Raw genomic sequence first — 57,671 nt, forward strand, 5'->3', positions numbered from 1 at the left:
CAACGATACTGCAAATCTCCTGAATGACTTCCTTGAACACTCGACCTTCTTTAGCGATCAGTGAAGGGTTCGTTGTTACACCATCAACCAGACCCAAACGTTCAACACGTTTGATTTCTTCAATGTTACCAGTATCCAAGAAAAATTTCATTTGATTTCCTCCTCAGGTTTATATAATACATAATACATATCACATGCGATGTACAATAGTTCATTTAAATGTAGCATATTGCACACGTTAAACTTATAATTAGTATGTATTACATTCTTAATTGTGACACATTTTAAATTTGAAAACAAGCTGTGTATGATTAAAATTTGATGAATTGTCGGAAGATGCTGAAATTTATCGATCTATGCTCGTCTATAATGTATACTACCCCACTCCATAAGGAGGTAATCATTATTCAACTGTCTGAAAGACAGCGGGAAATTGTTGATATTGTCCGGCGTCTGGCACCTGTTACGGGGGATAAAATTGCTGAAACACTGGGACTGACGCGTCCGACTCTCCGTTCTGACCTTGCTCTGCTTGTTATGCTCGGGCTGGTGGATGCCAAACCGAAGGTAGGCTACCTGCCAGGACGTTACCCCAAATATGATAGTCATATCGGCAACATGCTCAAAAAGCTGACGGTGGCGGATATACTTAGCGATCCGATTTTGATTTCCGGTGACACGACCGCCTATGATGCGGTGCTGATGCTGTTTCAGCAAAATACAGGCACGCTGATGGTCACAGGGGAGGAGCAGGAGCTCATTGGAATTGTTACCCGCAAGGATTTACTGAAGGTCATGCTGGGGCATACCGATCTTCACACCGTCCCGGTGACCATGGCAATGACGCGCCGGGCCCAAATGACGACGCTTGCTCCGGAAGACACTTTACTGGAAGCGATATCGAGACTGATTCGGCATCAGGTTAATTGTCTTCCAGTTTTGGACGAGCAATGTAGCTTCTCAACTCCAATTCGGGGGTTGGTAGGACGGGTTACGAAAACGGACATCATGAACGCCATTCTGAGCTTGACAGAAGAAAAAACGTAAAACATGAATAAGGGGGCCTTGTATGTACTGGTTGGCCATGCTGACGATGCTGATTGACCATGTCGGACTTGTGTTTTTTCCGACGGATCCGGCTTGGAGAATTGCCGGCAGGCTTGCTTTTCCAATCTACGCCTACGCGCTGTATTTGGGATATACTCATACCCGAGACATTCGGAGCTATATGCTCCGTCTACTCGGACTGGCTCTGATTTCTCAGGTGCCCTATATGCTGGCATTTGATGTGCTTAGACCGAACGTAATCTGGACGCTATTGGCCTCGTTGCTCGCGCTGGCTGCTGCATCCCGCTTGAAGCATTGGACAGCTGTAACGGGCCTGTACGTCCTTGCAGCTCTGGTTATGGAGCTCAGCCAGATGGATTACGGAGCCTATGGACTGCTGTTGGTTCTCATTTATCGATACACCCGTTCATATATGATGATTGCAGCCCATTTTGTTTTGAACGTAGTGTATGATATGGTGCATCACGCGAATCTCCAACACTTTAGTCTGCTGTCCAGCATTCTGATCGTATGTTTTGCAACCGGAGAAAGCGGATTTTATAGTCGGGTACCACGCTGGTTGTGGCGTAGCTTTTACCCGGTACATCTGGCTGTTATCGCGGCAATTCGCATCTGGCTCTAATCTACATCTCATACAACAAAAGAACCTTTAAAACCACGACATAAATGGTTTTAAAGGTTCTTTTTTATCCTTCAATAAGCTAGCCAACGTTTAGGATACCTTGTTGGGACCTTGGGCAAAAGGAAGTGGGCGAAGGGGAGCACCTTCCTTCATGTATTGCACCAATACTTCTGGAATATTGTGTATTCCACCTGCATTGACGCGATAGCCGTTTGTTTGCCCTGGCGAGTTAATCCCCCGTTTCACTGTGAACGTAACGTCAATTCCCAAGGAACGGCAAATTTCCAGTGTCTCCTTGGTATACCCACCATAAGGGAAGGCAAGTACATTCTGATCATTATGTAGATGCTTGAACAGTTTCTTGTCAGCCATGCCCAAGTCGGTATAAACGCGCTGTTTGAACTCATTCTCGGTTTCCATTCGCCCCAGCTTTTTCGAATACACCGGGCCCATCAGAAGCGGCTTTTGTTGGGTGCGGGCTGTATTGGAGTATCCGTAAGCATGCTGGTCATTGGTATGATTGTAGAAATCAATACCTTCGGCATGCATCTGATGAATTTGATCCCATGTCAGCTTTGGAATACCAATATGTTTGGGATTGCTGATCGTGGACGTGATAAGAAAATTGGTTGCTGGGACCTGATACTTTTTCAACACGGGAAAAGTGTCCGTATAAAAGGACTCATAGCCGTCGTCGAATGTCATGAGTACCGCATTATCAGGAACCTTGGCTTTATGTAAAATAAAGTCCGTATACTCTTTCATCGTGATCCAGTGGAAACCGTTAGCCTTCATTTCGTCCAACTGCCTCGTTAAATTACTAAGCTTGAGAGCGCCGGGATCAGGTGGGGTCTTGGTCACCTCATGATACATCAGGACAATTACTTTGTTTTGGTAATATACTTTATATGGTGTAGGCGTCAGTGAGAATAAATGGCGTACCAGTCGATCTGCATGAGCTGTACGTGTACGATGAGTCCCTTTAACTGTAGGTGTATGGTATATGCTACGTGCTTCATACACCAAAATCCCTAAAATAGCCAACAAACTTATGATTAGCAATGTTCTTTTAAAAAAAATGTGTTTCATTGAATGACATCCCCCGCATGCAAAAAAATTCTGAAAGTATAGAGGTTTATACTAAATATGAAACTAGCAAAATCTAGTCTATCATACCGAAAACATGCGGAGGAAATATCACAACTTTGTTACCTCTGTGTTGCTTTTACAGATACCGATGATGAGGTCGGGAAGTAACCGATCTCGACGGCATGCTGGATCATGTTCTGAATAAAATTCAGGTCGGTTGCCGGGCATTGAACGCCAGCTTGTTCCAGCAGAGCTGCGGTTACAGAGCATCCGTAACGGTAAGCTGAATCCTTGGCCCCATCACCTTCCAGTTGTCCCATAGCAAGGTGAAGTGCATCCTCCTGAATGCCGGAAGACGGATTCAGCAACCAGGCGCTGTAATCGTCAAAAGGCAGGGTTTCTACTGCGTAACCGAGTTGGTTTACCATAGCGATCAGTTCATCATATGGCAGTGGGTTCGGATTGCAGATATGGAAAATACGGTTTGCGCTTTTTTGATGAACGGACAGCTCTACGATAGCACGGCTGGCGTAATCAATTGGAGTGAAGTCCGTATGCCAATCGGCTTGTGGCGCTTTGCCCAGCAGCAGCATCGCCTTCATCATACGATAATAAGCATTGCTGTCGATATTGCGCTGAAAGCGTCCGTTGGCCGAATGGGCTGTCAAATTACCTGCGCGATAGATCGAGACAGGCGTACCCACTTGAGCTGCTTGGAACAACAGCTTCTCCGCAGCCAGTTTACTATTCGTGTACAGGTTGTCCACATTCAGTTCGTCTGGGAAGGCAGAAAGCTCCAGTGCCGACTCCCATTTTCCTTCGTTAGCAAGATCCTCCGGTATTCCCATAGTGGAGACATGATGGAAGGATACTCCTGGCTTGGCCTGAGCGATTTTCAACAGTTCCAGTGTTCCGGTCACATTCGTGCGATCGAAGGCTGCTGAATCACCAAAATGGCGAACGTCAGCGGCGCTGTGAATGATGCCGTCGATTTGGTGCTCCAGCATATGACGGTCGACAGAAGAGAGACCAAGATCAGCTTGCTCCAGATCCCCGTAGACAGCCTTTACCCGTCTTTCGATCAAGCTGGAGATATCTTGTCCAAAATATCCCGTCAATACGGACTGAATACGCTCGATACCGGATGGACCGTCCTGAGAAGGGCGTACCATCGCGTATACTTTAGCTTCTGTCCGTTGAAGCAGGTCATACAGAATGTGCGAGCCCAGATAGCCTGTAGCTCCGGTCAACAAAATCACGCGCAAGTCGCGGACTTCAGCTAAGTCAGAAGCACCAGACAACTCAATAGGATGCTCATTCAAGTCCATTTTTTCTTGAGGAATCGCGAGTGGCTTGCGTTGCGGCGTTTGTTCCGTACCTAATTGTTCCACGTATTCAGCAAGCTCGCGAACGGTTTTGTAACGGAAAAAGTCTCCGATGCGCAGCGCGCCATAACGCGGCTTCAAAATAGCCAGCACATGGATGACACGAAGCGAATCGCCCCCGATCAGGAAGAAATCATCGGTAGCACCAATGTTATTTTTACCAAGCACTTGAGTCCATGCTTCGGCAATGAGTGTTTCGGTTCCTTCGCGGAGAGGTTCCCCGCCAAATGAAAGATCAGACGCTTCCGGCAGTGGTCGCAGAGCCAGCTTTTTGCGATCGATCTTGCCAGTTGGTGAAATTGGCATGGCTTCCAGATGAACGACATGGCTTGGTACAAAATAAGAAGGCAGCTTGCCCCCGATATAAGACTGAATAACGTCTTGTGGAATGGATTGTCCATCCGAAGTGGTGAAATAGCCAACTAACATGTTCTGATCTGTGTGATCTTTGACGGCTACTACAGCGACGTCCTGAACACCTGGATGTTTGGAAAAATGGTCTTCAATTTCTCCAATTTCAATCCGATTCCCCCGAATTTTGAGCTGTGAATCTTTGCGGCTTACGTATTCAATCGTACCGTCTGGCAGCAGCTTGGCGATATCACCCGAGCGGTACATTTTTTCACCCGGAACAAAAGGATTGTCCACGAACGACTGGGCTGTACGCTCCGGCTGATGGAGATAGCCATGGGCCAATGCAGGAGTAGCAATGCATACTTCGCCCGGAATATTGACAGGGCAAAGCTTGTTATCGTCGTTAACGATATACACTTTGTAATTGTAAATCGGCTTGCCGATCGGAATATTGACGACATGTTCAGGCACGGCACCACGGACCCGATGGGTCGTGGTCGCTACGGTGCATTCGGTCGGTCCGTATACGTTTACGATGTCGGTATCTGTACCGAATTTGCTTTGGAACGCTCGAACTTGTGAGCCGTACAGCGCTTCGCCTGCTACAGTAACAATCCGTACCTTAGCGAGTTTGCGATAACCTTCGTCTGACAAGTACGTAGATAGCTGATTAAAGAATACGGTTGGCAAAATGGTAATAATCGTCGTGCCTGTACGTGCAATGGCTTCAGCGAATTCTTCAACAGATACACGTTCTTCGGAAGACAGCAAGTACAATTTTGCACCATAAAACAAGGCTCCAATTGTATCCCAAACGGATGCATCGAAGCTGTAGGTTGCAAATTGGGTCAATACATCCTGAGGTGTAATGTCGCAATCGCGTTGCACGACAGCTCCTAGGTTAACGACACCGCGGTGAGCGATCAGGGCACCTTTCGGTTTGCCTGTAGAACCGGATGTATAGATGACATAAGCTAGATCATCCGGACTTACATTAACGTTTGGATTGCTTGCAGCATAGCCTGCCAGTGGTCCGTTAATTGCTAAAATTTCTTTTACCGTATCAATGGAACCGCACAGTTCAGTCGCTTGTTCCATGAGTGCGGAAGTTGTTAAGACAAAAGGAGAACGCGTGTCTTCGACAATGTAGCTACTCCGGTCGGCGGGGTGAGCGGGATCAACAGGCACATACACGCCCCCGGCTTTCAGGATACCAAGCAGGGAAATAACGGTCTCTAAGCTCCGTTCCATGAAGATAGTCACGAATTCACCTTTGGTAAGACCTTTGGATAACAAGACACGTGCGACTTGGTTAGCACGTTCGTTCAACTCACGGTACGTGTACTCTCCAGTGTGGGAAGCAATGGCCGGACGATCAGGGTATTGTGAAGCCGCCTCCTCAAACATTCCATGAATAGTTTGATGCTCAGGATATTTCACGACTGTATTATTTAAAGCTTCGTGAGCAGCTCGATCCGCATCCGATAATATATCAATGGAGTTCACAAGTGCATGGCTGTTGGTTAGCGCGCCACGCAAAAGGGTTTCAAAGTATTCTGCGTATCGGACAACCGTTGTTTCCAGCAAGAGTGATTGATCATATCGGATCTGTATTTGATAAGTGCCATTGTGTTCACTAACAGCCCAGTCCATAATACGGGATTCTACACCGCTGTCCGTAGGCAGATTTGCCGAAAATGAAGTATCGGCTTGTGGTTCCGCAAGGTATGCATTAGGCTCACGGAGCATCTCCTGAAATAAGTCTGCTAGTTCATGAAAAGTCGTTTCCTTTTCGACTGTCAGCGAAGCTGTAAGCAGACCGGTTTGTGGCACAAATGTTGAAAAAGAAACTTCTTCTTCTGCGGATAGGCGATATACCCATGCAGTATATGCTGATAAAAGCAACGCTTGTTTGTCTTCCGCAGTTTTTTGCTGATTTAATTGTTCCGAGATGGACGCTTCTAACTCTACTTGATAAGTAGAGGATGTATGCTTGCGTTGTATACGTGCACAATCCAAGGGAACTAGGAATGGGGATGGGATTGTCTGTGAACTGTTTTGTAGTAATGAAGCCATTACGCTAACCTCCTGAATGTATGATGTCTTAATATAAATGGTAAACTCAGTAAATGCCTCCGATCCCTTCAAATGCTTGAACAGGAGGGAGGCATTACCAAATGATTTACTTATAAATTTTGGAGCCGATAAATGGTTATTATGATTTGGTGCGGTTGGTGTCTGCAATTTTGAAATAAGATGTAATTTCTTGAAGCTCTTCAGACATGGACGTCAATTTATGGGATGAATCAATGATCGAATCCAAAGAAGCTTTTTGCTCCTCCACCGTTTGCACAATGTGAACACTGTTATTGGCTGTTTTGGTTACAGTGGAAGAAAGATCGTCTGCTGTCGCGGTCATTTCCTGTGTACCCGCAGATATTTGCTCAGTAGCGCTGGAGACTTCTTGGATTTGCCATGCTACATTTTTAGTTGCTTGAAGAATATCATTGAACAGCACGCCTGCTTGTCCGGCAACGACGATTCCATTTTGAACTTCAACGTTTCCTTGCTCCATCGACTTCACAGCTTGTCCGATTTCACTTTGAATTTCTTCAATCAGGGACGTGATTTGTTTGGTTGCATCCGCAGATTGTTCTGCCAGCTTACGTACTTCACTGGCAACAACGGCAAAGCCTTTACCTTCTTCACCAACGCGCGCAGCTTCAATAGAAGCGTTCAATGCGAGCAGGTTGGTTTGACTGGAGATGCCAGAAATGGTACTGATGATATTGCCAATTTCCTGCGAACGACTGTCTAGCAACTTGATGATACGGGAAGTATTGGTTACTGTATCGGTAATCAAGTGCATTTGGGAGGATACCTTGCTTACAATCTCGTTGCCTTCATTAGAACGTTTCTCTACCGAATTGGCTTCTTCCGCAACATTGGAAGAACTCGTGGCAATATTTTGAATGACCGAAGCCATTTCAGCCATGGCACGTGCACTATCGCCTGTTGCTTTTTCCTGCGAACGGATATTCTCCGTGATTTCACTGATGTTTTGATTAATGATGTTGGAATTGATTCCGTTTTGTTCGCAGATTGCGAGTAATTCCTTGGCAGATTCATTGACTTCATCAGTTGTCTGCTTCACTTTGGTCATAATGCTGTTAATATGACTTACCATATCGTTGAAATTCTGATTTACGAGCCCCAAATCATCATGACCCGCATGAATTTGAACATCCAGATTTCCTCGGCTTACTTCGCTGATACCGTACATCAGTTGCTTAATCGGGGACAGCGTGCGTTTCACAACCCAGTATTGAAGCGCCAGGCAGATCAGTAGGAAAATCACTAAAATGGTAGCGCCGCTAATGAGCAGCTTGGTTAAGCCAGCAGGTACGGCACCAGCATCTGCATCGACTGCAAAATATGCAAAGATTTTGCCACTTGGATCTTTAATCGGAGTCATCAAAGTCGTCCATGTACCAAAAGAATCATCGTAAAAGCTGGTGAATGTTGGTTTGCCACTGTCCAGCATACCAGTTACGCCTACTGCTACGACATTGGGTTGCTCATACATAGAGCCAACGAGCATCTTATCTTTTTCAAATGCTTCTCTGAGATCCGTTGGCATCGCCACAATAGATGTCAGATTGCCATTTTCGAGCTCCGTCCCGAAAATATAGGCATGAGAAATGTTCGGGTTCGTCGCCATGATGTTATCTAGGTACGCGCGGAGTTTAGTTTGAATGGGTCCATCATAATTTTTCTCTTGAACCGCTTGGGTTACTTCATCGGAATTAATGCCCTGTGCCCACTTTAATGTGATTTTTTCCACTTGCCCATGCAATTGGTCTATCAAAATCGTACGTTGGATCAAATAGCTGGACACAATAAGGACTAGCCCAATCAATACGATGTTGAAGAAGGATAATAATAGGTTTTTGGTGAAGAATGATAAGCTACTCCACTTTTTCAAAATGTTCCACTCCCTGGTTGTATTTTTTGTATATGGTGTTGAACCGCTTATCGAATGAGATAATCAAGTCCCCCTTACAAACATGATAATAGAGATAATAGACCCTTGAATTTTATGTAATAGGTCTTAAGTCCTTTTATAGACAAGTATGATATCCCTATATATATGTCGTACGAAAAGCCCTTGAAATGAATAGCTTACACAATAAAAAATTAATTTTTAATAGGTAAACGCTGTCTGTGTTTCAGTATATTCCAATTTATACTTCAACTTGAAATTCGAATTCATTACAGTCCATAAGCAACTATTCAACAGAAACCATCATACTTTATAATAGAGTCAAATGCACTTATCAATTTGGGACATTTTTCATATTTAGTGTTGGAAATGCTTGATTTATCGCGGTTTTTGTGAATTGTTTGCGAAATGAGTCCTTATATCTATGCAAAGAGAAGAGGGATAAGAAGAATGTCCAAGCTTACGATTTTAAAGGTTGAGAGTAATCACGAGGATCTGCATGAGTTGATTCAAAGGCTGGATGAGGACTTGCTGGAAAGGTATCCTGCCGACGAAATTTACTTGGTTGATTTTTCCAATCCGAAAGTTAAAGAGATGGTTTTCGCTGTTGTGTATGTGGACGAAAAACCGGTGGCTTGTGGAGGGCTTAGGCCTATAGGTGCGGAAGAAATGGAGCTTAAAAGATTTTATGTCGATTCCTCTTATCGCAGACAAGGAATTGCGGTGAGCCTATTATCTTTTTTGGAAGAGGAAGCCAGCAAACGGGGAGTTGTAAGGATTAAACTGGAGACCGGAGCGGCTCAACCTGAAGCGATTGCTCTCTATACCAAGCGGGGATACGAACCTATTGAACGATTTGGAGAGTATGAACACGATAAAAACAGCCTTTGTTATGGTAAAAAGCTGTCTCTGTTAATATAAAGCGTTCTCTTATAAAATGGATGATGATCAATACTAGCCTATATAGCGGGAGAGATGATAATGAATTTGAAGCAAAAAGCGGCCGAAAAAGCAGTTGAGGCGATTCAGGACGGCATGAAAGTAGGACTTGGTACAGGCTCGACAGCCTTTTGGGCTATTCAAAAAATTGGTGAGCGTGTAGCGCAAGGGTTACATATACAGGCTGTAGCTACATCCCAAGCCTCGGAAGATCAGGCCAGGGAGCTGGGAATTCCCATCATTCCGTTTGATCAGATTGGAAGGCTTGATGTTACCATCGACGGTGCAGATGAAGTGAACGAGCAACTGGTACTGGTGAAAGGTGGAGGCGGAGCTCTGCTGAGAGAGAAAATTGTGGAAAGCAATAGCGACCGATTAATTATTATTGTCGATGAGTCCAAGGATGTGAAGGTACTGGGTGCATTTCCTTTACCCGTTGAGGTCGTACCCTTTGCCAGTGAATGGACGTTGGAGGCCTTGCGGCAGACGGGCTGCAAAGCGGAGTGGCGTATGACAGACGGCGAGCGCTTCCTTACGGATAACGGTAATTATATTGCCGATTGTCGCTATGGTACGATTGAGAATCCGCAGGAGTTGGAAATCCGCTTGAATCAAATTCCGGGTGTAGTCGATAACGGACTGTTCATTAATATGGCGGACCAGGTTATTATCGCACGGGCAAATGGACAGATAGACGTCCGTAACAAGTAATGTCTAGGACCCGTCTGCTTCATCATGTGGCATTGGTGTTATTGATTTTATATACAGGGCTTCTATTATATTGGATGTTTCTCGGTTTTGGTCGAACATTACGGCCAGGACCCCCGTATTCGTATAATATTGTTCCGTTTGATACGATCAGGCAATACTGGCGGGCAATGGAGTCGTTTCCTTTTCGGGTATGGGGTGTTAATTTGCTCGGTAATATTGGCGTATTCATTCCTTTCGGTATCCTTGTGCCTATCATTTGGGTGTCCATGCGAAGTATAGTCAGTCTGTTGTTAACGATAGTGATCGCACTGGTCATTCTTGAGGTGTCCCAAATGCTGCTGGGCGCGGGTACAATGGATATAGATGACATCATACTGAATGTCCTGGGAGTATTATGCGGCCGTGTTGCCTACGTACTTTTACGTAAGAAGTTAGAGATTGCAACATAATCGTCCTGCTCTCTGGATCAGTGCTATAAGACTGGCTGAGAGCGGGCTTTTTTTACATAATGAACTGTAACCTTCACATAATAGACGACAATACCTCCATTTATAGGCCATAGGAGCAGGGGAAGGAACGCTTAAACTTGACAAAAGTGCACAATTAAGATATCTTGGAATAAAGATATGAGTAACGGAGGCTGTTAATATGTCTGTAAAACCAGATGATCAGGACCTAGCACTTAATTTGTTCGTTGTTCTGGCTCGTGCTTATAATTCGGTCACGTCCCGTACGAATCGGGACATTCATAGTCATGGATTAAATACAACAGAATTCGGTGTGCTTGATCTGCTGTATTATCGAGGACCACAGCCTTTGCAGAAAATTGGAGAAAAGGTACTAATCTCTAGTGGGAATATTACGTACGTGGTAGATAAACTTCAGAAAAAAAACTTGCTTACCCGTCGTGCATCGCAAGATGATCGGCGTGTGATTTATGCAGAATTGACTGATGATGGACGTCATTTCTTTGAGCAAATATTCCCGCAGCATCATCGTGTTATTATGGAGACCGTGGATGGCTTATCCGTGGAAGAGAAGGAGCAGGCTATTCATCTTTTAAAAAAGCTTGGACTAACGGCTGAGGGGCAGAAGAGTAACGGATCATAAATTGTGCATGTGCAGGTTAAATCTGCTTTAGATAAAATACCGACTTTTCGGTATTTTATTTTTTTGTCGTATTATGGGGGAGTAGGGTTAATGTAGAGACGCAAATCAGGTATAATTGTCTAATAGTCACGTCCGGAACAAATCCCCAGTACCTGTTTCGAATACAAAACCTTGTCGGGGAAGGAGCTGTACATGAGTATACAGCAATATACCGCAGGTGAATCGCTATTGATGCAAGCAGGAGCTTTGGCTGAATTAGTTACCCATAAGCAATACGAATTACAGCCCGATCTTTTGCAGCGTTTTGGGGATAACGGTAAAATAAAGACAAAACAGGATTCCATATATAGTTTGAACTATTTGGCTGAAAGTGTAATCATGAACAGCCCTATTTTATTTACACAGTATGTTTCCTGGTTAAAAAAGCTTCTGGAGGGTTTCGGCATAACCCAAGAAGATTTGAGCATCAATTTCAGATTAATCCAGGAGACGTTGGTAGAGCACTTCGACCATACGGATAAAACCATGGTGCTGGAGCATCTGGATTTGGGGATACAGCAAATAGGGAAGAAAGAGGAGTATGCCTCTTTTATTACAGATGATAATCCCTATGCTGCTGACGTGGATCAATATTTGGAATATTTACTCTCAGGTAATCGTAGACCGGCTTTGGATTGGGTCGTCCGCTTGCTGGATGAGGGCATCTCTATTCAACATACGTATAAATATATTTTTCAAATTTCGCAATATGAAATAGGTCGTCTATGGCATGAAGGCAAAATCACCGTCGGTCAAGAGCATTTTTGCACTGCCGTGACTCAATTTATTATTTCCAGCCTGTACCCCAGATGGATGGGGAGTGGAAGTAAGGAACGCTGCCTAGTGGCGGCGTGTGTAGGCAGCGAGCAGCATGAAATTGGTCTGCGTATGCTGGCTGATATATTTGAAATGGATGGTTGGGATACGTATTATTTAGGCGCCAATGTACCTAACCGGAGTCTGCTTCAGGCTATTGCGGGTTACAAGGCGGATGTGGTGGCTATCTCAGCTACCATGGCTTACCATGTCCATCTAGTGAAAGAGTTGACTGCTCTCATTCGGCAAGACCCAACGACTAGCCATGTGAAAATTATGGTCGGAGGCTTGCCTTTTAATCTCGATTCCCACTTGTGGCAGGAAGTAGGGGCGGACGGATACGCACTAGGTGCGGAGGAAGCGCTGGAGGTTGCAGGTGACTTACTTTCGCTCAGGAAATAAGGTTAGTTTTATAAACCTGTTAGTCATTTTGTAAAGGGGGCCTTTTAATATGAAGGAACCGACAGCAGAAATGGCTGTCCTGCGGAAAACGGTCGAACAATTAACGGATGAGATTGTGAAAAGCAAGGCTGAGGAAGAAAAGCTGCTGAATGAATTTTCAGCGATGAACAATGAGCTGGTCAATCTGCAGCGTCAGCTTGCCAAAAGCAATGCGGAATTAACACGGACAAAGGAAGAAGCGGTACGGGCTAATGACCTCAAGAGCACTTTTCTGGCTGTGGTTAGTCATGAATTCAGAACGCCAATGAACGGAATACTTGGAATGATCGAAATGTTAGGTTCATCCAAACTTTCCCCGGATCAACGGCAGGCCATCGGTGTGATACGTGAGTCAGCCTCCCTGTTGTTGAACATGATTAATAATCTGCTTGATATATCCAAAGTGGAAGCAGGACAGATGGAACTGGAGATCGGAAACGTCAGAGTTCAGGCGATTATGAGCCATGTTGCTCAGTTGTTGGAGCCGCAAATCTATCAGATGGGTAACCGGTTGAGTATAGAGACCGATACCGGTGTGGCAGAGCATCTGGAGGGAGATTCGGCAAGGATCATGCAGATCTTGCTCAATCTGTTGAACAATGCGAATAAATTTACGAGTGAAGGATTGCTCATCATTCGAACAAAATTAGTGGAGGAAACAAAAGACTCCCAACGTGTTCGGTTTGAGGTGCAGGATTCGGGTATAGGGATTTCACCGGAGGATCAGAATAAGCTGTTTCAGCCTTATGTACAAGCCGGTGAAGGCAGCGCCTCCCAATATGGAGGAACGGGTCTAGGGTTATGGATATGCAGTTCATTTGTGGAACTCATGCAAGGAGAAATTGGGGTCGTCAGTACAGAAGGCCAAGGCTCCACGTTCTGGTTTGAAATTCCCCTCATGAAAGGATTGGAGCAGGCAGGCGAAATGGAGAAGCATGAAAATGGTGATTTGAAGGCATTTAGCGAGTTGCTGCGTGAGCATAGTCATTCTCAAACTATTTTGGTGGCTGAGGATAATCGGGTGAATCGGCAGGTGGTGCAATTACAGCTTAACCACTTGGGATTCCAGCATATTGATTTTGCTGAGGATGGACAAGCCGCAGTAAGAGCGGCCTCCGAACGCTCCTACGCTTGTATTCTAATGGATCATCATATGCCTCTGCTGAATGGTCATGATGCGGCGAAAGCGATCCGACAGCGGGAAGCAGAAAACCAGCAACCACCTGTACCGATCATTTCTTTGACCGGAAATGTGTCCGAGGAGGATCAGGCACGGGGCCGGGAGGTTGGAGTGAACGATTACTTGATGAAGCCAGTAACGATTGAAAAGCTCTCTGAAAAGCTTGTAAAATGGCTTCCAAAGCCGGAAGCCGAGCCGATTTTGGATGAGGAAGTTATACGTGAAATTATGCTGCTGGACGAGGATGGCAGCACGGGGCTACTGGAGTCATTGATCGAAATGTATACAAGTGATACACCTGCCAAAATCAAAAAGTTAAATGAACTGGCTGCGGCAGGCGAAGCCACAAAAGTTGTAGAGGCTGCTCATGAGTTGAAATCAGGCAGCGTGAGTCTGGGTGTCGGACGTTTGTCCTCGTTGCTGTCCGATATTGAACAGCTTGCACGGGAGAACCGACTCGAGAATGCGAAAGCGAAGTTGTCTGCGCTCCAATCTGTCTATCAAGCAACGTGTTTAGAACTGGAACACTATATTCACCGGTGCTAGACAGGTTCTCCCTTGTTAGACTTGCATACGGAAGGAGGACGTAAGAGACATATATGAAAGAACAGTTGCGTTCCATTCACCCGCTGGCCTGGACGATTATTGTCGGTACTATTTTTGGGCGGATGGCGACATCCATGAGTATCCCGTTTTTGTCTATTTACCTTACCACCCGTTTAGGGGTGTCCCCCTTTCATACGGGGGTGATCGTATCGGTCAGCTCGTTGGTCGGCATTTTTGCCAGCTTTTACGGTGGTTATATTTCAGATCGAATCGGACGGCGTAAGGTGATGCTGGTGTCCATTGCGAGCTGGGCGCTTGTATTCGTTGCTTTTGCGTTGGCGGAAGCGGCCTGGGCCTTTTTTGTCATTAATGCTCTGAATGGACTGTGCAGATCCTTGTTCGAGCCAACCTCGCGGGCGCTGTTATCAGATGTAACCCCGAAGGAGAAAAGACTGCTCATCTACAATATGAGATATGCGGCCATTAATGTTGGTGTGGTGGCAGGGCCGTTGCTTGGTTTAATGTTAGGATCTGCATCTACGGGTACGCCGTTTATGGTTGCCGCTGGTGTGTATGCTCTGTACGGGGTGCTGTTGTTGATTCAATTTGCCCGTTATGCATCGGATCTGCATATAGGTACAGCGGCGGGAGAGGCTCCACTGCGGATGGGCGAGGCGTTCCGTACAGCCAGCCGTGATCCGGTGTTTATGCCGATTTTGCTGGGAACGGTATTTTGTGTGATGGGCTATGCGCATTCCAATTCCACAATGCCTCAATTCCTGTCCTTATCCTTCGAGGAAGGAACCCGGTGGTTTACATACATGCTGACGGTCAACGCGGTTTGTGTATTGGCATTTCAATATCCGCTGGTGCGACTGGCAAGCCAATTTTCGCCGGTGAATTCCTTGATTGCAGGGAATATATGTATTGCGGTCAGCCTGTTGCTGTGCGGTATGCTAAACTCAGGCTGGATGTTTATACTGGATATGGTGCTGTTTACAGTTGGTGAAGTGTTATTGTTCACGATGCTGGACGTATTGATTGACCAAATTGCAGATGCTCAATATAAAGGGACCTACTTCGGTACAATCGGCTTTAATAATTTGGGAAGCGTGCTGGCTCCTTTATTTGGTGGCTGGCTGCTGGATATCTATGGTCAAACGGCGCCGCTTGCCGTTTTTGTTCCGGTTGCCCTGTCGGTTGTGATTGGTATTCCGTTCCTTCTGGTCGCACGCCGCCGTCTGATGCAGCGTACAGCACGGATCGCGGCTCAAGGAGGAGAATCGGTGCAGCAACTGTCATCATAAAAGGGGAGTTGAGTGCAGGATGAAGTCGGAAGAAAATGTGCTACGAATCATACAATATATGAATGATCCGCAGGTACTGCAAGACTTGCACTATGTGCGAGATCTTAGGCTGCCGCAAGGTTGCATTGCCGCAGGCTATGTACGTAACCGGGTTTGGGACAAGCTCCATGGCTATACAACCGCTACACCTTTAAACGATATTGATGTTATTTATTTTGACCCGAAAAATACGCTAGAGGAACGAGATGAGTATCTAGAATTGTCCTTGAACCGTAAGCAGGCCGGACGTAACTGGTCTGTCAAAAATCAGGCTCGGATGCATATTCGCAACGGGGAGGCTCCGTATTCCTCGGTAGAAGATGCGATGAGCCGCTGGCCAGAGACGGCAACGGCTATAGCGGTTAGATTGAATGACAAGGATCAAATAGAGGTTATTTGTCCGCATGGATTGGAAGATTTACTGGATATGCGGGTACGGCAAAGCCCTTTGTTTCGTCACACAACGGCTTTTCGGCAGCGTGTATTTGAGAAGCAATGGCTTGATAACTGGCCGTTGCTTATTATAGAGAATTAGAGTGTAATCCTAATTTCAGGTTATTAAGGAGAGACGACAAACAATGTTTAAAAATATTAAAACAGATTCAGATCGTGAGGAGGTTCTGGAGCTGATAACCTACGCCGTGTTGGATCACCCTGAACGGGGAGAGGCAGCTTTACGTACTTATCAAGCCTCGGATGACTGGAAGCTGTTCGGTGTAGAAGATGAAGGACTTATTGTAGGTATTGTCGGCTTTGAGGAGCAAGAGGATGGAACAACCGTAATCCGTCATCTAGCCGTGTTGCCTGAAAACCGTCATAGAGGATATGCTAGAGGTATGCTGCTTACGCTCATTCAGGAGCGTAAGCCGAAACGGCTTACTGTGGACACGGATGCGGAGGGGGCAGATTTCTTCCGCAACGTGGGCTTTGCCGTATATGGATCAGAGGATTTGCCAGAGGGTGGGCAATTCCATTGTGTATATGAAATAGACGAAGAATAAGCGAATCTACGGGTCCCGCGTCCCTCTTTCTACATAAGATATGTTATGTAGAAAAAGGGAGGTGGGTTTCATTGGCGTACCACTACACAGCGATTGGAGATTCTTTAACAACAGGTGCAGGGACGTTGCTGAGCGGCGGATTTGTACCAATCTATCGGCGAATGGCAGAAAGACATCTCCGTACGCCAGTCAGTTACGAGAATCTGGGAATCAACGGGCTGACATCGCAGGAGTTGCTGTCAATGGTCCGCAACAATACGCTTTTTCGGTCGGCGCTCAGCCGGGCTGAACTCATAACGGTAACGATCGGTGGGAATGATCTACGCCCATACATCAGCGCCCTTGCCGGAGGTTCCGGCTCGTCGGGTTCTTCCATTCCGCAAGCGTTGAATCACACCAAAGAACATGTACGCCAAATTGTATATGCCCTGTATCAGATAAAGTCCGGTCAGCGTGAGCCATTTATCATTCGAATGGTGGGATTATATAATCCTTTTCCAGGGGTGAGGGAGGCGGGAGTATATGTGCGCCAGTATAACTCGTTTCTCTATACATTGGGCGGACCAAATTACCGGGTGGCGAACATTTACCCCGCATTTGAGGGCTATGAACGGGCACTGCTTTCGTTAGATCGGGTGCATCCGAACAGTCGTGGTTATCGCGTGATTGCGGAAGAGCTGAATCGGCTTGGTTATGCACCGTTACGGTGAGCGTGAGAGGATGCTTTGGATCGGACAAAGTATATTAAAGAAAGAGGTTCATGATGGCAGTAGAAACTGACCATCATGAACCTCTTTTTATGCATTTCGGCGTGCTAAATCTCCAATACAGCCTTCAGCTTGGTACAGTCTTCCAGCAACTCGGGCAACTGCCCCAAAAATAGAAGGAGGGCTTTCACGTGAGCTATTTCCACGTTTTCTTCCGAGAGCTCACGCTGTAATCTGCTTAGGATTTGCACATATTCATTCCGGGTAGCTTCATTTAATTTAGTTTGTTTCAGAACCGTATCTATACGTTGCAGTGCATAGGAGATTTGTTTTCCTTTGGTCCAGATTTGATCAGAATCTTCATAGAATACGGAATCGCGGCCCCACATGATTTGATGTTGAACATCAGGGCTCAACATTCCTTGTGCCAGTATATCCGTAATGCTGACGATAAATTCAGCCAGTGTTTTATGCTCCGTCGAGGACAGTTCTGAATCGCTCATTCGGAAGGAATTAATAATGATACTTTTGATGACAAAATTGATATCGTGCGCATAGTCACGTATAGATTGTCCATAAGCATCAATTAAGAAATCAACCATCACGTTAGACAAATAATGTTCAACACGATCAATGGCTTGTGCGATTTTTTCTTCCTTAGAACCGATTAAAGGGACGGAGTATACCAGCAAATGAACTTTATTCTTATAAATCCGGCCCAGCGCAATCAAATACAGTTGTCTCAACTTTTCACGGGAAGGTAGCTGGTGCTTCAAATAAAGTTCTTTAATATCTGCATCAAGAAGTTTTTCAATCAGGACGATTGTCCCCAGCAGCAACTCTTCTTTACTTTGAAAGTATTTATAAAAGGAAGCCTTGACCATCCCGCTTTTGCGGGCAATTTCATCCACCGAGGTGGCATCGTACCCTTTTTCAGAAAACAGGGAAAGGGCGGCATAGATAATATCTTCACTCGTTATTTTTTTCATTGTACCCCCAATTTTTTGCTCTGTCTCTTTAATTTCCAGCGGGCAATAACCATATACAAGGACGGAACCACAAACATCGTAAGAATGGTCGAGTACATCAATCCAAACATAATGGTATACGCCAGCGGTCTAAACATAAGCTCTCCAATAAGCGCAATCGGAATCAGACCGACAATGGCTGTCAGTGAAGTAAGCAATATGGGACGGAAACGCGCTTTGGTCGCTGCAATAACCGCCTCCTTCAGTTCGATCCCTTCACGTCTTGCATCCTCAATAAACTCAATCAGCACAATGCCGTTACGTACGACAATACCTGCCAAGGTCATTAAGCCCAACACGCCCATAAAAGTAATCGGTGTATTTAGAATGAACAAGCCAAGAAATCCGCCTGCTGCTGCCATATACACGGTAGTCAATATGATGAGTGGAGTCGAGAAAGAATAAAATTGCAAAAAGATCAGCATGAAGATTAATAGGATGACGACAACATATAACCATCCTATTTCTGATAAAATGTCATCTTGTCCTGAAATCTCGCCGCCAATTTCCCAAGTGTAGCCTGGAGGAAATTTAATGTCCTGCAATTTAAGCTTGACATCCTTCATGACTTCGGAAGCTGTACGGCCGTGAACTTCAGCTTCAACAGTAATCGAACGCTTTAAATTATAATGGTTAATTTTTTGTGTTGCAAAGGATGGTTTCAACTCAGCCAATTGAGATAAAGGGATTTGAACACCATTGGCATTCGTCACATTCAATTGCTGAAACAAATTTTCAGGATTTTGATCGGTTTGGCTTAGCTTCAGCTTAATATTGATCAAATCTTTCCCCGTATCAAATCGGCTAAAGCTCACGCCATTACCCATTAACAAGAGTGTACGTGTCAGATCATTATTGCTAATCCGATATTGATCCATCGCTTGTTTATTGATTTGGAAATCCAACGTATAGCCTTCATTTTCCATATTGTCTTGTATGTCCTGTGTTCCTCTGGTAGCCATAATGCCTTCTTTTAACTGCTGTGACAACGAACGCAGCTGACCTACATCATTGCCTAAAATCCGAATGGAGATCGGCTTACCGAGAGGCACCCCCACTTTGGCTATTTTCAAGGAAATGGATTGACCCGGATAACGATCCTTTAGGATAGAGGACCATTTGACTGCCATTTCATCGGGATCAAATACACCTTCTTCCCCAACAATAGCAATCTGACCCACGGTTGTGCCTGTTTTGGCGTCAGCGGTCATATCTTGAAACAACTGGGGAGCGTCGCCGCCCGCCGCATAACTGATCGTTTCCACATGAGGCTGCTGCTTCACCCATTTGGCAATATCCTCGGTGACCCGCTTGGTTTCTTCTATAGAAGTGCCTATGGGCATACGCACATTAATGCTTAATTGCGGATCGTCTGTTCTGGGGAAGAGGTCGATCGGAATCAGAGCAAGTACACCGTACAGTGAGGTGCTGATCAATAATCCTAATGCAGCATATAATCCAGGTCGTTTAATCACTTTAGGAATAAGCTTGCCGGCATATGCGTTACGAAGAGCATCAATTTGTTTTCCCAGCAGTCCCGGCGGCTTCATGGTGGAGTTGGGCGTTTTTTGACTTCGTTGTCCATACCATTCTCTAAAGATTGGGATGACGGTAAAGGACATGAGCATGGAAGCCAATAACGTAAAAATAACAGCAAACGGTAATGGTTTGATAAGGGAGCCTGCATCGCCTGATAAAAAGAACAGCGGGGCAAAGGAGGCTACAGTTGCCAGGGTTGCGGTCAAAATGGAAATGGAAACTTCTTTCGTTCCATTTAATGCTGCTATCTTGGGGCTCTCACCCAAGGTCATCATTCTACGTTCAATATTATCATTAATCACCACAGCATCATCGACTAGAATCCCCATTACAATAATGAGGCCGATGACGGTAACTTGATTCAGCGTTACGCCGAGCATAGGAAGAATAATGAAGCCTATGGCAATCGAAATGGGAATAGCCAGTGCGACAAAGGAAGATGTGACCACATTCAATCCCAATGTACATACAATAACAACAGCTGCAATAGCAAACAGCAATTCACGGGTCAAGCCATGAAAAATATGATCAATCCGCTCGGTCTGTGAAAATAATGTATTCAGTTGAAACGTATTAGGCAGATCCGGTTTTAACAACTGCATTTCTTGATTTACTTTACTATAAATCGTGTCTACGTCAGAGCCGGTATTACCGTTAATCGTCAGTGTAATAGCTGGCTTACCGTTAAAAAAGGCCATGTAACTGCTGGTATTTTGCGTAAGTAAAACGCTGCCCACATCACTGAGATACACAGGAGCGCCACTTTCAGTTTTGGAAATAATGACCTTACTCAAATCTTGAGCATTCTTGGACTGCGTCACATTCATTCGGTATGTGCGTTCGTTGTAATCCAGATTGCCTATCGGATATTGCTCATTTTCCTTCTGCACTGCACCCATGAGCTGTTCCCAACTGATATGGTACTGCTGGAGCTTTTGAGCATCAATCTGAATCTGAACCTCTTGATCCGGTAATCCCTTGATTGTTACTTCCGATACACCGGGAATGGTTTTTAATTGATCCTTCCACGATTTCACCATATCATTTAGTTGATACAATTGCTCCACAGAGTCCCCCGTGATGGCGTAGGAATGGATAAATACCTTATTCAAATCATCGTTAACGACAGGCTTTTGAGCATCTGTGGGCAGAGAAGACTGGGCATCGTTCATTTTTTTGCGTAATGCATCCCAGGCTTCCGTAGCATTGGCGTTGCCTTCTGTCTCAATGATAATCGTCGAAAGTCCATTTTCGGATGTAGAAGAAATCTTTTTAATATGATTGATTTCTTTCATTTTTTGTTCCAGAGGCTTCGTGACCATTTGTTCTACCTTTTGGGGTGTAGCTCCAGGGTACAAGGTCGTGACCACAGCGGTTTTCTTGATAATATCCGGCGTTTCCTGGCGGGGAAGCTGGGAGACACTATACAGCCCGGCAACAATCGCCATGATAAAAATAAAGAGGGTCAGTTTTTTCTTTTTGATAAAATATGCAATCATTTGCTCGTTCCCCCCGTGATCTGAACGGGCAGCCCATCGTAAATCAGGTTTACTCCGGTGGTAACGATACGATCCCCGACATTCAGCCCCTTGGTAATTTCGAGCTTATTGTTGGACATCTGGCCGACATTCACGACCGTCTTGACCGCCTTGTTGTTCACCACTTTATAGACAAAAGTATCTGTACCGTTATTAATGACCGCCTTGGCCGGGAGCAAAATTTGCTCACTCTGGGTCAGTTGGCGGCCTGCCTTTACGACTTGTCCCGGAGCCCAATCATGCTGGGGGTTAGGAACAATCACTTCTACGTTGATACTGCCCGTATTGGTGTTGGTGGCCGGATAAATTTTGCTGACCGTTCCTTCTCTGTTCTCATCGTACAGTTGAATCTGGACTGTCTGACCTTGCTTCCAGTTGGTGATTTCATGATCGGGAACAGGGAGTAGCACCTTGAGCTTGTCGATTTGTCCGATACGATATATCGGCTGTCCAGTGCTCGCCAATTGCCCCACCGTTGCCTTTTTCTCCAGAATAACGCCGGAAATGGGGGCTTTTAAAGCTGTCTTGGAGAGGGAAAGTTCGGCTTGCTTTTTGGCAATGACCGCCTGTTGATATGCCGCAGTTGAGTTATCTCGGGAGGCTTCTGCCTGTTCTTTCGCAGCGATGGCAGCTTCTTTCCCGGCTTGGGCTTGCTGCAAGCTGGATTCTGCCGATTGCCGATCTTCTAATGTGGCTCCCTCCTGTATTAAGGAGAGGGTTTCTTGCGCATCCTCCAGATCCTTGGAGGCGTTGGTTAAAGCGAGCTGTGCATTTTCATAATCGTTTTTGGTTGCAGCTCCCTGATCATATAAAAGCTTGGTGCGTTCAGCGGTGGCTTGTGCTTTAGTCAAAGCGGACTGTGCTCTTTGCACTTTGGTACGGACCTGTGCCCTTTCTTGCTCACGGGCACCCTTGTTCACTTTGTTGACTCCAGCTTGAGCTGCTGCTTTTTGCGCGTCGGCGGATTGAATGGAGGCATCTGCGCTGGAAATGGCGGCTGTAGCATTTTTGATACCTGCCTGTGCTTCAAGAATGGCCGTATTAGCCTGCTCCAGTTGGAGCTGATAGCTGGATGGATCAAGTTTGGTCAAGATCTGTCCTTGGGATACAGAGTCTCCTACGTTCACAAGTGTGTCACGTATCAGACCGGATAACTCGAACGATACGGTGGTGTCTTCATAGGGCTGTAGTGTGCCTGAAAGGTGAAAAGAAGCAGACAGCGGTTCTTTTTTTACAGTCATTGCTTCCACCTTTTGCTTTTGTTGTTCTGCTGCTTCATGATTACTCGATCCTGTAGATGAGCAAGCTGAGGTGAACAGAAGAATGAATATAGCAGATATGTAGAGACTGGGTTTTAACAAGATGATCGTCCTTTCCGGTTTTATACTTTTGGGTTTATTTATAAACTCAAAAGTTTATAAGCGGATTATATGACCAGATTTGTGGCATGTCAATAACAGGTTACAAAATAAAACGCTGATCAGGAGGAACAAAATGATTCGATTCAGGTCGATGGAGGAGCTGTGTGGATAAAACGTAAAAACGACCTTTCTCAAAAGAAGAGAAAGGTCGTTAAGGTAAAATATAGATCCGTCTAGCCTATTAATTTACGGAATAAGCTGCGTACAGCCCACTTGCGCTCACTTCGTTTACGGTATTTGGGCAGAGAACGATAGACGGCAATGGACTGGTTAAAGGCTGCCGTGGCCTCATCCTTGCGTCCCAGCATTCGGTACATCAAGCCTGTCAGATAATAGCCTTCGCTGGAAGAGGATTGAATTTCCTGAAATTGCTGCAGATAGTGCAGTGCCTTATTTACGTCGTGTTCCTTGAAAGCTGCGGCTAAATGCAAATAGGGCTCGCCGTATTGCACCCGCGGGTTAATGTCCAGTGCTTTCAGTAAATGTTGCTCTCCATCTTCCAGATGGTTTGTGTGTACTTCAGCCGTTCCTCGTGCATTCCAATAGTCTGCGGAATCTTCATAGCGGGATTGAATTTCCAATAGAAGTTCCAAAGCCTGATGGTATTTCTTGCTTTCGATCCAAATACGAGCCAAATCGAACTTGGCAGCCACATCGTTGGTGTTTAGCGCAATCTGTTGGCGCAATCGAGCGGCATTGCGTCTTCTTTTCCATGGTTTGCTGATGCTGGGCAATACACCTACAAAGCTGCGATCCAATATATAGATCACGATTAGGAGTATGAGCAATGCCAAAAACGGGTTGCCGAGCAAACTCCATAGTAGAGAGAAAATTAAAAATTTCCCAATCATTTTGCTCCAATCCTCCTGTGCATGTAACCATCCATACTTTCCACATTATAGCATAGTGTTACTTTAAGGGTCATTAGCAGGATGAGATTTGGAAGGATGGTAGAGGGGGCGAGAAGAAAAACACTTATTTGTGATGCTCGATGTATAGTTACGAGAAAAGGAACCTTTTTTTATTCCCGCCAAAAGGTTGAACAGTCTGCCTTATCCAAAATATTAAACTCGATCATTTTCTCAAGTAATGAGAAATCAACTGGACTATCCCACTGGATACGTACCAACTGCTTGGTGTGATCATAGCCAGCCTGCACAATTAACTCAGAAAAATGATTAATCCCTGCCTTTTCAGGGGCAACGGCTAAATGTTGTTTGGCTACGCTAAAGCCAATAATAAATGTGCCGTGATCCGTAAACATAGGCTGACTCCACGCAATTTTTTCCATTAAATTTGGAAACTTCTTGGTTACCCAAGCCAAAATCTCTTGCGTTCGGGCCCGATGTTGGGGGTTATCAATACGCCCTAAATATTCTGCAAAAGCTTCCATGTGTTCCCTCCTTAATTAAAAATTATATCGTTCAGAAAAGTTCCTCAAACCTATTTGTCGTTAAAACTCCTTACAGAATGGCTCAGACATATTCTTAACAACACCTATTTCCAACTATATATATTTTCAAACTAGATAGTCAAAATGGTTTAACTATCATTTTATCGCAGCAACATGTTTCTCAAGATATAAACAATACCTTTTATGTCCTGTTATATTCCTCAGCAAGAATAGAGTACAAATATGAATCATGAAACTCGCCTTTGTAGTACCAGTGTTCACGCATCAAACCTTCACGTTGCATTCCGATCTGTTGCATAACCTTCTCAGAGGCCTTGTTTTCTGGACGACATGTTGCATAAATACGGTGGACAGCAAGTGTGCTAAATCCAAAGTCTAGTAACGCTCGTGCTGCCTCTGCTGCATAACCCTTCCCTTGATAATCTGGATTCAAAACATAACCCAATTCTGCATTAGTATCTTTGACATGAATACCAACACCGCCGATCAGGGTTCCATTATTTTTCAGACAAACGGCTAGTTCATAGTCTTGTCGTGGCTGTTCCTGCTGTGAGGCTAGAACTTGTTCTATATATGCCTTTGTATCTTCTTCTGTATTTGGTCCCCAGGCTGTATAGCTAGTAACTTCAGGTAATGACGTGTACTTATGTATACTTTCCCAATCGGATCTGCCAATATCACGAATGATGAGCCGGTTTGTCTCAAATTGCATAGCGATTCCTCCTGTCTATAATTAGCATACATATTCGTGTTTTCTGCACAATCTATTAAACCTATTTAAGCAGATTTGATGGGAAAAATTCAAGATTTTGAGAGAAAGTGCTAGAGAAGAGGATCGAATTACGTGTTGAACAATGGGAACGATCAATACCTTTTCCCGCCTGAACGCAAACCGCAAGGGAGGCGTCCGGCAAAAGGCAATCAGATAATATTGAATGTGGTACTGGAATAGCCTGCTATTATTAGCCATCCGGTTTGTCTTAAAACAGCCTGCGAGCTGTGACGAAACGTTTCTGCCATTTACTATCAAGCGTGTCAAAATGAACGCCGCGTTCTTTGGAGAAGGTATGCAGCAATTTGTTGTTCCCTGCATAGATAGCCACATGGCCGATCTCTAGCCCGCGTGCGCTGAAGAACAGCAGGTCGCCTTTGCGCAGCTCGTTCAGCCCGACCTCCCGCCCTTCTTTAGCCTGATCGTAAGAGACACGGGAGAGGTCGATAGAGAGCGTATGCTGGAACACTTCCCCCACAAAAGAAGAACAATCAAAGGTCGATGTCTGTCCGGTTGCTGCGCCGAATTCATAAGGGGTACCGAGAAATTTTTCTCCGTAGGCGATGAGTTCATCTCCCTGCCGTTCCGCAAGGGATGGGCTGGAATAGTCGCTGTATTTTGGTTTTGCCGATATGTATCCAGTCAGGTTGTCTTTAGTGCGCACTTCCAGCCAGAGAGCATTGACCTCGCGGATGACGTGAATCTTTTCGTCGGCTTGAATAAGCCGCAGGGAAGGGGAAGCTCCCGATGAATCCGGTTTGCTGCGCAGGTTGACCCTGGAAAGAACTGTTGTGAAAAAATCGTCCCTGGAGGCAATCCGGATTGTCCGGGCAAGGGCATCCCACTTCACTGTGCTCCCAAGTGCTTCGCTCACAAAACGCAGTGGAATCATCGTGTTGCCCTCAACGATCTGTCCCGGAACATTCAGGGACAGCGTTTTGCCGTTTAGGGTGGCAGCGAGTTCCCCGATGTGGTAGGTCAGCACCGTGTCGGTTTTGGTTGCTGTTACGGTTTTGCTGAATCCGTTCCAGGAAAGCACAGCTCCTTGCGCCTCAAACAGCTGGCGCATGGGGACGAGCGCTGTTCCTTCTAGCAGTAGCGGCTGGGCAGTAAGCTGAAGCGGGCGGTCATCTACATAAACGGTTGTCACCGGAGTCGTCCGTACCGACTTTGCATAAGAGGGGGGAGCTTGGAGCAGTGATACCGCCAGCAGAGCCAGCAATACTTTCTTGTTGATTGTCATGCTGTTATCACCTCATTGTGAATATGTTCATCTAAGTTGTACGAGGCTTCCTCCGATTAGTTGTGTACCAAATATTGGACTGATTCGAAAAAACCTAAACAAACAAAAACAAAACCAATGAATATCTTTGTTTTATTATTGACATCAAAATAAAATAAAGATAAAATTATAAATGTGAAATATTTCACATTTAAGAGATAGCCCTATATTTAGCGAGGCAATAAGAAGTGAATCCTTTAGGAGGCCGATTTTTTATGAGTGCACATGTATTTTTTGTACCATCTATTAATCTTATGGGAACAGGCTGTTTGCATGAAGTTGGGCCGTATATAAAAGAACTGAATTTAAACAAAGCTCTCGTCGTAACGGATAAATTTTTGATGAAGGGTGGTATTGCAGGCAAGGTTACATCTTTGCTGGATGATATTGGATTGAACTATGCGGTATACGATGAAGTAAAACCAAATCCGAGCTGTAAAAATGTACATGATGGTGTTCAGTTTCTGCAAGAAAACGGATGTGACTTTTTAATTTCGATTGGCGGAGGATCACCACAGGATACGGCTAAGGGAATCGGCATTATTGCTACTAACGGGGGACATATAACCGAGTATGAGGGTGTTCATAAATCCAAGCATAAATCGCTTCCTATTGTGGCTATTAATACCACAGCAGGAACATCGGCTGAAATCACGATTAATTATGTCATTACGGACGAAGAGCGCAAAGTCAAAATGGTTATGGTTGATAAGAATAGTGTAGCTACGATTTCGGTCAACGACCCTGAGCTGATGGTAGACAAACCCGCCGCGTTAACGGCAGCTACAGGGCTAGATGCTTTGACCCATGCTATTGAAGCTTTGGTTACGCCAGGTTCCTATCCTGTAACGGATGCGACTGCGTTGGCAGCAGTAGAGATTATTTTTAACCATTTGGCTCGTACAGTGAGCAACGGTCACGATATAGAAGCACGTGAGCAAATGGTATACGCTATTTTCTTGGGAGGACTTGCATTTAATAATGCCGGATTGGGTTATGTTCATGCGATGGCGCATCAGCTTGGCGGCGTATACGATTTGCCTCATGGTGTTTGTAATGCCATGCTGCTGCCGATTGTGGAGGAGGAGAATGCCAAGCATGTACCAGAGAAGTTTCGTGCCATCGCTAAGGTCATAGGTTTTGAAGATAAGGGGAAAACGGATAAGGAATGCGCAGACTATGTAATCCAAAGAATCAAAGACCTGTCGAAGGAAGTAGGGATTCCTTCCAAACTTTCTGAACTGGGTGTAAATGAAGTGGATTTAGATCTGCTTGCCGAGAACTCAATGAAGGATGCTTGCGCTCCAGGCAATCCGTTCATACCTAGCAAAGAACAAGTTATCGAGATGTTTAAGAAAATTCTTTAAATAAAAGAGGCAATTATTTTACTAAATACTATAAGGGCTGTCCCAGGAACTGATCGAAAAATACTGGGGACGGCCCTTTTTATTCGCATTTTCTGCTAAGAGATTTGTGAGACTAGAGATAAGACAACCCCATTGAATATTAAAGGCCCAGCTCTCTCGGCTAAATCCGTAGGAGACTCTTTTTTTCCTTCCACATTCCAGCGAAAGGTTACACCATAAATGGACCAGCTTAAAATGGTCGCGGCAAGTTCTAACGTTCTTGGGTCTGTATTACTGGTTCCTCTTGTTATGAGTTGAAGTATGAAATGCTCTAATTGATTCTTAATATGTTCTTCCAGAATCGGTGCGACTGAATTATATTTATGGATGCATTGATTACTAGTGTCATGATAGTCGCATAACGAAAGAATAAGTTTCTGAATGGTCCTCTCCGACAAACCCGCCTCAGCATCAATCCTCTTAATAACATGCTCCAAAAATGCTTCTGACAAAAGAGTTTCAAGCAGTGCATATTTATCTTGAAAATGTGCATAGAACGTAGCACGGTTAACGGTGGCTTTTTGGGTAATGTCATTGATCGTAATCGTGTAGAAGTCTTTCTTATTTAATTGGTCAATGAATGCGTCGAGAATTAATCTACGTGTTCGAATGACGCGCGGATCGTTTGGGTTGGGTGAGGTTACACCAGGCATCTTCAAGACACTCCTTTCAGGTAAATTAAATGATTCCCCCATTATAAACATGTGTTGTTTTGTCAACAAGTGAGTTTAGTTATACAACAATTTTATAAGCCTTTTGGTTAAGCAACAGAATGAACATTTTGTCGGTTGAATGATAAATTAAACATTGCTAACATTTCACTTGCACCCCGTTTGATGATGCATGAGCCTTATATATAATCCTTTAAAACGATAAAAGAAAATGAGGAGGTACAATCCTTGAGTAATCAACCGCAAAATGTCCATTCAACAGAAGCTTTATTTCAACCTTATACCATTCATAATCTGACCTTACAGACTCGTATTGTAATGCCGGCAATGGGCCGTGCTTTTTCACCAAATGGTGTGCCAGGACCGGATGTAGCCGCTTATTATCGCCGTCGCGCAGAGAATGATGTAGGTCTTATTATTACTGAAGGTGCAGTGATTGACCATCCGGCTGGAACAAGTGAGCCGAGGATACCTAATTTTTATGGGGAAGCGGCTTTAAACGGTTGGGCTGAAGTGGTCAGACAGGTTCATAAAGCAGGCAGTAAAATTTTTCCACAGCTTTGGCATATGGGGATGGCTCGTCCTTTGGGATCTCAGCCGAATCCCGAAGTGCTATCGATTGGTCCATCGGGGCTGGATCTGGAAGGCAATAAAGTGACCGAGCCGATGACAGAAGAAGAAATCGCCAAGGTCATTGGCGCCTATGTCGATGCAGCTGCGAATGCAAAACGACTAGGTTTTGACGGTGTTGAAATTCACGGAGCACACGGCTATCTGGTTGATCAATTCTTTTGGGAGAGAACGAACCAACGTACAGATCGCTATGGTGGAGATATCATAAAACGTGCTCAATTCGCCATTGAGCTTGTGGAAGCTATTCGTGCTGAGGTTGGCCCTGACTACCCTATTGCCATGCGCCTATCCCAATGGAAAATGAATGATTACAACGCAAAACCGTTCGATACACCGGATAAACTGGGGCAATTCCTGAATGTGTTGGTACAAGCGGGCGTGGACATCTTCCATTGCTCGACACGTCGCTTTTGGGTACCTGAATTTGAAGGCTCCGATTTGAGCTTTGCCGGATGGGTGAAGAAGCTGACTGGAAAAACTACGATTACGGTTGGCTCTGTAGGTCTGGATGAGGATTTTGTAAGTTATACGGAAGGGAAAGGGGCAGGACACCAAGATATTAATGAACTTCTGGAACGGCTGGACAACAATGAATTTGATCTGGTAGCTGTTGGGCGTGCGCTTCTGAGCGATCCTGCATGGGCTACGAAAATACGTGAAGGCCGAATTCATGATCTTCAGACCTTTACACCTGAGATACTTCAAACGCTCAACTAAAACATCTCATACTTCGAATACCTCTTTAAGTAAACAGTGTAAGCCAAAATACTCAAAGTCAGGTAAGGAACTTGGGTATTTTGGCTTTTTTATGCGTCTGCGATAGTAGTCCACCATGAACCATTTTAGTTTAAGTCATATTTGCTTTAAAGTTTTCTTTTCTTGGGTACTCAAGTATTGAATTTTCTTTAAAAGCTGCTCCATTTAACAAGCTCCTATCGATTTTAGATCTCATTATAACAGACTTAATCCCAGTTCTTTGAATCATTCATATGCTAAAACCAGATCAGACTGAAACCAACACTTGATATATATAGATGTCTATGTAATAATGCTTGTATGTTAAAAAATAATGCAGCTGCACTGATAGGAACCATTAGAGACTCGATCAATAAATTGATTGTGTCTGAGCTCGAATCGAATGGAATTGAAGGGATTGTTCCTACTCATGGCGGAATCCTAATGTTCCTTTATCAAAAGGACGGGCTTTCCATTAAGGAATTGACGCAAAAAATTTTTCGTCAGCAACCCACTGTCACTGTTTTGATCGACAAGCTAGTGAAGTTGGGGTATGTCGAAAGAAAAAAAGAAAGGGAGGATAGTCGAGTTACCCTGATATTTCTGACTGATAAGGGGAGAAAGATAGAGCCTGTATTTGAGATGATCTCCAATAGATTACAAGAAACCATCTATGGTGGTCTCAAAGATGAAGAAAAAGAACAACTGGAATATCTGCTGGAGCATGTCAAAAACAGATTATAAATTTTTTTAAGTAAATGTATAGATATCTATATTAATATCAAAATAACAATAAAACATCTGGAGGTTATAAAATGAAACATCTTATTATCTATGCTCACTCTAACGCAGAAAGCTTCAATCACGCGATACTCGAAACGGTTGTAAATACTCTGAAAGAAAAAGGTGATGAAGTCGTTGTACGCGATCTATATGCCCTTGATTTTCAACCTGTATTAAAACCTGAGGATACTGCCGCTATGAGAGCAGGGCAAACCCCGGCTGATATCAAAGTCGAGCAGGAATACATCTCACAATCGGATACGATTATTTTTATTTCTCCCATCTGGTGGACAGGTCTTCCTGCCATCCTGAAAGGTTACGTTGACCGTGTATTTGCATACGGCTTTGCATATACGGCTGGTGCGGAAGGGATTAATAAGCTGCTTACAGGTAAAAAAGGTTTTATCGTGAATACACATGGTACTCCCAACGCGATCTACGATGAAATCGGTATGACCGCAGGATTGAAGATCACATCAGATACGGGAATTTTTGATTTCGTTGGAATTGAATCCGTCGGTCACTTGCTGCTTGGAAGTATCGGCTACCTTGATGAAGATGGCTATAAAGGACTGCTAAAGCAAGTCCAAGACACGGTTAAAACGGTGCTGTAAAGTTAGTTCATATTCTTTTAGAAGCGTAAGACATTCTTTAAATGATGAGGTCAACCCGTATTTAGTGGTTGGCCTTTTCTTGTAAATGCTTATATTTTTCCAACATCCCGGTTCATAGATCTTTTGAAGTCGTAATAGCATCTTGGGGCAGATGTAACTGGACATTCAAGGGTGTGTTGAAGCATGACTCTATGATCTTTCGACGGTTTTGGAATGTCCCTCTATGATTAAGTACATGTAAACGTCAATAGGGTCCTCACGTTCAATTTTAAAACCAAACCGTTCATAAAGACGTCTGGCTGAGCTTCCTTGCAGAACATTTAAGGTTACATGTTTTCCTTAACAACTCCTTTATGGTAAACAGGTAAGAGGTGATCCAGCTTATTTTTTCTTATTCGACGCTGAGCTCATTAACCCTTGTATTAAAATTCACAAATATTTCATTGTTATTATCGTGGGCAATTCATTATAGTACATAGTATTAATAGTTAACTGTATGTATTATGTGTTTTGCGGAGGTTCACTATGAAAGATTATGAACTAAGGGACGAATTGAGAGAATCCGTTAACCGGATTTATGACATGGAATTATTCAGTAGCCTGACAGAGCTTGTTCAGGGGGAAAACCATGTGCTTCAATATTTAGTTCAGCACCGGGATGATGAAATTAATCCTTCCTTGCTCAGCGATCATCTGCATGTATCCAGATCAAGAATTACGGCAGCGCTTACGGGATTAAGAAAAAAAGGCTATGTGACTATGGAAATGTCTGAGCATGACAGACGACGAATGTGTGTAAGGCTCACAGTAGGTGGTGAATCCTTGATCAAACAGAAGCAAGAGAGAATTGAAGGTTATTTTGAAGCGCTTGTAGTAGGTTTGGGTGAGAAGAATGTGAAGGAATTTATACGGTTAATTGAGCTTTCTTTGAGTATTATGAATGCGGGTTCTATTGAAAAATAACATAATGTGAGGGTGTACCGGGTGAGATATAAAATAATAGCAGACAGCTGCTGTGATTTAACGAGAGAGCTTAGAGAAGAGATGCAAGTTACTACGATTCCGTTAAATATGACGCTGGGAGATAAATGCTTCGTAGATGATGACACATTGGACTTGCCTCAGTTTATGGAAGAAATGAAAGCCTGTACAACCAAAATTGGATCCGCATCACCGTCACCAATGCTGTATAAGGAAGCCTTTCAAGGTGCGCATACTTCTTTTGCCATTACATTATCCAGCAACCTGTCCAGTTCGTATTCCAGTGCATTGGTAGGAAAAGATATGGCGGAAGAAGAAGGGGCGGATGTTCATGTATTTGATTCGAAAAGCGCTTCGGCTGGGCAGCTCTTGTTGGCTCTAAAACTACGCAAGTTGATTGACGAGGGATATCATAAAAGCGAAATTATTTCTACCTTGGAGAGCTTTATCAGCAAGATGAAAACGTACTTTGTTTTAGAAAATCTGGATAATTTGGTTAAGAACGGACGAATGAATAAAATCACTGGAAAGATACTTTCACTCTTGCATATCAGGCCTATTTTAGGCTCGGATGGTGACGGGAATATCGCATTTTTTACTCAAGCACGCGGCCAGAATCAAATTATCGAAAAGCTGGCAGATACTATTGAAAAAAGTGGCCGGGCTACCGAAGGAGAAAGCATCGTCATTACTCACTGCAATAATCCTGGGCTGGCGGAAAAATTAATGAATGCGCTGAAGAAACGCTATCAATTTAAAGATATTCATATTGTGTCCACCAGAGGGATTAGTTCAATGTACGCGAATGACAAAGGGATCATTATGGCCTTTTAAAAATATTCAGGGTTTATCCTCGCTGTATGGATAAACCCTTTTTTAGTACACTGGGGCTTTGCGGGAGTTCAAGCCTATCTCAATTTTCTAATGAGGACAGAAGCGTTTATGCTGGCTTGAGTTCCTCCGGCTTGTGTTTGCAGGGTAACAGCAGTAGTAGAGCTATGGTTTCGCAGAGTAAGGACGTCACCGCATGCCAGAGCGAGGATGGCTTGCCCTGTGTTCTGTTGTGTCCCGGCTCCTGAGCCGTATACAGTTCCCACAGCCAGTGCGCCATTAATAAAGATGGCGAATTGGTTAGGTTCCACACCGGACACCGAAAAGTGAACTTCATATTTTCCAGCATCGGATACAGCAATCTGTGTAGTTCCTGGAACATGAGCAATTCCAGGTGTAAGTATACCGTTCGTATCGAAAATGACATCCCCTTCAATCGGAACATCTTGGGGCTTCACATTATAAATATAACCGAACTGCGCTAAATCACCTATGGTTCCAGAATCCCCTTCAGGCCCTAAAGCGCCATGATTAATATTCACATTTACAAGTTGCTTTTTGACGATGATATCTTTTCCAACCCCTTTCCGTTTCGAGCGGCCTTTTCTCTTTGGGGGCTTCTCCTCAAACTTTTTTTCTAACTTATCAAACCAGGCACGGACAAAAACATTTTTTTTACGGCCTTTTTTTCGTTTTAATTCAGGATGAGCCAATACAAACACCTCCATATGGTTTGTTGTATACTACTCCATTCATCTAGAGGAGGCATGGATATCTGTCCTGTGATTCATAGTAAACGATCTATTTTGACTAAAAACAGGCTGCTGTACAAGGTGCATTCGTCTAGTATGTAAAAAAGCACCTTTGAATGTGCACTTGGATGACAACCAAGGAACAGACAAAGGCGCCAGTAGAGGTGTACATCATGATGAAGCGGTTTGAAGCCGCTTTTTGCGCACATATAGGGCGTATAAGATGCCCCCAAGCAGACACAGGATGCAGGCGAAGCCTGCCAGCAACCACGCCGATGAGACTGCTCCCCCACGATCCATGCTATTTCCGAGCCATAAAGGCAGCAGAGCTCCTCCAACTCCACCTGCGCCTATAAGCAGGCTGGTGGTGGATTCTTCGGTGCCTGGCATCATTTTGCTGGCAAAAACAAGTGCGATGGAGAAGATGCCGGACATGCCCAGCCCCAGCAGTACAATAAGGATAAAGGCGCCGGCAGTGCCTTTGATCAGCGGGAACACGCACAGCAGCACGGTCGCTGCCAGCGAGCTCAGGGCGACAAAGACACCGTAGCCGTATCGATCGGCAATGTAGCCTGTGAATAACCGGCCGGTAGCCATTGCTAACCAGAAGCAGGTGACACTAAGTGCTGCCTCCGCTTGTGTGAGACCCAAACGTTCGATGAACATGGAGGGCAGGAAATTAGCCAGGCTCATCTCTGTTCCTACATAGATAAAGAAAAAGACGATAAATAGTGCAAGTAACTTCCAATTGCCTATAGGGCTACCTTTAGAAGCCTCCACCGTGGGGGATTTGGGTGAGTTAGTGGAACGCGCATAGTTGTCACCTCGGTGTTCCTGTTGGTCTAATACAGCGTCAAGCGTGCCGAAGGACCCACGCAGCCAAGCTATGACGGTCACGGCTGCAAACATGGAAATGATGGGAAAGGCCAATCGCCACCAACCGAGAGCAATGAGCTGGCTGGCGATAGCGGGCATAGCCAAAGCGCCGATCCCAAAAAAGACTTCCAGACGGCTCATCGCCGCGCCCGTTCCTTGAGTAATACCGCTGATAATAATAGTGCCAATGAGTGTTTCTACCATGCCGAAGCCAAACCCGGCTGCTGCCCCGACGGCATATAGCCAACCCCAAGGCGGCAGCAATGAGTACAGCACTTCAGCCGCGCACAGCAGGAGCAGGGCGAATACCAGACTTCGGCGTTTGCCGAAACTCCGGGCAAGCCACGGCGACAGCAGGACTCCAGCCAGAAAACCGGAAAATTGAGCGAAGATTAGGCTTCCGCCGTCCGTATAGTTTCTACCGTAATGCTCTAACAACACAGGCAGTAGGGAGCCTACAACCACGTGTGCCAGGCCGATTAAAAAATAAGACAAGCTGCCGATCCATAGCAGTCGTTTCATGATGAACTCCTTTGATACCTAGATTTGACTCATGCAGCAAACTGAACTGCATGAGTCAAATCTGAGTGATTATGATAGCTCCAGTACTTGAAAGCCGTAGCCTTCAATAGAAATATCTCCTTCCAGGTATTTACCGCTGATCAGCTCATTCCCTTTCTGATCATCCAGATGATATTGCTGCATCTGGGCGTTATGATTCAGAACGAATAGATATGATTTTCCATCTTTGGTCCGTACCGTGGCTTCTACACCCGCAGGAGCGCGCAGCAGGGATGGAATCCCTTTTTGCTCACAAATGTAGCCCAGTAGGCCATCAAGGAAAGTCTCTTCAGGATCTGAAGCAACGTACCATGCCTCACCTTGACCGAAACGATTACGTGTCAGCACTGGCATGCCCTGATAGAAATCATCGCCGTATTCGGCCAGCACCTCCGCGCCTTCGCTATGCAACAAGTCGCAGAGCAGACCGCATTTATATTCACCTTGTAATACGCCCACCTTTTCTTTCAATATAATGCGATTGTGTGATTCTGGCAGAAGCGCGTCAATTTCTTCCACCCAGATCCCGAGCAAGTTACGCAGTTTACCAGGATATCCTCCGGTTGTGACCAGATCGTTTTCATTTACAATGCCACTGAAAAAGGTCGTTACGAAGGTGCCGCCATGCTCTGTGAATTGTTCCAGCTTCTCGGCGGTACCCGGCTTGACCATGTAGAGTACAGGCGCGATAATGAGATCATATTTCTGGAAATCTGTATCAACAGAAATCAGGTCTACCTGTACATTCCGCCGGAAGAGGGGAGCATAATACTTGTGTACCTGATCCATATATTTCAAGGCGACAGAAGGGCCGCTTGATTTTTCCAAAGCCCACCAATTGTCCCAATCGAATAAAATGGCTACTTTGGCATTAACGGTCGCGTCAAGTAGCGTGTTGCCTAATGCGCCAAGCTCACTGCCAAGCTGTGCCACCTCGCGAAATACACGTGTGTTCTCATGCCCGGCATGCTCAATGACGGCCCCGTGGAATTTCTCACAAGCGCCGATCGAGCGGCGAAGCTGGAAGAACATGACCGTGTCCGCGCCATGCGCGACTGCCTGATAACTCCATAACCGCATAACGCCAGGCCGTTTAAGCGAATTATACGCCTGCCAGTTCTGCTGGCTCGGTGTTTGCTCCATCAGCATAAAGGGTTGCCCATCCTTCAAGCCGCGCATCAGATCGTGCGCCATGGCCGTATAGCTCGGCGGGGTATTGGCTGCAGGATAACTATCCCAAGATACAATATCCATGTGCTTAGCCCATTTAAAATAGTCCAGTTGTTTGAAAAAGCCCATCAGATTGGTCGTTACCACGGCATCGGGAACATGTTTTTTAATCGCGTTATATTCCAGTAGGTAGCAATCCAGCATACTGTCTGAATTGAAGCGCGCATAATCGAGAGATATGCCCTGAAAGGTCGAGTGATTTTCTCCCCAATGCTCGCTCAGATTATTTGGCGGTACAATTTCATCCCAATCATAGAAGGTGTGACCCCAGAAGGAAGTATTCCACACCCGGTTTAGCTCTTCCAATGATCCGTATTTTTGTTTGAGCCACACCCGGAATGCGGCTGCGCAGTTATCACAATAGCAATCTCCGCCGTACTCATTGGACACGTGCCATACGAGGATCGCGGGATGGTTTTTGTATCGTTCTGCAAGTCGATCAGCCATCTGCTCCGCGTATTTTCGATACGTTGGACTGTTCGGACAGGAGTTGTGGCGTCCACCGAATTTCCGCTTACGCCCGTCAGCATCGACCCGCAGAATGTCGGGATAACGCGTAGCCATCCAGGCTGGATGCGCTGCCGTGCTAGTAGCTAAACAAATGAAGATATCGCTTTCATAAAGACTGTCAATCAATTGATCCAGCCATTCAAAATGATATGTGATTTCGTCGGATTGAATTTTGGCCCATGAGAATACGTTGACCGTGGCGATATCAATCCCTGCCTGCCTGAACATCCGTAAATCTTCCTGATGCGTGGCCTCATCCCACTGCTCAGGATTATAATCTCCACCGTAAAATACTTTAGGAAGTTTGCTGCTTATCATGCCAATCACCTCTGTATATAAGAATAATCCTATCTTATAATACAAATAACTGCTTTTAAATATAATAAAATGAACGTGTATATAACAATATGGATCTACATGTGAAATACATACCCGCATACGCCGGAGGTGCTTTTTATGATTTTAACTCCCCATCATTTAAGATTTTTCCTGACTACGCGTGAGCACTCTTTACCCCTTTTTATTGAAAGTATCGGATTTAACAGCAGGCAGGAGGATGTGTCCCGTCCAGAGGGTTATCCGTGCTTTCACTGGATTCAGACGGTGTCTGGTGAAGGGATGTTTACATTTAAAGGGGGGAGCTTCCGTCTGGGAGAGCAGTCCGGGGTTCTGCTGCTGCCCGGGGAATCCCATGCATACAGACGGGCGACCAAGGTATGGCGAACGTTATACATTACATTTGACGGCCCCATCGCCGCTGCTGTATTGACTGCACTGGGATTGAAGCATACGCGTGGGTATCATTGGGACCCGGATAGCGAGCTGCACAGCTTTGGGGAAACGATGCTCCATTCCATGGTTAGTGAACGTGATTTGTCTGGATTAGATGCTTCTGCCAATATGTATCGTTTTCTGACTCTACTACGTAAACATGGACAACATAGCTCGATGCCTTCCCTATCCCATAATGTGGAACGTTTAACCCCTGTACTGGCCTTTATGGAGCAAAATTATGCCAGTCCAGATGTGGGCCTAGGTGATATGGCAGTTATGATGAATGTCAGCTCCCGTCATTTAAATACATTATTTAAGCAAGCGTTTGGTGTGACTTCTTATGCTTATCTGATTGTAATTCGGCTGCGGAAGGCCAAGGAAATGATGACGGAATATCCGCAATTAACAGTAAAGGAGATTTCGGAGCGAGTAGGATTCCGAGATGCCAGTCATTTTGTGGCAACTTTTCGCCGAGCTGAAGGAATTACGCCTGAAAGGTTCAAATTACTGTATACATAAGGGTATTTTATCGAAATACTCTTTCTTACTCGGGAATGCTCATTTTAGGGAGCATTCCTTATTGTTTTTTTCAGGATGAGGGAGTATAAAATAATAGTTCATTTGTTTCATCAATCTGGTGTGCAGGTGACATAATAAACATAAGATCCATAGTTCTTTTGCAAAACCCTCATCCAAAGAAGGAGTCAACGAAATGCTGAGTAAAGTCAAAAGATTATTAATCGGTCGTCCGCGAAAGTCGACGGCCCTTGAAGATGAGAAACTGAATAAGCTCAAGGCACTGGCCATTCTGTCCTCAGATGCCTTGTCCTCTGTAGCTTACGGAACGGAGCAAATTCTGCTGGTTTTAATTACAGCCGGCTTCGCTGCCCTATGGTATTCCATTCCTATATCCATTGCGGTATTGGGATTGCTGATCATTCTGATCCTGTCCTATAGACAGACCATATTTTCCTATCCTGGTGGCGGAGGAGCGTACATTGTTGCACAGGACAATTTGGGAAAGAGTCCGAGTCTGATTGCAGGCGGTTCTTTGCTGGTCGATTATATTCTGACGGTAGCAGTTAGCTCATCAGCAGGTACTGATGCCATTACATCGGCTTTCCCGTCGTTACATGATCATCGGATCGCCATTGCGCTGATTATGATTATCTTTTTAACTATTATGAACTTGCGCGGAGTGACAGAATCTGCCTCGGTGCTGGCTGTACCGATTTACTTATTTGTTGTTGCCATTTTTGTTTTGATTATTAGCGGTATCATTCATTACGTGGCAGGGGGAGCTCATGCTGCAGCACCGCAATTTGGAGCTACGGTATCCAACGTCAGCCTGTTCCTGTTACTGAAGGCGTTCAGCTCGGGTTGCTCGGCGTTAACTGGGGTAGAAGCTGTCTCGAATGCCATTCCGAACTTCCGCAAGCCTGCTGCCAAAAATGCAGCAACTACGCTAATGATGATGGGTTTGATTCTCGGGTGTATGTTTATCGGAATTAGTTTGCTGGCTTATTGGTACGGTGTTCGTCCTAATCCGCACGAAACGGTCATTTCGCAAATTGCGAACGCCACTTTCGGACGCGGTGTGATGTATTACATCATTCAGGGCGTAACGGCGCTCATCTTGTTTTTGGCGGCGAATACAGCCTATTCGGCCTTTCCATTGCTTGCTTTTATGCTCGCCAAGGACAAATACATGCCGCACATGTTCATGGTTCGTGGAGATCGGCTCGGATACTCTAATGGTATCTTGTTTCTGAGTATCTTCTCGGCATTGCTGGTCATCGTATTTGGTGGCAACACAGAAAATCTGATCCCGCTTTATGCCGTAGGGGTATTTATTCCGTTCACGCTCTCGCAGCTTGGCATGATGATTCGTTGGATCAAGCTCAAACCGTCCGGTTGGGTCGTTAAGCTTGCTATTAATACGGTTGGGATGCTGACCACGCTGTCGATTACACTCATCTTTATTTTCACCAAGTTTAGCCAGGTGTGGGTAGTCTTTATCTTTCTGCCTTTGGTTCTGTATTTCTTTATGAAGATCAACAGGCATTACAAAAATACGGCTGAACAACTGCGCATTGATATTACCAAGGATAAACCTATGGTGAAAGGCAATACGATTATTATTCCGGTGGCAGGTATTACGCGAGTCGTTATGAATACGATCAGCTATGCCAAAACCTTGTCGGATAATGTGGTTGCCGTATATGTGGGTGTGGATGATGAGGCGATTCAAAAAATGGAACAGAAGTGGGAAGAGTGGGACGTGGGCATACGTTTAGTAGTGCTGAGATCCCGTTATCGCAGCATCATTAATCCGCTCCGCAAGTTCATCGATACAGTAGAGTGGAAAAAAGCAGACGAGGACCATATCACTGTCCTCATTCCACAATTCATCACCAAGCACTGGTGGGAAAATATTCTACACAATCAGACCAGCTTACTGATGAGAGCTTATTTGATTAATTACAAAGACGTGATCGTAACGACTGTTCCTTTTCATTTAAACAAATAAAGTCACTGCCAATTGTAGGGTACAGCTGACTATAGCATGACCAAAATGAACATCTTTTGGCCGCATTTCTTTGCGGTCGGAGGGTGTTTTTTTACATAACGGAGATATTTACTTTGGTGATACATTTTGTGTATTATAGATACGAAATGTATCATTAAAGACTGTTATGGAGGGATACGATGCCCGAAGCCACGGGGAAAATGCAAGATGACAAGCTGCAATTTGTAGATACGCTGAGGGCGCTGGCTATTATTGGAGTTTTACTTGTGCATGTCAGCCAGCATGTAGACGGATTAAACGGATGGTTGCAAAAAGGCTTGAGTATAGGTGCTAAAGGAGTCGCTTTATTTTATATGGCCAGCGCTTTTACACTATTTCTGTCCTTGAGCAGACGTTCGGGTGACAAGAGGGAAAGAATTTCAGCTTACCTGTTGCGTCGTTTTTTTCGGATTGCTCCTTTGTATTACGTAATGTTAGGAATCTATTTGGTTGTGAACGGGACAGGTCCACGATTTTGGCTTGGAGATCAGGAGGGAGTCACTGCCGCCAATATCACTGCTCATGTCCTGTTTTTGAATGGTCTGAATCCGTACTGGATCAACAGCATTATTGGTGTGGAATGGTCCATTGCGGTGGAATGTATGTTTTATCTGTTTTTCCCCCTATTATTTAAGCTGATCCGATCAGTCCGCCATGCGACCTGGTTTGTTGTGATGGCGCTTCTGGTAAGCTTCGGGCTAAATACGGTATTTGCTCAATATCCATGGATTAGTAATCACTCTTTATGGGGTCACTATCTGTATTTATGGTTTCCGAATCAATTGCCTGTCTTTGGGCTAGGTATATTGTTGTTTTACATTTGGAAAGACGAGCGGCATTGGAAAAGTATAGACCGGGTCAGTGGGGGGTTGCTGCTTGTTTCTGTGCTATTTGCATTTTTTGGAGGCATGACCGATTATCTCATAGGTATCGGGTTGCTGCTGGGAGCGTATGCTTTGTATCACTGGCAGCCGATCTGGCTGCTTAATCGGGTGTGGTCATGGATCGGCCGCCTTAGCTACAGCATGTATTTGACGCATATGCTGGTTCTGGGACTAATCGTACAGGTTAAAATACCTTTTGCTCCCCTAGTCAGCCTCACACTTATGTTTATCATGACGTTGCTAGTCACCATCGGACTATCCTGGTTTACCTACTCGTGGATTGAACAGCCCGGCATTCGTTGGGGGAAAAAGCTTATATCACGTATGAAGCCTGTGCGCAAGCAGGGAGATTCGGTCAAAGAAAGTGTTGCCTAAGCTACAACTTGAAGCAGCATCCGATAACATTTGGTTGAAGTGCTTGAATAAATCTATGAAATAATTGAAAAGACCTCTTGAAAAGTAGTTCCCAGCCCTTTATATTCGATGTACATCCACGTTTTTGAATACACCGATGAGGTTGGTTGGAATTGTAAAGGAGATGCACGCATGCTTTTGAAGCCAATCGGCTTTTTGCTTTTCTCCACGCTTGAGGGAGTCGCTGTTTTTGCGCTGATTTTGAGTATTTTTAAAGTTAAAATGACCCCTTATCTATGGCAGGCCATTTTTGTTAACCTGATTATGAATATGCAAAGTTATATGCTTCGAGAGGAGTTTTCCCTTTCGTATTTGGTGCCTGTCGTAAATATGCTGCTTTTTATTTTTTTACTCGCTACGGTCGTGAAGATTCCGATTGTGTGGTCCGGTATTATGACGGTTACAGGTTATTTTGCATATGCCGTTGTTCAGTCGGTATTCCTAAAAGTCATGTTCGGCAACCTTCCGGTTTCTGAGCTGCAGGATGGGTCCTTGAAGGGCTATTTGCTACAAGTGGTAAGCGCGGCAGTAGGACTGCTTATTTCATTGATGTTGTATCGAAAAGGGATCGGCTTTTCCCCTAATTTCAAGAAGCTTAAGTTCAAAGAGGAATATGGCATTGTCATCACGCTGATTATCCTGTCTCTCATTTCAACTTCTATTGTGCTCTACTATAACGAGGTATGGTTAAATATGATATTTTTTGCACTGGTTTCGGGATTTTTCATCTATTATGCAATCGGAAAGGAATACCGGGATGATTGAAGCGATGGCTTTCAAACTTGCTAACCAGATCAAACGTACTGTGCCTGATCATCCAGCCTCTGTTGCGGTACTTAAATACGCACTTGCTCTCATTCTGAATGCGTCCATGATCATCGTGTTAACACTATTCGCCTCAATCTTCACGGGGCGGATGGTAGAAGCTGTAACGATTCTCGTCGCTTTCGCCCTATTGCGCCAAATATCAGGAGGCATTCATTTGAAAACGGGCATGGCATGTGTGTTGGTGACCTCAGCAGCTTTTACTTACATATCCTGCATTGCCTTAAATAGTTGGTGGACAAACCTGTTTACCGGAATAGCTCTCATTCTCGTTTTATGTTTTGCCCCGTCCAGAATTGAAAAGCAGTCGCGCATTCCAGTACGTTTTTATCCCCTCTTGCGACTGTTATCATCCTTGCTTGTATGTACTAATTTTGTAATCGGTTCCTCTATAGTGGCTGTTGCTTTTTTGGTCCAAAGTCTAACATTGATCCGGGGAAGGAGGTGAGTGGAATGATGAGGAAAATGGTATATGGATTAGCGACATCGTTGTCTATGTTTGCAACATTTGCTGTATCTGTGGCGAGTTACGTGTATGTTTATCAAGGGGATACACCCGAGGAACTGCTGAAATAAACAAAATGCCGAAATAGAAAATGATACATAGGGCTGCTATTAAGCAGCTTCTTTTTATGTAAAAAAAATCAGGCGCTCCATTAAAGAGCGCCCGAATGGGAGAGGAGAAACCGGACGAAGAGCTTATGGGGAAACGTAAGTCTTCTCCGCGGTTGTCTACGACATTGGTTGAATGCCGATATCTTAAGGATGCCCAGGGAATGGTTTTTTATACCTGCCTCATCCTAAGTTTTTCAAACGGCGGTGCATGTGGTACGATAGCGTCATAATCTTATATGGTTATGAACACATATAGAAAATAGGTGAGTTTCAGCGTGAGAGTGGTATCGGGTAGTGCCAAAGGAAGGCCGTTAAAGGCAGTTCCCGGCACAGGGACGCGGCCGACCACGGATAAGGTCAAGGAAGCGCTATTTAGCATGATAGGTCCTTATTTTGATGGGGGAGTCGCACTTGATCTGTTTGCTGGCAGTGGTGGCCTGGGTATAGAGGCGCTTAGCCGGGGAATGGACAAGGCTGTTTTTATTGATATGGAATCCAAAAGCATTGATGTCATTAAAGAAAATTTGCGAAAAACTGGATTGGAAGGACAGGCTGAAGTGTTCCGCAATGATGCCGGACGAGCGCTCAAGGTGCTGGCAAAACGTGGAGCTCTTTTTGATGCTGTTTTTCTCGATCCACCCTATCGTCTCAAACACGGAGATGAATTAATGAGCCGTATGGCTGAGTTGAACTTGCTTCGTTCAGATGCAATCATCGTGCTGGAGTATGAATCGGGACATGAATATCCGGAAAGCTTCGGACCGTTCGAACAGGTCAGAAAAGCAGTCTATGGTGAAACGGCGTTATCTATTTATCATTTTGCAGCCGATGCTTTGTCGGATGTCGTAGAGCATACAGAAGCCGGAGTGGTCAAATCCGGCATCAGCGAATCAGACGGGGAGGACCATCATGATTGAGCACAAACCACGTATTGCCGTATATCCGGGAACCTTTGATCCCGTGACGATGGGGCATCAGGATATTATTCAAAGAGCAGCCAGACAGTTTGATCTATTGATTGTCGCGGTTCTTAACAATATTAGTAAAAATCCGCTGTTTTCACTTGAGGAACGAATGGAGCTGCTGCGAACGGTAACTCGCGATATCCCGAACGTTGAAGTGGACAGCTTCCGTGATCTGACAGCTAATTATGTACGTCAAAAAGGGGCCCAGGTTATTGTCAGAGGAATCCGGTCGGTGACTGATTTTGAATATGAGCTGCAATTAGCCTCTACAAATCATAAGCTGAACCCGGATGCGGAAACGATCTTTATGATGACCAATCCGGCTTATTCATATCTGAGTTCCAGTATGGTGAAGGAAATTGCGCATTTTGATGGCAAGGTTGTAGATCTGGTGGCACCGGAGGTGGAAGACGCGCTGCGTGCGAAGGTCAACGCGAATCGCGGCGGCTCCACCATGAAGTCATAAGGGAAAAGGCCAGCAGGGTAACTATAATTGTACCCAGCAGCGTAATGGACAGTACGGTTAGTTGCCAGGGGTACATAGATGTTCCTTCTATTTGTGTTAGTAAGTCGCTGGCTCCGGCCATGACAGGATGCGTGGCGGATTCATTTACGCTTTCCACAAAAGAAGACACAGAACTGCGACTGACGTAAGCGGGAGTTGTATTGCTGACGACGCGGTTAAGCGGGACCCATGTCGCCAAGGTAAGTCCAAAAGCAATGATCCCATGGAGCACTCGTGACAAGGTGAAGGTGATGCCCTTGTCGGAAGGTCTGGTGACGGCGGTAATTTGAAGCCAGCCGCACAGGCCGCCCCAGCCCAACACAGCACTGATCAAGGCTGCTTGTGTACGGAGATCGTAGGGCAGACGGCTGATTTCATAGGAACCCAAATGAATTTCCATCCAGGCAGGCCATATGAAAGAAAGCGATCCTTGGCCTGTGTATATGGACAGCAGTCGAATAAGTACGGAAAAGAAAATAATGAATCCACCTGTCACCATCAGCGTCTGTACAGCATGGGATACGGTTTCGCCCAACAGTTTTCCGAAACTGCGGCCGTCCCGTTCTCTGGCAGAGCGGGTAGCTTCCCATGCGGATCGGATCAGGGAGGGAGAAGTACGGGAAACTGAGGTGCTCCAGAGGGCAGCTGGCGTTTCCCGTTTTTGCAATTCTTTGGACGATACAGGTAGTCTGGCGGTGATCCAGCCTGCCAGCAGCCCGGAAATCCAGTGAACGGCAAGTAACATCACGCCTGCGGTAGCATTGTGCAATAGCCCTGTCCCGATGACGAGCAGGATGGTAATCGGATTGCAGAAATGAGCGATAGAGGTTAGACGTCGAAGCTGAAACGCAGTCATATCCTCCTGTTGTGCCCATTGGCGCACCGCTTCTGCTGCAGCGGGGAATCCCGCGGTCAGGCCGAGGGCCAACACCCAGCCGCTTCGCCCGGGTAGACGGAACCAGGATCGCATAAACGGCTCCAGCAGGACACCTAGTCCATGTACTAGACCAAAGGCGATGAGCATTTCGGACAGCATCAAAAAAGGCAGCATGGCTGGGAAAATAATACTCCACCATAGCTTAAGGCCTTGAGTAGAGGCTTGAAATACTTCTTCTGGTGAGACGACAACAGCCAGTACAAGCAAAATGGCTCCGAGGCCAAGCAGTACGGTTGTCCAATAAGGAGCGGAATGGGCTTCCTTTTGCATCAAAGAATTCACCTCTCATAAATATACTAAGGAGAGTCGGATGCTGTCTCCAGCGTTTATTCACGTTCGTTGTCTTGGGATAGGTTGTTCGTATACGTTGTCGTAAACAATGTATGCTTTTTCGGAAGGCTTGAGAACAGGTGGCGCAGGGGCACTCGGATAAGATAGGAGAAGTTAGGCTGCAAGGGGGGGAGAAGCAATGAAACGAATAAACCGGAAAAGAGTTTTTTTTACAACCGGTTATGTCTTAATGCTGGCTGCAATGGTCTATGTGCTGGTCTATATGCCAACCCCTTATCTGATCTATGGACCAGGTGGGGCTAACGAGATCAAACCGATGGTTAGAGTCCGGGAGGGTGACAGCATCGAACGGGGGACCTTTATGATGACGACGGTATCGGCGCGTTATGCCAATGTTATTATGTTGGGCCTGTCCAAGCTGGACCGCAATTCGGAGATTCAGCGCAAAGAGGATCGTCTGCATGGAAGAAGTGAAGACGAATATGCGGCAGAGCAGGTATGGTATATGGGGGATTCCCAATCTTCCGCGATGGAGGCTGCCTACACCCGTGCCCATGTTCCCTATCGCATTGTGCCAGATTACGTGTATGTATTTAAGGTCCCGGGATCGAACAGTGTGTTTGAGCCCGGAGATGAAATATTGGAGCTGAACGGCGTGAGGGTGACCGATAATCGTTCCATTCGGAAGGCTTTGGAGGACGAAAAATCGGGAAAAATGGCTAAAGTGAAGCTAAAGCGCGATGGAAAGTTGCTGACCGTGCAAGCTCCCTTAACGACCATCACGGACAGTGAGACGGGTAAGCGACGTTCTGGATTTGGCGTCAGTATTGCCACGGTACAGAAGGTGGAGCCGAAGGATGAACGTAAAACGATTCATTTTACATCTACGGATGTTGGCGGTCCTTCGGCAGGTTTGATGTTTACCATGGAAATCTATAACCAACTGACACCAGGTGATCTGAGTAAGGGATATCGTGTAGCCGGTACGGGTACTATTGATAAGGACGGTCAGGTTGGAGCTATTGGTGGTGTAAAGTATAAAATAGTTGCTGCTGACCGTCAGGGTGCGGAATTGTTTTTCGTCCCTGCGGATAATTATAAAGAGGCCAAGGCCAAAGCTGAGCAAATGGGAACCCGGATGAAGCTTGTTTCGGTTCGCAAGCTTGGCGATGCGCTGAATTATATGGAAAAGCTGCCCATCAAACCATAATGGGCGGTCGCAAGTAATCGGCATACATGCCGCGGATGGCGGGACGTGGCATCCCAGCTGCGTGTATGGCGGCTGCGGCTGTATCCCAGTTCAGGTGGGGATGTGATCCAGCAGACAGCTTGACCCACACTGGAAGGGTGGCTGTCTGTTTCATACGTGCCAGCAGCTCGCGTCCAGCCCTGTTAAAGCCGAGCACGCGGATATAGCTTGGACCTTTCGCCAGCTCAGCCGGAGTCATATCGGCTTTGGCATGATTCAGCAAAATATGCGCACACATCCGCTGAAGCTTCGTACGAGTATACCGCCTTGTCTTGATCGCGGTGAGCAGGGCCTCCACAGAAGGCTGGGGTAGCGTGTATAGCGATTGCCGCAGACGATGCTCCAGCCCTTCGGTGACCTCGTGTAGCTCCGCCAGCTGCTGCGGGCTACGTGTGATCAGTGCGTTCAGCAGCGGCTGGCTGAACGCTTCCCAATGCAGCGGCGCGCGTTCCGCTTGCCACTCGCGCCGCAAAATCTCCAGTGTCGCCGCAGGTATGTACGGCGACGCGGCCTCCGGCCCGCCGTCCAGCAGCAGACGGCGGATGGCCGTGGCGCTGGCGATGACTCCGTCCGCAGGCGCCACGGCTTCATGGTAGCCCGATCCCGTGCGGGCTACCGTGAAGGGCTTGATTGTGCTGCCCAGCCGTTCCAGCGCAATCAAGTAATGCAGCCCCAACGTATTGTTGGGCTGCTGCATGAGGGCGGCGAGCGCAGCACCGTCCACTCCTTCGGCCGCGAGCGCGGCTGCGGCTCCCGCGTAGGCAGCAGGATAGCTCGCCCCGCTGCTCAGGCGCTGCGCGATGCCGGCCTTGAGCTCGGCCGGCTCTGCCGCCAGCACGCGGGCCAGCGCGCGCAGCGGGGCGATGTCTCCGCTCTCGCTACCGAAGCAGAGCGCGTCGACGATGCCCGTCGCATGGAGCAGGGCGACCGCTCCGTGGGCAAACCATTCTGCAGGCTGGACGGCATAGGCCACAGGCAGCTCCAGAACGAGGTCGACACCCATGGCGAGTGCCATTTCGGTGCGGGACCATTTGTCTGTAATCGCGGGTTCACCCCGCTGAAGGAAAGGACCACTCATCACAGCCACTGTGCGCTGTGCACCAGTGATGCGAAGAGATTCCTCCCAGTGATGGACATGTCCGTTATGCAGGGGATTGTACTCAACAATCATACCGAGTGTTTTCAAGACCGTAGTCGGCTCCTTTCTTAAAGTAGCTTATTGGGTAACTCTTTTGATAATAATGGTTAAGTACCCGCCAATGTTTGTTTTCAGGGCAGCTTTACTGATTTTTCATCATTGACATGAACAAGACCATTGAGACCTGGACGAAAAAGCTTTATACTCGCATTATTGTACACGAAGAGTGGCGGGGGTACGAATACTCATCGGTACATGTTTAGCACAATGCATTTTTGCTTCTGCATAAAACTTGTCGAACCATTAGAAAACCGGTGGATTTGTGAGTGGTGTAAAGTGAAAGGTGTTGACAAACGACTCGATCAGTCGGTATAATAATTTTTGTTTGTTTGGAGTGATAGTGATGCAACTATTTTTTCGCAAAGTAGCAACAAGTGACGGTCCTTTTCCTATCCGTGAATCTCTTAATGTGAGTGAATTGGTGGATGATCGTGCTGATGTTACGGCCGTTTCCCCGCTGGAGACCGACTTGGTCGCCGTTAGTCAGGGTCAAGGCTTGATGAGCGTGGAAGGCACGTTGACCGCAGGTCTGGACATGCTGTGCTCACGCTGTTTAAGCCCGATGCACGAGGATTTAAAGATTGAATTCCGTGAACGGTTTAAGCAAACCTCTTCGAGTGTTGAAGAGGAGGATGAAGATGGCGATTTTATCGCAGTGACGGAGGACTCCTTCGACATTGCACCGTATTGTGAAGAACTGTTTGTACTGCATGTGCCGTTTGCGCCTTTGTGCAGTGAGGATTGTCAGGGAATCGCACCAAAGACCGGACAAAACTGGAGTATTGGCTCCGATGACAGTAGCGATGGCAATACGGAAAAGATTGATCCGCGTCTGGCAGGGCTTAAGGATTTTTTTAAATGAGAATTGAGTTCAATTCTGAAAAATCATCATCCGCTTGTGCCGGAGAGTTACTGGACCGATGCGTGGATGTTGCAGGCTTGATTCACCGGCTGTAAGATAATTGCTTCTAGCATTTTCTTTCAGTCTTGAATGAGATAAGAAGTCATACCCGTTTATGCGGGGTTGATCTGGTTAAGGAGGTGGGAATAATGGCAGTACCTCAACGGAGAACATCCAAAACTCGTCGCGACAAACGTCGTACTCACTTTAAACTGGCAGTACCAGGTATGGTGAAATGCTCCGAATGCGGCGAATTGAAACTTGCTCACCATGTGTGCAAAGTTTGCGGAACGTACAAAGCTAGAGAGATCATCTCTCAATAATGTCCGATAAGCGGATTCTTTGGAATCTTCGCAGAAAGAGTAGCGCTTCACTTCAGTGAGGCGCTACTTTTTTTTGTCTGCATGCTTCCTTTTTACGTCAGCATGCTATATACTGTTTTAGTACCAGGTTCTAAGAAAGAAGGGCCGAAAGGGCTCCTTTATACATACAAGAAGACAAAGTGGCTTGAAGTCTCGCCGTTAGAAAGTGAAGTAAAGTAACCCAAACTGTCGTCTGAACGATAGTTTGTTGTAGGGAAAGGAGGCGTCACTGACATCGAACGTTTGCCGAAGAGACAGAGACAGCAGCGGCTGACTCAATTAATTGATGATAATCCGTTCGTAACGGATCAGGAATTGACAAGACAGCTGAAGGTAAGTATTCAGACTATTCGGCTGGACCGGATGGAGCTGGGAATCCCGGAATTGCGGGAACGGCTAAAGCTGATGGCTGAGCGATCCTATGACCAGGTTCGTTCCTTGCCTTTGCATGAAGTGATCGGAGATATCGTTGATCTACAGTTGGATCGAAGCGGTATTTCGATTTTTGAGATTAAAGAGGAACATATTTTCTCGCGTACTGGCATTGCGCGGGGGCATTATGTATTTGCCCAGGCCAATTCATTGGCCGTTGCCGTGATTAATGATGAGATAGCATTGACCGCGTCAGCGGATATACGCTTTGTCCGCCCGGTTCATTTAGGTGAGAAGTGCATTGCCAAGGCATATGTACGCTCAAATCCAGAACAAAAAGGGAAGGCTAAAGTGGAAGTCTTTGCCTACGTAGGAGAAGAAATGGTGTTCCAAGGCAACTTTGTCATTTATCGCTCCACGGAGGAAGAGTATAGCGAAGGAGGAAGTCAGCATGCGGATCGCCATTGATGCCATGGGGGGAGATAATGCTCCTGAGGCGACAGTAGAGGGCGCGCTATCTGCGGCAGCGGAATGGAAGGATACGGACATAACGCTGGTTGGTGACCGGGAACGAATTGAATCGGTTTTGAACGGTAGGGTGTTGCCGACGAACCTCAGCATTCGCCATGCATCCGAAACGATAGATGCACAGGACGAGCCTGTAAAGGCAGTGCGCCGTAAAAAGGATGCTTCGATGGTCGTGGCTGGTCGAATGGTCAGAGAAGGCGAAGCCGATGCCATGATATCCGCAGGTAATACAGGTGCGCTAATGACCACAGGGTTGCTGGTGGTTGGAAGAATGGAGGGCATTGAACGTCCGGCTCTCGCGCCGATGATACCAACGATTGATGATCAGGGTATTCTGGCGCTTGACTTGGGAGCCAATATGGATGCCAAGCCTGAGCATCTTGCCCAGTATGCACTGATGGGGAGTTTGTATCGTCAGAAAGTTCACGGTGTGACTTCTCCAAGGGTGGGTCTGCTTAATGTGGGGACTGAAGCTGGGAAGGGCAATGAACTGACGAAGTTGGCATTTCCGCTTATTGAGCAGTTACCTGTCAATTTTGTGGGTAATGTTGAATCGAGAGATGTGTTAACCGGGAATTGCGATGTACTGGTGTGTGATGGATTTGCTGGAAATATCATGTTAAAATCGCTGGAGGGTACAGCCGGAGCCATATTTTCTCTCTTAAAAGAGCAATTCACCAAATCCTTGAAGACCAAGCTTGCGGCAGCCTTGATTATGCCTGAGCTTCGCAGTCTGAAAGGTAAATTGGATTATAAAGAGCATGGCGGGGCTCCTTTGCTGGGTTTGAGTGGACTCGTCCTGAAAAGTCACGGTTCGTCTGACGGCGTTGCCGTCAAAAATGCGGTAAGGCAGGCTCGTACGGCCTTGCAAAACCGGTTGGTGGAAAGTATATCCAAGGAAATCAGCAGGAAGTGAGTGACGATATGAATAAATTACGGCCGGTTGGTGTTATCGGAACAGGGAAATACGTACCTGAGAAAATTCTGACCAATAAAGATTTGGAAGCAATCGTAGAAACGAGTGATGAATGGATTGTCAGCCGTACAGGGATTCAGGAGCGCCATATTGCGGCTCCAGAGCAGGCTACATCTGATTTAGCTTATGAAGCAGCAATTAAAGCGTTGGAGTCCGCGGGTATGACGGCACAGGATCTGGATTTAATTATTGTAGCTACGGTTACACCGGATATGGCGTTTCCGTCAACTGCCTGCATTCTTCAGGACAAATTGGGAGCCAAAGGCGCAGCAGCTTTTGATTTGTCTGCGGCATGCTCAGGTTTTGTATACGGACTGGCTACGGCAACGAGCTTCATTAAGACAGGTATTTATAATAATGCATTAATCATTGGGGCAGACTGTCTTTCTCGGATTACAGATTATACCGACCGCAATACCTGTGTTCTATTCGGAGATGGTGCAGGAGCTGTAGTGATTGGCGAAGTGCCTGAAGGTAGAGGATTCCAATCCTTTGATCTCGGGGCTGAAGGTGCTGGAGGCAGCTTACTCAAGTTGGAAGCAGGAGGCTCGCGTTTGCCTGCGAGTGCAGACACACTGGAAAATAAACAGCACTACATTTACATGAACGGACGCGAAGTGTTCAAGTTCGCGGTTCGTGTTATGGGAACGGCAACGGTTGATGTGTTGGAAAAAGCAGGGCTGTCCAAAGATGATATTGATCTGTTCGTTCCGCATCAAGCCAATGTTCGCATTATCCAATCGGCAATGCAACGTCTGGATTTACCAGAGGAAAAGGTAGTTGTTAATGTTCATAAATATGCGAATACATCGGCAGCCTCAATCCCTCTCGCTCTTGTGGAAGCAGCTGAGGAAGGCCGCATGAAGGAAGGCGACCGTGTATTAATGGTGGGCTTTGGCGGTGGCTTGACCTGGGGAGCGTCGGTTCTTGTCTGGTAATGAGATGGAAGTTTTGATATAATATTGAATTTGTGTAGTGTTTTACAGGACAAGCATTGGATACAGAGAGGTGCATACACGATGGGCAAAACGGCATTTATATTTCCCGGTCAGGGTTCACAAGCTGTAGGTATGGCTAAAGATGCTTATGAAGCAGTTCCAGCTGCAACAGAAGTATTTCGCCAAGCGGACGAACGGTTAGGGTTCGCACTGAGCACACTGATTTTTGAAGGGCCGGACACAGCTTTGAAGCAAACATCTAATACGCAGCCTGCACTGTTAACGGCGAGCATTGCGTTGTATGAAGCGTTCAAGGAAAAAATGGGCATTCATCCCGATTATGTGGCTGGACACAGTCTAGGAGAATACAGCGCGCTAGTCGCTTCCGGTGTTCTCGCATTTGAGGATGCGGTTGAGATCGTTCGTACACGTGGCGAGTTCATGGAGCAGGCCATTCCTGATGGGCAAGGCGGGATGGCTGCTGTGTTGGGAGCTGATCGTGAAGCATTGGCAGCATTGTGCCGTGATATTACGGAGTCTGGTCAACTGGTCGAACTAGCCAATATCAATTGTCCCGGACAAATTGTTGTATCTGGTACGAAGGAGGGTGTAGCTGCTGTCGCTGAACGTGTGAAGGAAGCAGGAGGCAAGCGCGCTATTACTCTGGAGGTTAGCGGTCCTTTCCACTCGTCATTGATGAAGGAAGCAGCGACCAAGCTCTCCGGCAAGTTGGGGGCTGTAACTTTCTCCAAAGCTCAGATTCCGGTTGTTGCCAATGTAACAGCTAAACCTGTACGTGAGGGGAGCGAAATCCGCCAACTGTTGGTGGATCAGGTCTATTCTCCGGTACTGTGGGAAGACAGTGTAACATGGCTACTAGAACAAGGTGTTGACACCTTTGTTGAGTTTGGACCGGGAAGTGTTTTGACTGGATTGGTTAAAAAAATCGACAAAACGGTTAAGCTGTATAATATAAGCAGCCTGGAGTCGTTTGCTTCTGTAACGGAAGCCTTGGAGGCCCGTTAAAAGTCTAATCATTGCCTTAACGGGTTATATACTTGCAAGGGGGGGGACTATGATGTCTAAGCCATTGAGTGGAAAAACGGCGCTCGTTACGGGAGCGTCGCGCGGAATTGGCCGCAGTATTGCGCTGGCGCTGGCTGAAGCAGGTGCTAATGTGGCGGTAAACTATGCTGGTAGTGAAGCGGCTGCGACTGAGGTAGCAGAGCAGATTCGTGCCAAAGGTGTAGAGGCTATTACAGTTCAGGCTAATGTCGGTCGCGCTGACGAAGCAGATCAGTTGATCAAGGATGTGATTGGCGCTTGGGGCAAAATTGACATCCTGGTGAATAATGCCGGCATAACAAGAGATAATTTAATCATGCGTATGAAGGAAGAGGAATTCGATCAGGTGATCGAAACGAATCTGAAGGGTGTGTTTAATTGTCTTAAGGCGGCAACACGTCCAATGATGAAGCAGCGTTCTGGCCGAATTATCAATATCTCCTCCGTGGTCGGTGTACTTGGCAACGCAGGACAAGCCAACTATGTTGCTGCTAAAGCAGGGGTAATTGGTCTTACCAAATCCTCTGCTCGAGAGCTTGCGTCTAGAGGTATTACAGTGAACTGTGTGGCTCCTGGATTCATCGATACTGAGATGACGCAGGTACTGGCTGATGATTTGCGTGACAATATGCTTAGCGGTATTCCGCTGGCCCGTCTTGGACGGCCTGAGGAAATTGCTGACGTGGTGCTGTTCTTGGCCTCGGATGCTTCCTCATATATGACGGGCCAGACTTTGCATGTGGATGGCGGCATGTATATGTAGTAGCATGTTGCCAATCCGCATGCCCCGATGAAGAGTTGTCAATGAAAACTCTCTTCTATGGCATTTTAATTGTAATTTTCGTATAATACCTAAGAGGAGGTGAGCCGGATGTCCGATGTATTGGAGCGCGTAAAACGCATTGTCGTTGACCGTTTGGGAGCCGACGAAGCCGAAGTTACACTTGAAGCATCTTTTAAAGATGATTTAGGCGCTGATTCTCTCGATGTAGTTGAATTGGTAATGGAATTGGAAGATGAGTTTGATATGGAAATCTCTGATGAAGATGCAGAGAAAATTACAACTGTAGGTGAAGTTGTGAAGTACATACAATCTCATACCTAATTCATGTCATCAAAAGTCCCGTTCTGTTATAGGCGGGACTTTCTCCTAATTATACAGATTGAACTAAAGACGGAATTGCCGCGTGTTTTTGAGTTTGGCTCAGCTTCACTTAGTCAAAGGCTGAGGAGTATGTGGCATTACTAACTTTAGTTGATTCTATATTATTTTTACGCACAAGAGAGTGCGGTCTTAAAATACAATATGCAGTAGACATAGAGGTGATTATCTTTGAAACAACGTGTTGTCATAACAGGAATGGGTGTAATCACTTCGCTGGGACAGGATTTGAACACACTATGGGATAATCTGATGGCTGGAAAATCCGGCGTCAGTGAAATCGAAGCTTTCGATACAAGTGAGTACACTACGAAAATAGCCGCTTCCATTAAAGATTTTAATCCAGAGGATTATATTGAACGTAAGGATGCGCGTAAAATGGACCGCTTTGTGCAGTTTGCGGTTGCTGCTAGTAAATTGGCGCTTGAGGACAGCGGACTTGTAATCGGAGAAAATGCGGACGCTGAGCGTGTTGGTGTATCTGTCGGTTCCGGTATTGGCGGATTGGGAACTTGGGAAGACCAGCACAACGCACTGATTGAAAAAGGACCTAAACGCGTAAGCCCTTTCTTCATCCCGATGATGATTGCTAATATGGGTTCCGGTCAAGTGTCGATTTCACTCGGTGCTAAAGGCCCTAATACATCACCAGTTACGGCTTGTGCCACAGGCAGTCATGCTATTGGCGATTCCTTCCGCATGATTCAGCGTGGTGACGCAGACGCCATGATTTGCGGAGGAGCTGAGGCGACTATTCGTCCGATTGGTATGGCTGGATTTTGTTCCATGAGAGCGATGTCCACGCGTAATGACGAGCCTCAAAAGGCAAGTCGTCCTTTTGATACCGAAAGAGACGGGTTTGTTATGGGCGAAGGCTCCGGTGTTCTTATTCTAGAATCGTTGGATCATGCTTTGAAGCGTGGTGCGCGTATTTACGGTGAAGTGATTGGCTACGGTCTTTCTGGTGATGCCCATCATATGACGGAGCCTGATCCAGAGGGAGCAGCACGCTGCATTAGAATGGCGATCCGTGATGCTGGATTGAATCCTGAAGAGATTGATTATATCAATGCACATGGTACGTCTACGCCAGTCGGTGATAAATCCGAAACGGAAGCAGTTAAGAAAACGCTTGGAGAGCATGCCTATAAGGTAGCGATCAGCTCAACCAAGTCGATGACAGGGCATTTATTGGGTGCAGCGGGCGGCGTTGAAGCTGTGATCTGTGGTCTCGCCCTTCAGCATCAGACGATTCCGCCAACGATTAATTTGGATAATCAAGACCCGGCATGCGATCTTGATTATGTACCTAATAAGCCGAGAAAAGCGGAACTGAATGTGGTTATGTCCAATTCCTTTGGTTTTGGCGGTCACAATGCTACGGTTATTCTAAAAAAATATGAAGCATAAGGGGTCAGTTCGTTGAGTGGAGACTTGAAGCAATTACAGCAGAAACTTCATATTCAATTCAACAATCGGCAGCTTCTGAAGCAGGCCTTTACGCACGCTTCCTACGTAAACGAACATCGGTTCAGTCAGCATGCAGACAATGAGCGTCTTGAATTTTTAGGTGACGCTGTTCTGGAACTGACGGTGTCCGAGCAATTGTACAATCAGTACCCTAACCGACCCGAAGGCGAACTCACCAAGCTGCGTGCAGCTATTGTCTGTGAACCTTCTCTGGTGAAGTTTGCTGTCGGGCTTGAGTTCGGGCAATATGTACTGCTTGGAAAAGGTGAAGAGTTGACAGGTGGACGTACTCGTCCGGCTCTGTTGGCTGATGTATTCGAAGCATTCGTAGGTGCGCTTTATTTGGATCAGGGTCTGGAGGCAGTCCGTTCGTTTCTGGAACGTTATATTTTTCCTCAAATTGTATTAAACGGTAAACTTCAGATGAGTGATTTCAAAACAGAGCTTCAGGAACTGACGCAGCATCATAACATGGGGATGCTTGAATACAAGATTGTAGAGGAGCGCGGACCAGCCCATGAGCGCGAGTTTGTAGCCGAGGTATATATGGACAGCGAACGGCTAGGGGCAGGTACGGGGCGCTCCAAAAAAGAAGCTGAGCAGCAAGCGGCGGCAGTAGCTTTAAACCGTTTGAAGCTGGCAGAATCGTAATCGGTACCTGAGCAGCCCGGACGGGTTACGCAAGCAAGGGGCACAAAGTAAGAGCAAAGGGCAGTCCGCGGGGAGTCCCGGCCCGTAATGGCGAATGGACTGCGTTTTGCTCTTTTTTCGTGGCTTTGCTGGTGTAATGTGAGTGTCGGTACTGTGCTTTATACAAGCTAGTTTATGCTACAATAGGGATAATTCATATCAATCAGGTATACGGTGTTGTACAAGCATATTTGAAATGTTAGAGGTGAGATTGAGCATGTTTTTAAAGCGCATTGAGCTGGCGGGCTTCAAATCGTTTGCAGATAAAACGGAAATGGAATTTGTCCGCGGCATTACGGCAGTCGTCGGGCCCAACGGAAGCGGAAAAAGTAATATTTCCGACGGGATTCGTTGGGTGCTTGGCGAACAGAGTGCCAAATCACTGCGTGGCGGCAAAATGGAGGACATTATTTTTGCGGGTAGTGATGCTCGTAAGGCTGTTAATTACGGTGAAGTTTCGCTTACGTTGGATAATGAAGATCAGGCGTTGCCTCTGGATTTTGGTGAGGTCACGGTAACGCGACGTGTACATCGAAGTGGGGATAGTGAATATTTCATTAATCGGCAATCATGCAGACTCCGAGATATTACAGAGCTGTTTATGGATACAGGCATTGGTAAAGAAGCTTATTCAATTATTGGGCAGGGACGCATTGAAGAAATTCTGAGTACCCGATCTGAGGATCGTCGAGGTATTTTTGAGGAAGCTTCGGGTATCGTAAAATATAAATCGCGTAAAAAAGATGCGGTTCGCAAGCTGGATGAAACGGAGCAAAATTTGCTGCGTATTCACGATTTGGTTAGTGAACTGGAGGATCAGATTGGACCGCTTAAGGAGCAGTCTGAAAAAGCGATTCATTTTAAAGAGCTGCGCGGTGAATTGAAATCAAAAGAAATTTCAATGTACGTCCATCAAATTGAACAAATTCATACTTCGTGGAGCGATGCGACTTCTAAACTAGCATTGTTGCAGCAGGAGCAGCTTCAGTTGTCTACGGTGGTGTCCCGCCACGATGCGATGCTGGAAAGCGATCGCAACGAATTGCG

Annotated in this window: 55 protein-coding genes (2 of these 55 running past the window's edge); 38 read left to right on the forward strand and 17 right to left on the reverse strand. The window is 45.9% G+C overall.

Going from position 1 to position 57,671, the window contains the following annotated elements; translation table 11 throughout:
- On the reverse strand, positions 1-151 hold the start of the coding sequence (gene fsa, locus T3H97_RS09495; RefSeq protein WP_328802376.1) for a fructose-6-phosphate aldolase. Its footprint begins 497 nt before the window's first position; only the first 151 of its 648 coding nucleotides appear in the window; the start codon lies at positions 149-151; the stop codon falls past the left edge of the window.
- 185 nt (positions 152-336) lie between these two features.
- On the opposite strand from fsa, the gene T3H97_RS09500 reads away from it, so the two are divergent.
- On the forward strand, positions 337-1,047 hold the full coding sequence (locus tag T3H97_RS09500; RefSeq protein ID WP_328802377.1) for a CBS domain-containing protein: 711 nt from the start codon (positions 337-339) through the stop codon (positions 1,045-1,047).
- A 22-nt stretch (positions 1,048-1,069) separates the two neighbouring features.
- Positions 1,070-1,690: a TraX family protein gene (locus tag T3H97_RS09505; protein WP_328802378.1), complete on the forward strand. Its 621-nt coding sequence runs from the start codon at positions 1,070-1,072 to the stop codon at positions 1,688-1,690.
- Positions 1,691-1,780: 90 nt separating this feature from the next.
- Here T3H97_RS09505 and T3H97_RS09510 read toward each other — a convergent pair whose 3' ends face one another.
- The 3 genes from T3H97_RS09510 to T3H97_RS09520 form a co-directional block, all read right to left on the reverse strand.
- Positions 1,781-2,779, reverse strand: a complete 999-nt coding sequence (locus T3H97_RS09510; RefSeq protein ID WP_328802379.1) for a polysaccharide deacetylase family protein — start codon at positions 2,777-2,779, stop codon at positions 1,781-1,783.
- Between the two features lie 119 nt (positions 2,780-2,898).
- Positions 2,899-6,594, reverse strand: coding sequence for a non-ribosomal peptide synthetase family protein (locus T3H97_RS09515; RefSeq protein ID WP_328802380.1), 3,696 nt, complete (start codon positions 6,592-6,594; stop codon positions 2,899-2,901).
- Positions 6,595-6,733: 139 nt separating this feature from the next.
- Positions 6,734-8,503 (reverse strand): methyl-accepting chemotaxis protein, encoded by a 1,770-nt coding sequence (locus T3H97_RS09520; RefSeq protein ID WP_328802381.1) that lies wholly within the window; start codon positions 8,501-8,503, stop codon positions 6,734-6,736.
- Between the two features lie 468 nt (positions 8,504-8,971).
- Here T3H97_RS09520 and T3H97_RS09525 point away from each other — a divergent pair, with 468 nt between their 5' ends.
- From T3H97_RS09525 to T3H97_RS09570, 10 genes are all read left to right on the forward strand, one after another.
- Positions 8,972-9,442, forward strand: coding sequence for a GNAT family N-acetyltransferase (locus T3H97_RS09525; protein WP_328802382.1), 471 nt, complete (start codon positions 8,972-8,974; stop codon positions 9,440-9,442).
- Between the two features lie 60 nt (positions 9,443-9,502).
- Entirely contained in the window at positions 9,503-10,171 is a 669-nt protein-coding gene (gene rpiA / locus T3H97_RS09530) for a ribose-5-phosphate isomerase RpiA (protein ID WP_328802383.1), read from the forward strand.
- Positions 10,171-10,620, forward strand: a complete 450-nt coding sequence (locus tag T3H97_RS09535) for a VanZ family protein (protein WP_328802384.1) — start codon at positions 10,171-10,173, stop codon at positions 10,618-10,620. Before rpiA ends, T3H97_RS09535 begins: the two co-directional genes overlap by 1 nt.
- A 199-nt stretch (positions 10,621-10,819) precedes the next feature.
- Positions 10,820-11,281 carry a MarR family winged helix-turn-helix transcriptional regulator gene (locus tag T3H97_RS09540; protein WP_013309820.1) on the forward strand — a complete coding sequence of 154 codons (462 nt, stop codon included), beginning with the start codon at positions 10,820-10,822 and terminating at the stop codon, positions 11,279-11,281.
- 192 nt (positions 11,282-11,473) lie between these two features.
- Positions 11,474-12,538: a cobalamin B12-binding domain-containing protein gene (locus T3H97_RS09545; protein ID WP_328802385.1), complete on the forward strand. Its 1,065-nt coding sequence runs from the start codon at positions 11,474-11,476 to the stop codon at positions 12,536-12,538.
- A gap of 49 nt (positions 12,539-12,587) precedes the next feature.
- Positions 12,588-14,303 carry an ATP-binding protein gene (locus T3H97_RS09550; RefSeq protein WP_328802386.1) on the forward strand — a complete coding sequence of 572 codons (1,716 nt, stop codon included), beginning with the start codon at positions 12,588-12,590 and terminating at the stop codon, positions 14,301-14,303.
- Between the two features lie 53 nt (positions 14,304-14,356).
- The gene (locus tag T3H97_RS09555; protein WP_328802387.1) at positions 14,357-15,610 is read left to right on the forward strand and encodes an MDR family MFS transporter; all 1,254 of its coding nucleotides are present in this window, start codon (positions 14,357-14,359) and stop codon (positions 15,608-15,610) included.
- Positions 15,611-15,629: 19 nt separating this feature from the next.
- Complete coding sequence (locus tag T3H97_RS09560) at positions 15,630-16,184, forward strand: nucleotidyltransferase family protein (RefSeq protein ID WP_328802388.1); 555 nt, start codon at positions 15,630-15,632, stop codon at positions 16,182-16,184.
- 43 nt (positions 16,185-16,227) lie between these two features.
- Positions 16,228-16,650 (forward strand): GNAT family N-acetyltransferase, encoded by a 423-nt coding sequence (locus T3H97_RS09565; RefSeq protein WP_250244627.1) that lies wholly within the window; start codon positions 16,228-16,230, stop codon positions 16,648-16,650.
- Positions 16,651-16,721: 71 nt separating this feature from the next.
- Positions 16,722-17,360: a GDSL-type esterase/lipase family protein gene (locus T3H97_RS09570; RefSeq protein WP_328802389.1), complete on the forward strand. Its 639-nt coding sequence runs from the start codon at positions 16,722-16,724 to the stop codon at positions 17,358-17,360.
- 104 nt (positions 17,361-17,464) lie between these two features.
- On the opposite strand, the gene T3H97_RS09575 is transcribed toward T3H97_RS09570, so the two are convergent.
- The 7 genes from T3H97_RS09575 to T3H97_RS09605 form a co-directional block, all read right to left on the reverse strand.
- Positions 17,465-18,346, reverse strand: coding sequence for a TetR/AcrR family transcriptional regulator (locus T3H97_RS09575; protein WP_225999203.1), 882 nt, complete (start codon positions 18,344-18,346; stop codon positions 17,465-17,467).
- Complete coding sequence (locus T3H97_RS09580; protein WP_328802390.1) at positions 18,343-21,423, reverse strand: efflux RND transporter permease subunit; 3,081 nt, start codon at positions 21,421-21,423, stop codon at positions 18,343-18,345. The genes T3H97_RS09575 and T3H97_RS09580 overlap by 4 nt, the downstream gene beginning before the upstream one ends.
- Positions 21,420-22,703 carry an efflux RND transporter periplasmic adaptor subunit gene (locus tag T3H97_RS09585; RefSeq protein ID WP_328802391.1) on the reverse strand — a complete coding sequence of 428 codons (1,284 nt, stop codon included), beginning with the start codon at positions 22,701-22,703 and terminating at the stop codon, positions 21,420-21,422. Before T3H97_RS09585 ends, T3H97_RS09580 begins: the two co-directional genes overlap by 4 nt.
- Positions 22,704-23,056: 353 nt before the next feature.
- Positions 23,057-23,734 carry a tetratricopeptide repeat protein gene (locus tag T3H97_RS09590; protein ID WP_328802393.1) on the reverse strand — a complete coding sequence of 226 codons (678 nt, stop codon included), beginning with the start codon at positions 23,732-23,734 and terminating at the stop codon, positions 23,057-23,059.
- A gap of 170 nt (positions 23,735-23,904) precedes the next feature.
- On the reverse strand, positions 23,905-24,276 hold the full coding sequence (locus T3H97_RS09595) for an iron chaperone (RefSeq protein ID WP_328802394.1): 372 nt from the start codon (positions 24,274-24,276) through the stop codon (positions 23,905-23,907).
- Between the two features lie 202 nt (positions 24,277-24,478).
- Positions 24,479-25,009: a GNAT family N-acetyltransferase gene (locus T3H97_RS09600; RefSeq protein ID WP_328802395.1), complete on the reverse strand. Its 531-nt coding sequence runs from the start codon at positions 25,007-25,009 to the stop codon at positions 24,479-24,481.
- A gap of 268 nt (positions 25,010-25,277) precedes the next feature.
- A complete protein-coding gene (locus tag T3H97_RS09605) occupies positions 25,278-26,312 on the reverse strand; it encodes a C40 family peptidase (RefSeq protein WP_328802396.1) in 1,035 nt (344 codons plus the stop codon).
- A gap of 254 nt (positions 26,313-26,566) precedes the next feature.
- Between T3H97_RS09605 and T3H97_RS09610 the strand changes: the two genes are divergently transcribed.
- Positions 26,567-27,718 (forward strand): iron-containing alcohol dehydrogenase, encoded by a 1,152-nt coding sequence (locus tag T3H97_RS09610; protein ID WP_328802397.1) that lies wholly within the window; start codon positions 26,567-26,569, stop codon positions 27,716-27,718.
- A gap of 95 nt (positions 27,719-27,813) precedes the next feature.
- Here T3H97_RS09610 and T3H97_RS09615 read toward each other — a convergent pair whose 3' ends face one another.
- Complete coding sequence (locus T3H97_RS09615; protein ID WP_167686438.1) at positions 27,814-28,410, reverse strand: TetR/AcrR family transcriptional regulator; 597 nt, start codon at positions 28,408-28,410, stop codon at positions 27,814-27,816.
- A 246-nt stretch (positions 28,411-28,656) separates the two neighbouring features.
- Between T3H97_RS09615 and T3H97_RS09620 the strand changes: the two genes are divergently transcribed.
- The 5 genes from T3H97_RS09620 to T3H97_RS09640 all read left to right on the forward strand — a co-directional run bounded on the left by T3H97_RS09620 (position 28,657) and on the right by T3H97_RS09640 (position 33,008).
- Positions 28,657-29,778 (forward strand): NADH:flavin oxidoreductase, encoded by a 1,122-nt coding sequence (locus tag T3H97_RS09620; protein ID WP_328802398.1) that lies wholly within the window; start codon positions 28,657-28,659, stop codon positions 29,776-29,778.
- A 339-nt stretch (positions 29,779-30,117) separates the two neighbouring features.
- The gene (locus tag T3H97_RS09625; RefSeq protein WP_328802399.1) at positions 30,118-30,540 is read left to right on the forward strand and encodes a MarR family winged helix-turn-helix transcriptional regulator; all 423 of its coding nucleotides are present in this window, start codon (positions 30,118-30,120) and stop codon (positions 30,538-30,540) included.
- Between the two features lie 71 nt (positions 30,541-30,611).
- A complete protein-coding gene (locus T3H97_RS09630) occupies positions 30,612-31,193 on the forward strand; it encodes an NAD(P)H-dependent oxidoreductase (RefSeq protein WP_025718538.1) in 582 nt (193 codons plus the stop codon).
- Positions 31,194-31,718: 525 nt separating this feature from the next.
- Positions 31,719-32,156 carry a MarR family winged helix-turn-helix transcriptional regulator gene (locus tag T3H97_RS09635; protein ID WP_328802400.1) on the forward strand — a complete coding sequence of 146 codons (438 nt, stop codon included), beginning with the start codon at positions 31,719-31,721 and terminating at the stop codon, positions 32,154-32,156.
- A gap of 21 nt (positions 32,157-32,177) precedes the next feature.
- Positions 32,178-33,008, forward strand: a complete 831-nt coding sequence (locus T3H97_RS09640) for a DegV family protein (protein ID WP_103047912.1) — start codon at positions 32,178-32,180, stop codon at positions 33,006-33,008.
- A gap of 74 nt (positions 33,009-33,082) precedes the next feature.
- Here the strand turns inward: T3H97_RS09640 and T3H97_RS09645 are convergent, their stop codons facing one another.
- The 3 genes from T3H97_RS09645 to T3H97_RS09655 form a co-directional block, all read right to left on the reverse strand.
- A complete protein-coding gene (locus tag T3H97_RS09645; protein WP_328802401.1) occupies positions 33,083-33,718 on the reverse strand; it encodes a hypothetical protein in 636 nt (211 codons plus the stop codon).
- A 210-nt stretch (positions 33,719-33,928) separates the two neighbouring features.
- Positions 33,929-35,155, reverse strand: a complete 1,227-nt coding sequence (locus T3H97_RS09650; RefSeq protein ID WP_103047910.1) for an MFS transporter — start codon at positions 35,153-35,155, stop codon at positions 33,929-33,931.
- A 69-nt stretch (positions 35,156-35,224) separates the two neighbouring features.
- Positions 35,225-37,252, reverse strand: coding sequence for a beta-galactosidase (locus tag T3H97_RS09655; protein WP_190299106.1), 2,028 nt, complete (start codon positions 37,250-37,252; stop codon positions 35,225-35,227).
- Positions 37,253-37,390: 138 nt separating this feature from the next.
- Here T3H97_RS09655 and T3H97_RS09660 point away from each other — a divergent pair, with 138 nt between their 5' ends.
- The 8 genes from T3H97_RS09660 (at position 37,391) to coaD (ending at position 44,446) form a co-directional block, all read left to right on the forward strand.
- Positions 37,391-38,227: an AraC family transcriptional regulator gene (locus T3H97_RS09660; RefSeq protein ID WP_069291699.1), complete on the forward strand. Its 837-nt coding sequence runs from the start codon at positions 37,391-37,393 to the stop codon at positions 38,225-38,227.
- 193 nt (positions 38,228-38,420) lie between these two features.
- Positions 38,421-40,238 carry an APC family permease gene (locus T3H97_RS09665; protein WP_328802402.1) on the forward strand — a complete coding sequence of 606 codons (1,818 nt, stop codon included), beginning with the start codon at positions 38,421-38,423 and terminating at the stop codon, positions 40,236-40,238.
- A 179-nt stretch (positions 40,239-40,417) separates the two neighbouring features.
- A complete protein-coding gene (locus tag T3H97_RS09670; protein ID WP_328802403.1) occupies positions 40,418-41,536 on the forward strand; it encodes an acyltransferase family protein in 1,119 nt (372 codons plus the stop codon).
- A 171-nt stretch (positions 41,537-41,707) separates the two neighbouring features.
- Positions 41,708-42,340 (forward strand): hypothetical protein, encoded by a 633-nt coding sequence (locus T3H97_RS09675; protein WP_328802404.1) that lies wholly within the window; start codon positions 41,708-41,710, stop codon positions 42,338-42,340.
- Complete coding sequence (locus T3H97_RS09680; RefSeq protein ID WP_328802405.1) at positions 42,333-42,848, forward strand: accessory gene regulator ArgB-like protein; 516 nt, start codon at positions 42,333-42,335, stop codon at positions 42,846-42,848. Before T3H97_RS09675 ends, T3H97_RS09680 begins: the two co-directional genes overlap by 8 nt.
- Before the next feature lie 5 nt (positions 42,849-42,853).
- A complete protein-coding gene (locus T3H97_RS09685) occupies positions 42,854-42,976 on the forward strand; it encodes a cyclic lactone autoinducer peptide (protein ID WP_023988155.1) in 123 nt (40 codons plus the stop codon).
- 314 nt (positions 42,977-43,290) lie between these two features.
- Entirely contained in the window at positions 43,291-43,932 is a 642-nt protein-coding gene (gene rsmD / locus T3H97_RS09690; RefSeq protein WP_013309845.1) for a 16S rRNA (guanine(966)-N(2))-methyltransferase RsmD, read from the forward strand.
- Positions 43,925-44,446 (forward strand): pantetheine-phosphate adenylyltransferase, encoded by a 522-nt coding sequence (gene coaD / locus T3H97_RS09695; protein ID WP_013309846.1) that lies wholly within the window; start codon positions 43,925-43,927, stop codon positions 44,444-44,446. The genes rsmD and coaD overlap by 8 nt, the downstream gene beginning before the upstream one ends.
- Here the strand turns inward: coaD and T3H97_RS09700 are convergent.
- Positions 44,409-45,692: a nucleoside recognition domain-containing protein gene (locus T3H97_RS09700; RefSeq protein ID WP_328802406.1), complete on the reverse strand. Its 1,284-nt coding sequence runs from the start codon at positions 45,690-45,692 to the stop codon at positions 44,409-44,411. The two genes, coaD and T3H97_RS09700, sit on opposite strands and share 38 nt — an antisense overlap.
- A 199-nt stretch (positions 45,693-45,891) precedes the next feature.
- Between T3H97_RS09700 and T3H97_RS09705 the strand changes: the two genes are divergently transcribed.
- Complete coding sequence (locus T3H97_RS09705) at positions 45,892-46,923, forward strand: YlbL family protein (protein WP_328802407.1); 1,032 nt, start codon at positions 45,892-45,894, stop codon at positions 46,921-46,923.
- On the opposite strand, the gene T3H97_RS09710 is transcribed toward T3H97_RS09705, so the two are convergent.
- Positions 46,913-48,148 (reverse strand): nucleotidyltransferase, encoded by a 1,236-nt coding sequence (locus T3H97_RS09710; RefSeq protein ID WP_328802408.1) that lies wholly within the window; start codon positions 48,146-48,148, stop codon positions 46,913-46,915. The genes T3H97_RS09705 and T3H97_RS09710 overlap by 11 nt on opposite strands.
- A 355-nt stretch (positions 48,149-48,503) precedes the next feature.
- Here T3H97_RS09710 and T3H97_RS09715 point away from each other — a divergent pair, with 355 nt between their 5' ends.
- The 11 genes from T3H97_RS09715 to smc form a co-directional block, all read left to right on the forward strand.
- Positions 48,504-49,022: a YceD family protein gene (locus tag T3H97_RS09715; protein WP_250244673.1), complete on the forward strand. Its 519-nt coding sequence runs from the start codon at positions 48,504-48,506 to the stop codon at positions 49,020-49,022.
- Positions 49,023-49,210: 188 nt separating this feature from the next.
- Positions 49,211-49,384, forward strand: a complete 174-nt coding sequence (gene rpmF, locus T3H97_RS09720) for a 50S ribosomal protein L32 (RefSeq protein WP_007429979.1) — start codon at positions 49,211-49,213, stop codon at positions 49,382-49,384.
- A 282-nt stretch (positions 49,385-49,666) separates the two neighbouring features.
- Positions 49,667-50,263 (forward strand): transcription factor FapR, encoded by a 597-nt coding sequence (fapR, locus tag T3H97_RS09725; RefSeq protein ID WP_007429980.1) that lies wholly within the window; start codon positions 49,667-49,669, stop codon positions 50,261-50,263.
- On the forward strand, positions 50,247-51,239 hold the full coding sequence (gene plsX / locus T3H97_RS09730; RefSeq protein WP_328802409.1) for a phosphate acyltransferase PlsX: 993 nt from the start codon (positions 50,247-50,249) through the stop codon (positions 51,237-51,239). Before fapR ends, plsX begins: the two co-directional genes overlap by 17 nt.
- An 8-nt stretch (positions 51,240-51,247) precedes the next feature.
- Positions 51,248-52,237 carry a beta-ketoacyl-ACP synthase III gene (locus T3H97_RS09735; protein WP_023988162.1) on the forward strand — a complete coding sequence of 330 codons (990 nt, stop codon included), beginning with the start codon at positions 51,248-51,250 and terminating at the stop codon, positions 52,235-52,237.
- Positions 52,238-52,318: 81 nt separating this feature from the next.
- A complete protein-coding gene (gene fabD / locus T3H97_RS09740) occupies positions 52,319-53,263 on the forward strand; it encodes an ACP S-malonyltransferase (protein ID WP_069291710.1) in 945 nt (314 codons plus the stop codon).
- Between the two features lie 52 nt (positions 53,264-53,315).
- Entirely contained in the window at positions 53,316-54,065 is a 750-nt protein-coding gene (gene fabG / locus T3H97_RS09745) for a 3-oxoacyl-[acyl-carrier-protein] reductase (RefSeq protein WP_025721716.1), read from the forward strand.
- Between the two features lie 108 nt (positions 54,066-54,173).
- Complete coding sequence (locus tag T3H97_RS09750; protein WP_007429985.1) at positions 54,174-54,407, forward strand: acyl carrier protein; 234 nt, start codon at positions 54,174-54,176, stop codon at positions 54,405-54,407.
- 228 nt (positions 54,408-54,635) lie between these two features.
- Positions 54,636-55,874 (forward strand): beta-ketoacyl-ACP synthase II, encoded by a 1,239-nt coding sequence (fabF, locus tag T3H97_RS09755; protein WP_061832008.1) that lies wholly within the window; start codon positions 54,636-54,638, stop codon positions 55,872-55,874.
- A 12-nt stretch (positions 55,875-55,886) separates the two neighbouring features.
- Positions 55,887-56,585, forward strand: a complete 699-nt coding sequence (gene rnc, locus T3H97_RS09760) for a ribonuclease III (protein WP_013309856.1) — start codon at positions 55,887-55,889, stop codon at positions 56,583-56,585.
- 256 nt (positions 56,586-56,841) lie between these two features.
- Positions 56,842-57,671, forward strand: partial view of a chromosome segregation protein SMC gene (gene smc / locus T3H97_RS09765; RefSeq protein WP_328802410.1) — the 5' portion only. The gene runs 2,740 nt beyond the window's last position; 830 of the gene's 3,570 nt are visible here — the first part of the coding sequence; its start codon is at positions 56,842-56,844; its stop codon lies off the right edge, out of view.

This window comes from Paenibacillus sp. LX16 (genome assembly GCF_036252815.1).
Classification (GTDB): domain Bacteria; phylum Bacillota; class Bacilli; order Paenibacillales; family Paenibacillaceae; genus Paenibacillus; species Paenibacillus polymyxa_B.

Bases quoted from the DNA above. Each gene is read 5' to 3' on its own strand.
- rpiA (WP_328802383.1), top strand. From the start codon at position 9,503: ATGAATTTGAAGCAAAAAGCGGCCGAAAAAGCAGTTGAGGCGATTCAG.
- T3H97_RS09680 (WP_328802405.1), top strand. From the start codon at position 42,333: ATGATTGAAGCGATGGCTTTCAAACTTGCTAACCAGATCAAACGTACT.
- coaD (WP_013309846.1), top strand. From the start codon at position 43,925: ATGATTGAGCACAAACCACGTATTGCCGTATATCCGGGAACCTTTGAT.
- rpmF (WP_007429979.1), top strand. From the start codon at position 49,211: ATGGCAGTACCTCAACGGAGAACATCCAAAACTCGTCGCGACAAACGT.
- T3H97_RS09705 (WP_328802407.1), top strand. From the start codon at position 45,892: ATGAAACGAATAAACCGGAAAAGAGTTTTTTTTACAACCGGTTATGTC.
- T3H97_RS09750 (WP_007429985.1), top strand. From the start codon at position 54,174: ATGTCCGATGTATTGGAGCGCGTAAAACGCATTGTCGTTGACCGTTTG.
- T3H97_RS09560 (WP_328802388.1), top strand. From the start codon at position 15,630: ATGAAGTCGGAAGAAAATGTGCTACGAATCATACAATATATGAATGAT.
- T3H97_RS09655 (WP_190299106.1), bottom strand. From the start codon at position 37,252: ATGATAAGCAGCAAACTTCCTAAAGTATTTTACGGTGGAGATTATAAT.
- T3H97_RS09600 (WP_328802395.1), bottom strand. From the start codon at position 25,009: ATGCAATTTGAGACAAACCGGCTCATCATTCGTGATATTGGCAGATCC.
- T3H97_RS09505 (WP_328802378.1), top strand. From the start codon at position 1,070: ATGTACTGGTTGGCCATGCTGACGATGCTGATTGACCATGTCGGACTT.
- plsX (WP_328802409.1), top strand. From the start codon at position 50,247: ATGCGGATCGCCATTGATGCCATGGGGGGAGATAATGCTCCTGAGGCG.
- T3H97_RS09635 (WP_328802400.1), top strand. From the start codon at position 31,719: ATGAAAGATTATGAACTAAGGGACGAATTGAGAGAATCCGTTAACCGG.
- T3H97_RS09555 (WP_328802387.1), top strand. From the start codon at position 14,357: ATGAAAGAACAGTTGCGTTCCATTCACCCGCTGGCCTGGACGATTATT.
- T3H97_RS09545 (WP_328802385.1), top strand. From the start codon at position 11,474: ATGAGTATACAGCAATATACCGCAGGTGAATCGCTATTGATGCAAGCA.
- T3H97_RS09525 (WP_328802382.1), top strand. From the start codon at position 8,972: ATGTCCAAGCTTACGATTTTAAAGGTTGAGAGTAATCACGAGGATCTG.
- T3H97_RS09565 (WP_250244627.1), top strand. From the start codon at position 16,228: ATGTTTAAAAATATTAAAACAGATTCAGATCGTGAGGAGGTTCTGGAG.
- T3H97_RS09715 (WP_250244673.1), top strand. From the start codon at position 48,504: ATGCAACTATTTTTTCGCAAAGTAGCAACAAGTGACGGTCCTTTTCCT.
- T3H97_RS09540 (WP_013309820.1), top strand. From the start codon at position 10,820: ATGTCTGTAAAACCAGATGATCAGGACCTAGCACTTAATTTGTTCGTT.
- T3H97_RS09590 (WP_328802393.1), bottom strand. From the start codon at position 23,734: ATGATTGGGAAATTTTTAATTTTCTCTCTACTATGGAGTTTGCTCGGC.
- T3H97_RS09605 (WP_328802396.1), bottom strand. From the start codon at position 26,312: ATGACAATCAACAAGAAAGTATTGCTGGCTCTGCTGGCGGTATCACTG.
- T3H97_RS09580 (WP_328802390.1), bottom strand. From the start codon at position 21,423: ATGATTGCATATTTTATCAAAAAGAAAAAACTGACCCTCTTTATTTTT.
- T3H97_RS09650 (WP_103047910.1), bottom strand. From the start codon at position 35,155: ATGAAACGACTGCTATGGATCGGCAGCTTGTCTTATTTTTTAATCGGC.
- fabG (WP_025721716.1), top strand. From the start codon at position 53,316: ATGTCTAAGCCATTGAGTGGAAAAACGGCGCTCGTTACGGGAGCGTCG.
- T3H97_RS09585 (WP_328802391.1), bottom strand. From the start codon at position 22,703: ATGACTGTAAAAAAAGAACCGCTGTCTGCTTCTTTTCACCTTTCAGGC.
- T3H97_RS09575 (WP_225999203.1), bottom strand. From the start codon at position 18,346: ATGAAAAAAATAACGAGTGAAGATATTATCTATGCCGCCCTTTCCCTG.
- T3H97_RS09700 (WP_328802406.1), bottom strand. From the start codon at position 45,692: ATGCAAAAGGAAGCCCATTCCGCTCCTTATTGGACAACCGTACTGCTT.
- T3H97_RS09670 (WP_328802403.1), top strand. From the start codon at position 40,418: ATGCCCGAAGCCACGGGGAAAATGCAAGATGACAAGCTGCAATTTGTA.
- T3H97_RS09515 (WP_328802380.1), bottom strand. From the start codon at position 6,594: ATGGCTTCATTACTACAAAACAGTTCACAGACAATCCCATCCCCATTC.
- T3H97_RS09685 (WP_023988155.1), top strand. From the start codon at position 42,854: ATGATGAGGAAAATGGTATATGGATTAGCGACATCGTTGTCTATGTTT.
- T3H97_RS09625 (WP_328802399.1), top strand. From the start codon at position 30,118: ATGTTAAAAAATAATGCAGCTGCACTGATAGGAACCATTAGAGACTCG.
- fabD (WP_069291710.1), top strand. From the start codon at position 52,319: ATGGGCAAAACGGCATTTATATTTCCCGGTCAGGGTTCACAAGCTGTA.
- T3H97_RS09630 (WP_025718538.1), top strand. From the start codon at position 30,612: ATGAAACATCTTATTATCTATGCTCACTCTAACGCAGAAAGCTTCAAT.
- T3H97_RS09615 (WP_167686438.1), bottom strand. From the start codon at position 28,410: ATGCCTGGTGTAACCTCACCCAACCCAAACGATCCGCGCGTCATTCGA.
- T3H97_RS09510 (WP_328802379.1), bottom strand. From the start codon at position 2,779: ATGAAACACATTTTTTTTAAAAGAACATTGCTAATCATAAGTTTGTTG.
- T3H97_RS09735 (WP_023988162.1), top strand. From the start codon at position 51,248: ATGAATAAATTACGGCCGGTTGGTGTTATCGGAACAGGGAAATACGTA.
- T3H97_RS09675 (WP_328802404.1), top strand. From the start codon at position 41,708: ATGCTTTTGAAGCCAATCGGCTTTTTGCTTTTCTCCACGCTTGAGGGA.
- T3H97_RS09660 (WP_069291699.1), top strand. From the start codon at position 37,391: ATGATTTTAACTCCCCATCATTTAAGATTTTTCCTGACTACGCGTGAG.
- T3H97_RS09595 (WP_328802394.1), bottom strand. From the start codon at position 24,276: ATGGAAGCTTTTGCAGAATATTTAGGGCGTATTGATAACCCCCAACAT.
- T3H97_RS09535 (WP_328802384.1), top strand. From the start codon at position 10,171: ATGTCTAGGACCCGTCTGCTTCATCATGTGGCATTGGTGTTATTGATT.
- T3H97_RS09500 (WP_328802377.1), top strand. From the start codon at position 337: ATGCTGAAATTTATCGATCTATGCTCGTCTATAATGTATACTACCCCA.
- T3H97_RS09665 (WP_328802402.1), top strand. From the start codon at position 38,421: ATGCTGAGTAAAGTCAAAAGATTATTAATCGGTCGTCCGCGAAAGTCG.
- T3H97_RS09550 (WP_328802386.1), top strand. From the start codon at position 12,588: ATGAAGGAACCGACAGCAGAAATGGCTGTCCTGCGGAAAACGGTCGAA.
- T3H97_RS09610 (WP_328802397.1), top strand. From the start codon at position 26,567: ATGAGTGCACATGTATTTTTTGTACCATCTATTAATCTTATGGGAACA.